Source organism: Conexibacter sp. CPCC 206217 (genome assembly GCF_030646165.1).
Lineage (GTDB): Bacteria > Actinomycetota > Thermoleophilia > Solirubrobacterales > Solirubrobacteraceae > Conexibacter.
In genome coordinates, this window is sequence record NZ_JAUTDO010000005.1 from 282,424 (window position 1) to 340,094 (window position 57,671).

44 protein-coding genes and 1 tRNA gene (1 of these 45 running past the window's edge) are annotated in these 57,671 nt (G+C 71.9%); 32 read left to right on the forward strand and 13 right to left on the reverse strand.

Annotation, left to right across the window (positions count from 1 at the left end; genetic code table 11):
* Window positions 1-221 precede the first annotated feature (221 nt).
* Window positions 222-2,375, forward strand: coding sequence for a S8 family serine peptidase (locus Q7L65_RS15435; RefSeq protein WP_304722374.1), 2,154 nt, complete (start codon window positions 222-224; stop codon window positions 2,373-2,375).
* Window positions 2,376-2,387: 12 nt separating this feature from the next.
* On the opposite strand, the gene Q7L65_RS15440 is transcribed toward Q7L65_RS15435, so the two are convergent.
* Window positions 2,388-3,584 (reverse strand): CaiB/BaiF CoA-transferase family protein, encoded by a 1,197-nt coding sequence (locus Q7L65_RS15440; RefSeq protein WP_304722375.1) that lies wholly within the window; start codon window positions 3,582-3,584, stop codon window positions 2,388-2,390.
* 24 nt (window positions 3,585-3,608) lie between these two features.
* On the opposite strand from Q7L65_RS15440, the gene Q7L65_RS15445 reads away from it, so the two are divergent.
* Together Q7L65_RS15445 and Q7L65_RS15450 are read left to right on the forward strand one after the other, a co-directional pair.
* Window positions 3,609-4,796: an acyl-CoA dehydrogenase family protein gene (locus Q7L65_RS15445; protein ID WP_304722377.1), complete on the forward strand. Its 1,188-nt coding sequence runs from the start codon at window positions 3,609-3,611 to the stop codon at window positions 4,794-4,796.
* Window positions 4,793-5,452, forward strand: a complete 660-nt coding sequence (locus tag Q7L65_RS15450; protein ID WP_304722379.1) for a GntR family transcriptional regulator — start codon at window positions 4,793-4,795, stop codon at window positions 5,450-5,452. Before Q7L65_RS15445 ends, Q7L65_RS15450 begins: the two co-directional genes overlap by 4 nt.
* 50 nt (window positions 5,453-5,502) lie before the next feature.
* Here the strand turns inward: Q7L65_RS15450 and Q7L65_RS15455 are convergent, their stop codons facing one another.
* A complete protein-coding gene (locus Q7L65_RS15455; RefSeq protein ID WP_304722380.1) occupies window positions 5,503-6,525 on the reverse strand; it encodes a LacI family DNA-binding transcriptional regulator in 1,023 nt (340 codons plus the stop codon).
* A gap of 106 nt (window positions 6,526-6,631) precedes the next feature.
* Between Q7L65_RS15455 and speB the strand changes: the two genes are divergently transcribed.
* From speB to Q7L65_RS15510, 11 genes are all read left to right on the forward strand, one after another.
* Window positions 6,632-7,636 carry an agmatinase gene (gene speB, locus Q7L65_RS15460; RefSeq protein ID WP_304722381.1) on the forward strand — a complete coding sequence of 335 codons (1,005 nt, stop codon included), beginning with the start codon at window positions 6,632-6,634 and terminating at the stop codon, window positions 7,634-7,636.
* Between the two features lie 5 nt (window positions 7,637-7,641).
* Window positions 7,642-8,535, forward strand: coding sequence for a nitrilase-related carbon-nitrogen hydrolase (locus Q7L65_RS15465; RefSeq protein ID WP_304722382.1), 894 nt, complete (start codon window positions 7,642-7,644; stop codon window positions 8,533-8,535).
* Entirely contained in the window at window positions 8,532-10,139 is a 1,608-nt protein-coding gene (locus tag Q7L65_RS15470) for an amino acid permease (protein WP_304722383.1), read from the forward strand. Before Q7L65_RS15465 ends, Q7L65_RS15470 begins: the two co-directional genes overlap by 4 nt.
* A gap of 3 nt (window positions 10,140-10,142) precedes the next feature.
* The gene (locus Q7L65_RS15475) at window positions 10,143-11,117 is read left to right on the forward strand and encodes a hypothetical protein (RefSeq protein WP_304722384.1); all 975 of its coding nucleotides are present in this window, start codon (window positions 10,143-10,145) and stop codon (window positions 11,115-11,117) included.
* 13 nt (window positions 11,118-11,130) lie between these two features.
* Window positions 11,131-11,889 (forward strand): hypothetical protein, encoded by a 759-nt coding sequence (locus Q7L65_RS15480; protein WP_304722385.1) that lies wholly within the window; start codon window positions 11,131-11,133, stop codon window positions 11,887-11,889.
* A 45-nt stretch (window positions 11,890-11,934) separates the two neighbouring features.
* Window positions 11,935-12,363 carry a hypothetical protein gene (locus Q7L65_RS15485; protein WP_304722386.1) on the forward strand — a complete coding sequence of 143 codons (429 nt, stop codon included), beginning with the start codon at window positions 11,935-11,937 and terminating at the stop codon, window positions 12,361-12,363.
* 90 nt (window positions 12,364-12,453) lie between these two features.
* Window positions 12,454-15,297, forward strand: coding sequence for an aconitate hydratase (locus tag Q7L65_RS15490; protein WP_304722387.1), 2,844 nt, complete (start codon window positions 12,454-12,456; stop codon window positions 15,295-15,297).
* 103 nt (window positions 15,298-15,400) lie between these two features.
* Window positions 15,401-17,467, forward strand: coding sequence for an alpha/beta fold hydrolase (locus Q7L65_RS15495; protein ID WP_304722388.1), 2,067 nt, complete (start codon window positions 15,401-15,403; stop codon window positions 17,465-17,467).
* The gene (locus tag Q7L65_RS15500; RefSeq protein WP_304722389.1) at window positions 17,464-19,395 is read left to right on the forward strand and encodes an alpha/beta fold hydrolase; all 1,932 of its coding nucleotides are present in this window, start codon (window positions 17,464-17,466) and stop codon (window positions 19,393-19,395) included. The genes Q7L65_RS15495 and Q7L65_RS15500 overlap by 4 nt, the downstream gene beginning before the upstream one ends.
* A 10-nt stretch (window positions 19,396-19,405) precedes the next feature.
* Window positions 19,406-20,461, forward strand: a complete 1,056-nt coding sequence (locus Q7L65_RS15505) for a M42 family metallopeptidase (RefSeq protein WP_304722390.1) — start codon at window positions 19,406-19,408, stop codon at window positions 20,459-20,461.
* Window positions 20,461-21,252, forward strand: coding sequence for an HAD family hydrolase (locus Q7L65_RS15510; protein ID WP_304722391.1), 792 nt, complete (start codon window positions 20,461-20,463; stop codon window positions 21,250-21,252). The genes Q7L65_RS15505 and Q7L65_RS15510 overlap by 1 nt, the downstream gene beginning before the upstream one ends.
* Window positions 21,253-21,255: 3 nt before the next feature.
* Here Q7L65_RS15510 and Q7L65_RS15515 read toward each other — a convergent pair whose 3' ends face one another.
* Window positions 21,256-22,107 (reverse strand): oxidoreductase, encoded by an 852-nt coding sequence (locus tag Q7L65_RS15515; RefSeq protein ID WP_304722392.1) that lies wholly within the window; start codon window positions 22,105-22,107, stop codon window positions 21,256-21,258.
* A gap of 46 nt (window positions 22,108-22,153) precedes the next feature.
* The gene (ettA, locus tag Q7L65_RS15520; protein ID WP_304722393.1) at window positions 22,154-23,809 is read right to left on the reverse strand and encodes an energy-dependent translational throttle protein EttA; all 1,656 of its coding nucleotides are present in this window, start codon (window positions 23,807-23,809) and stop codon (window positions 22,154-22,156) included.
* Between the two features lie 94 nt (window positions 23,810-23,903).
* Here ettA and Q7L65_RS15525 point away from each other — a divergent pair, with 94 nt between their 5' ends.
* From Q7L65_RS15525 to Q7L65_RS15550, 6 genes are all read left to right on the forward strand, one after another.
* Window positions 23,904-25,157: a lipopolysaccharide assembly protein LapB gene (locus Q7L65_RS15525; protein ID WP_304722394.1), complete on the forward strand. Its 1,254-nt coding sequence runs from the start codon at window positions 23,904-23,906 to the stop codon at window positions 25,155-25,157.
* A gap of 87 nt (window positions 25,158-25,244) precedes the next feature.
* Window positions 25,245-25,317 (forward strand) — tRNA-Arg (locus Q7L65_RS15530).
* 48 nt (window positions 25,318-25,365) lie between these two features.
* Entirely contained in the window at window positions 25,366-27,090 is a 1,725-nt protein-coding gene (argS, locus tag Q7L65_RS15535; RefSeq protein WP_304722395.1) for an arginine--tRNA ligase, read from the forward strand.
* A 25-nt stretch (window positions 27,091-27,115) separates the two neighbouring features.
* Window positions 27,116-27,868, forward strand: coding sequence for a bifunctional 2-polyprenyl-6-hydroxyphenol methylase/3-demethylubiquinol 3-O-methyltransferase UbiG (locus Q7L65_RS15540; protein ID WP_304722396.1), 753 nt, complete (start codon window positions 27,116-27,118; stop codon window positions 27,866-27,868).
* Window positions 27,865-28,599: a bifunctional 2-polyprenyl-6-hydroxyphenol methylase/3-demethylubiquinol 3-O-methyltransferase UbiG gene (locus Q7L65_RS15545; RefSeq protein WP_304722397.1), complete on the forward strand. Its 735-nt coding sequence runs from the start codon at window positions 27,865-27,867 to the stop codon at window positions 28,597-28,599. The genes Q7L65_RS15540 and Q7L65_RS15545 overlap by 4 nt, the downstream gene beginning before the upstream one ends.
* On the forward strand, window positions 28,596-29,870 hold the full coding sequence (locus Q7L65_RS15550) for a hypothetical protein (RefSeq protein WP_304722398.1): 1,275 nt from the start codon (window positions 28,596-28,598) through the stop codon (window positions 29,868-29,870). Before Q7L65_RS15545 ends, Q7L65_RS15550 begins: the two co-directional genes overlap by 4 nt.
* A 173-nt stretch (window positions 29,871-30,043) precedes the next feature.
* Here Q7L65_RS15550 and Q7L65_RS15555 read toward each other — a convergent pair whose 3' ends face one another.
* Window positions 30,044-31,387, reverse strand: a complete 1,344-nt coding sequence (locus Q7L65_RS15555; RefSeq protein WP_304722399.1) for a hypothetical protein — start codon at window positions 31,385-31,387, stop codon at window positions 30,044-30,046.
* Between the two features lie 549 nt (window positions 31,388-31,936).
* Here Q7L65_RS15555 and nucS point away from each other — a divergent pair.
* Window positions 31,937-32,608, forward strand: a complete 672-nt coding sequence (gene nucS, locus Q7L65_RS15560; RefSeq protein ID WP_304722400.1) for an endonuclease NucS — start codon at window positions 31,937-31,939, stop codon at window positions 32,606-32,608.
* A 100-nt stretch (window positions 32,609-32,708) separates the two neighbouring features.
* Here the strand turns inward: nucS and Q7L65_RS15565 are convergent, their stop codons facing one another.
* The gene (locus tag Q7L65_RS15565) at window positions 32,709-33,137 is read right to left on the reverse strand and encodes a secondary thiamine-phosphate synthase enzyme YjbQ (RefSeq protein WP_304722401.1); all 429 of its coding nucleotides are present in this window, start codon (window positions 33,135-33,137) and stop codon (window positions 32,709-32,711) included.
* 67 nt (window positions 33,138-33,204) lie between these two features.
* On the reverse strand, window positions 33,205-33,483 hold the full coding sequence (locus Q7L65_RS15570) for an MGMT family protein (RefSeq protein WP_304722402.1): 279 nt from the start codon (window positions 33,481-33,483) through the stop codon (window positions 33,205-33,207).
* Window positions 33,484-33,568: 85 nt separating this feature from the next.
* Between Q7L65_RS15570 and Q7L65_RS15575 the strand changes: the two genes are divergently transcribed.
* Window positions 33,569-34,579 (forward strand): hypothetical protein, encoded by a 1,011-nt coding sequence (locus Q7L65_RS15575; protein WP_304722403.1) that lies wholly within the window; start codon window positions 33,569-33,571, stop codon window positions 34,577-34,579.
* A gap of 123 nt (window positions 34,580-34,702) precedes the next feature.
* Here the strand turns inward: Q7L65_RS15575 and Q7L65_RS15580 are convergent, their stop codons facing one another.
* The 3 genes from Q7L65_RS15580 to Q7L65_RS15590 form a co-directional block, all read right to left on the reverse strand.
* Entirely contained in the window at window positions 34,703-39,007 is a 4,305-nt protein-coding gene (locus tag Q7L65_RS15580; protein ID WP_304722404.1) for a multifunctional oxoglutarate decarboxylase/oxoglutarate dehydrogenase thiamine pyrophosphate-binding subunit/dihydrolipoyllysine-residue succinyltransferase subunit, read from the reverse strand.
* A gap of 80 nt (window positions 39,008-39,087) precedes the next feature.
* Window positions 39,088-39,453 (reverse strand): hypothetical protein, encoded by a 366-nt coding sequence (locus Q7L65_RS15585; protein ID WP_304722405.1) that lies wholly within the window; start codon window positions 39,451-39,453, stop codon window positions 39,088-39,090.
* A 7-nt stretch (window positions 39,454-39,460) separates the two neighbouring features.
* The gene (locus Q7L65_RS15590) at window positions 39,461-40,108 is read right to left on the reverse strand and encodes an NUDIX hydrolase (RefSeq protein ID WP_304722406.1); all 648 of its coding nucleotides are present in this window, start codon (window positions 40,106-40,108) and stop codon (window positions 39,461-39,463) included.
* 52 nt (window positions 40,109-40,160) lie between these two features.
* Between Q7L65_RS15590 and Q7L65_RS15595 the strand changes: the two genes are divergently transcribed.
* The gene (locus Q7L65_RS15595) at window positions 40,161-41,777 is read left to right on the forward strand and encodes an FAD-binding oxidoreductase (protein WP_304722407.1); all 1,617 of its coding nucleotides are present in this window, start codon (window positions 40,161-40,163) and stop codon (window positions 41,775-41,777) included.
* A 656-nt stretch (window positions 41,778-42,433) separates the two neighbouring features.
* Window positions 42,434-43,030, forward strand: coding sequence for a transcriptional regulator (locus tag Q7L65_RS15600; protein ID WP_304722408.1), 597 nt, complete (start codon window positions 42,434-42,436; stop codon window positions 43,028-43,030).
* Between the two features lie 37 nt (window positions 43,031-43,067).
* Here Q7L65_RS15600 and Q7L65_RS15605 read toward each other — a convergent pair whose 3' ends face one another.
* Both Q7L65_RS15605 and Q7L65_RS15610 read right to left on the reverse strand, forming a co-directional pair.
* The gene (locus tag Q7L65_RS15605; protein ID WP_304722409.1) at window positions 43,068-43,394 is read right to left on the reverse strand and encodes a hypothetical protein; all 327 of its coding nucleotides are present in this window, start codon (window positions 43,392-43,394) and stop codon (window positions 43,068-43,070) included.
* A gap of 34 nt (window positions 43,395-43,428) precedes the next feature.
* Window positions 43,429-43,821 carry a VOC family protein gene (locus Q7L65_RS15610; protein ID WP_304722410.1) on the reverse strand — a complete coding sequence of 131 codons (393 nt, stop codon included), beginning with the start codon at window positions 43,819-43,821 and terminating at the stop codon, window positions 43,429-43,431.
* A gap of 139 nt (window positions 43,822-43,960) precedes the next feature.
* On the opposite strand from Q7L65_RS15610, the gene Q7L65_RS15615 reads away from it, so the two are divergent.
* The 5 genes from Q7L65_RS15615 (at window position 43,961) to Q7L65_RS15635 (ending at window position 53,040) form a co-directional block, all read left to right on the forward strand.
* Window positions 43,961-46,933: an amidase family protein gene (locus tag Q7L65_RS15615; RefSeq protein ID WP_304722411.1), complete on the forward strand. Its 2,973-nt coding sequence runs from the start codon at window positions 43,961-43,963 to the stop codon at window positions 46,931-46,933.
* Window positions 46,934-47,111: 178 nt separating this feature from the next.
* Window positions 47,112-50,018: an amidase gene (locus Q7L65_RS15620; protein WP_304722412.1), complete on the forward strand. Its 2,907-nt coding sequence runs from the start codon at window positions 47,112-47,114 to the stop codon at window positions 50,016-50,018.
* A gap of 114 nt (window positions 50,019-50,132) precedes the next feature.
* Window positions 50,133-50,888 carry an MBL fold metallo-hydrolase gene (locus Q7L65_RS15625; RefSeq protein WP_304722413.1) on the forward strand — a complete coding sequence of 252 codons (756 nt, stop codon included), beginning with the start codon at window positions 50,133-50,135 and terminating at the stop codon, window positions 50,886-50,888.
* 24 nt (window positions 50,889-50,912) lie between these two features.
* Entirely contained in the window at window positions 50,913-52,280 is a 1,368-nt protein-coding gene (locus Q7L65_RS15630) for an AarF/ABC1/UbiB kinase family protein (RefSeq protein WP_304722414.1), read from the forward strand.
* Window positions 52,281-52,395: 115 nt separating this feature from the next.
* Window positions 52,396-53,040, forward strand: a complete 645-nt coding sequence (locus Q7L65_RS15635) for a TVP38/TMEM64 family protein (protein ID WP_304722415.1) — start codon at window positions 52,396-52,398, stop codon at window positions 53,038-53,040.
* Here Q7L65_RS15635 and pyk read toward each other — a convergent pair.
* Window positions 53,037-54,443 (reverse strand): pyruvate kinase, encoded by a 1,407-nt coding sequence (gene pyk / locus Q7L65_RS15640; RefSeq protein ID WP_304722416.1) that lies wholly within the window; start codon window positions 54,441-54,443, stop codon window positions 53,037-53,039. The two genes, Q7L65_RS15635 and pyk, sit on opposite strands and share 4 nt — an antisense overlap.
* 195 nt (window positions 54,444-54,638) lie before the next feature.
* Between pyk and Q7L65_RS15645 the strand changes: the two genes are divergently transcribed.
* The 3 genes in view from Q7L65_RS15645 to Q7L65_RS15655 are tightly spaced (each overlapping or abutting the next) and all read left to right on the forward strand, a layout consistent with a single transcriptional unit that may run on beyond the window.
* A complete protein-coding gene (locus Q7L65_RS15645; RefSeq protein WP_304722417.1) occupies window positions 54,639-56,042 on the forward strand; it encodes an aldehyde dehydrogenase in 1,404 nt (467 codons plus the stop codon).
* Window positions 56,039-56,884: an IclR family transcriptional regulator gene (locus Q7L65_RS15650; protein WP_304722418.1), complete on the forward strand. Its 846-nt coding sequence runs from the start codon at window positions 56,039-56,041 to the stop codon at window positions 56,882-56,884. Before Q7L65_RS15645 ends, Q7L65_RS15650 begins: the two co-directional genes overlap by 4 nt.
* Window positions 56,881-57,671, forward strand: partial view of a dihydroorotase family protein gene (locus Q7L65_RS15655; protein ID WP_304722419.1) — the 5' portion only. It continues 721 nt past the right edge of the window; 791 of the gene's 1,512 nt are visible here — the first part of the coding sequence; its start codon is at window positions 56,881-56,883; the stop codon falls past the right edge of the window. Before Q7L65_RS15650 ends, Q7L65_RS15655 begins: the two co-directional genes overlap by 4 nt.

Consider the following 57,671-nt stretch of genomic DNA (forward strand, 5'->3'; position numbering starts at 1 on the left):
GCGCCCGGCGGCGCGCGGGATCCCCGCAGCGGGCGCGCCCCGAGCCGGCGGCGACGGAGCGCCGTCGGCGGTCTGGGCGCTGCGGCACGACTCAAGTCGTCGGCGGCGTCTGCCGATCCCGGAGGCATGGTCCGAGCGCCTGCGCACTCACGCGCAGGCGCTGGTCGTTGTCGCCACCGTCCGGAGGTCGTGCCCGCATGTCCCGTCGTCTCGTCCCATCCTTGCTCCTCGCGCTGCTGGCGCTCGGCGCCGTCCCAGCGCTCGCCGGCGCGGCGACTCCGCAGACCGTCCCCGGCGAGGTCGTCGTGCGCTTCGCCAAGGGGACCGCGACCACCGTCCAACGGCAGGCGGTCTCCGCCGCCGGTGCCGAGCGCTCGGCCGCGATCGCGCTGCCGTCCACGCGCGTGGTGCGCCTGGAGGACGGCGTCTCGCAGCGCTCGGCGATCAGCAGGCTGCAAGGGCGCGACGACGTCCTGTGGGCCGAGCCGAACTACGTCTACCACGCCGAGCGGTTGCCGGACGATCCGCGCCTGCCGCAGCTGTGGGGGTTGAGCAACAGCGGTCAGAGCGTTCCACAGGCGCTCGCGCCTGGAGACAACGGGCTGCGCGCCGGCATCCCGGGGGTCGACCTCGGCGCCGCGCGCGCCTGGGACGTGACGACCGGCTCGGCGCAGACGCTCGTCGGCGTCGTCGACACCGGCATCGCGCACCACGAGGATCTCGACGCCAACCTGCGCGTCGACCTCTCGCGTGACTTCCGCGACCCCTTCGACGACGCCGGCGACGCGACCGCGGACGCCAACGGCCACGGCACGCACGTCGCCGGCACGATCGGCGCCGTGGGCGACAACGGGATCGGCGTGGCGGGCGTCAACTGGAACGTCGGCCTGGTCGCGCTGCGAGCGCTCGACGCCGGGAGCGGCACGAGCGCTGACATCGCGGCGGCCTTCGCCTACGCCGGCGCGCTCGGGCTGCCGGTCGTCAATGCCAGCCTCGGCGGACCGGGGCGCTCGCAGGCGATCGGCGACGCGCTGCGGCTGTCGACCGGCACGCTGTTCGTCGTCGCCGCCGGCAACGACGGCGAGGACGTCGACGGCGGCGACTCCTACCCGTGCAGATTCGAGTACGACAACGTGCTGTGCGTCGCCGCGACCGGCAACGTCGGCGACCTGTCGTGGTTCTCCAACTACGGCCGCGAGACGGTCGACGTCGGCGCGCCCGGCAGCCAGGTGCTCAGCACGGTGCCGACCTACCTGACGGCGCACGCGCTGACGATCGACGCCGCCGATTTCCCCGTCGACTGGACGACCGGGCCGGCCGGCCAGGAATGGACGGCGGTCTCCGAGCCGGACGGCGACGAGCTGGTCGGCCCCGGCGCCGGCTCGGTGCCGCCGAACCTCGACAGCTTCCTCCTCAGCAGACCGTGGAGCCTGGCCGGCAGACGCGGCTGCTCGCTGGAGGCGCAGATGAACCTCGACCTCGGCGACCCGGAGGAGCCCAGCGGCGCCGTCGTGCTCGAACGCACGATCGACGGAGCAGGCTGGACGGAGATCGGCCGCGAGACGACGACCGCCGGCTGGCGGACCAGCTCCCTGCCGCTGCTCGCGGACGGCGCCGAGCAGGTGCGGTTGCGCATCCGGCTGGTGACTGACGACGTCGTTGCGCCCGGCCTCGGCGGCGCGCGCATCGCCACGTTGCGCGCGCGCTGCCTCGACGACGCCAGCCATGACGGCTACGCCCTCTTCAACGGCACGTCGATGGCCTCGCCGCATGTCGCCGGCGCCGCCGCGCTCCTGGTCGCCAAGGACCCCCGGCTGACGAGCGCGCAGCTGCGCGACGCGCTGACCTCGACCGTCGTGCCGGACCCCGCGCTGTTCGGGCGCACGGTGACCGGTGGGCGCGTCGACGTCGCCGCTGCGCTGGCCGCCCTCACGCCGCAACCGCAGCCGCCGGCTCCGCAGCCGCCGGCTCCGCCCGCCCCGCAGCCGCCAGCTCCGCCGGTCTCGCAGCCGCCGGCCCTGCAGCCGGGCGGCACGATCGCGACGGCGCTGCGCGCCAGCCTGCGCGTCGGCCCGCAGCGGCTCGGCCGCGGTGGGACGATCACGGCGCTGGTGGGCGTCAGCGCGCCGGCGTCGGTGCGCGCCACCGGTCGCCTCGACTGGCGCCGCGGCGGCGTGTCGCTGCGCGGCGTCCGTCGCACGCTGCGCGCCGGCGACGCGGTCCAGCTTCGCCTGCGGCTGGCGCCCCGCTCGCTGATGCGCGTCCAGCAGGCGCGCCGCGCCGGGCGCGCCGTGACCGCCGTCGTGCGGCTGCGCGTCGCGCCGCGCGGCGAGGGCAGAGCGGTCACGATCACCAGCCGCGCGCGGATCCGGTAGCGGATCCGCGCGTCAGCCGACGCCGAACAGCCGCGACGCCTCCTCCGTGCTCAGCTCACCGAGCGCGGGCGGGGCGGTCGCGTGGCGCGGCGGCGTGCGCGACATCCGGACCGGGTTGCGCGGGACGCGGGTCGGTGGCGGCGGGTCCGACGTGGCCACGTGCGCGGCCTCCCCGCCGGGGAGCCGCGTCAGCTCCGCGATCGGGTCCAGGCCGAGGCGCTCCGCGAGCGCGAAGGCTCTGGCGACGTCGTTGACCTCGCCGGCCGGGACGCCGACGGCCAGCAGGCGCTCGGCCCACGTCGCAGCGGGCTGCGTGCGCAGGCGCTGCTGCAGCAGGTCGCGCAGCTGCTCGCGCGCGGTGACGCGGGCGGGGTTGGTCGCGAAGCGGGGGTCGCTCGCGAGCGCGGGGGTGCCGAGCAGCTCGCAGAGGCGCGCGAACTGGCGGTCGTTGCCGACGGCCAGCACCAGCTGGGTCCCGTCGCCGGCGTCGAACAGCTCGTACGGCGCGACGCTGGGGTGGGCGTTGCCCATCCGCTGCGGCACGACGCCGCCCGCCGTGTAGCCCGAGGCCTGGTTGACGAGCGCGGCCAGCAGCGACGACAGCAGGTCGATCTCGATCCGCTGGCCCTCGCCCGTCTCGCTGCGGTGGCGCAGCGCGGCGAGGATGCCGGTCGTCGCGAACAGCCCGGCGATCACGTCGACGAGCGCGACGCCCGCCTTCTGCGGCTCGCCGCCGGCCGCCCCGGTGACCGACATCAGCCCGCCGAGTCCCTGCACGAGCAGGTCGTAGCCGGGCATCCGCGCGCCCTCGCCGGTGCTGCCGAAGCCGCTGATCGTCGCGTAGACGAGCGCCGGGTTGACGGCGGCGAGCGTCGCGTGGTCGAGGCCCAGTCTCGTCATCACGCCGGGGCGGAAGTTCTCGACGACGACGTCGGCCTTCGCCGCGAGCGCCTGCGCGGTCGCGAGGTCGGCCGGGTCCTGCAGGTCGAGCGCCAGCGAGCGCTTGTTGCGGTTGACGGAGAGGTAGTAGGTGGCGGTGCCGGCGGCGTCGTGCGGGGGACCCCATGCGCGCGTGTCGTCGCCGCAGCCGGGCCGCTCGACCTTCACGACCGTCGCGCCGTAATCGGCCAGCAGCATCGTCGCGAGGGGTCCGGCGAGCACGCGCGAGAAGTCGAGCACGAGCACGTCGCCGAGTGCGGTGGCGTTCATTCTTAGATTTTATAAGATTCACGCATGACCGCATCGACCAGACCCTCCCAGCCGTTGCGCGCGAACGACTTCCTCGGTATCGACGCGTTGCTCAGCGATGAGGAGCGCGACATCCGTGATGCGGTGCGCGCCTTCGTCGCCGATCGCGTCACGCCCCACGTCGGCGACTGGTTCGAGGCCGCGACGATCCCGGCCGAGCTGCCGAAGCAGCTCGGCGACCTCGAGGTGCTCGGGATGCACCTGACCGGCTATGGCTGCGCGGGTGCGAGTGCGACCGCCTACGGCCTGGCGTGCATGGAGTTGGAGGCGGGCGACTCGGGGGTGCGCAGCCTCGTCTCGGTGCAGGGGTCGTTGGCGATGTTCGCGATCTGGCGGTGGGGGTCGGAGGCGCAGAAGCAGGAGTGGTTGCCGCGGATGGCGGCCGGTGAGGCGATCGGCTGCTTCGGCCTGACCGAGCCCGACTCCGGCTCCGATCCCGGCTCGATGCGCACGCACGCCAAGCGCGACGGCGGCGATTGGGTCCTCAACGGCCAGAAGATGTGGATCACGAACGGGTCGATCGCTGACGTGGCGGTGGTGTGGGCGAGAACCGAGGAGGGCGTGCGCGGGTTCCTGGTGCCGAGGGGGGCGCCCGGTTTCAGTGCGCCGGAGATCCACAAGAAGCTGTCGCTGCGCGCCTCGGTCACATCCGAGCTGGTGCTTGACGACGTGCGGTTGCCTGACAGTGCGCGGCTGCCGGAGGCGACCTCGCTGCGCGGGCCGTTGTCGTGTCTGAACGAGGCTCGCTACGGGATCGTCTGGGGCGCGGCTGGCGCGGCGCGCGCGTGCTTGGAGTCGGCGCTGGAGTACGCCAAGACGCGCGTGCAGTTCGACCGCCCGATCGCGTCGTTTCAGCTGATTCAGGCGAGACTGGCCGAGATGGCGGTGAAGGTGAACCAGTCGACGCTGCTGGCGTTGCATCTCGGCCGTCTGAAGGATGCCGGTGCGCTGCGGCCTGAGCACGTCAGCATGGGCAAGCTCGCGAACGTCAACGCGGCGCTCGACGTCGCGCGCACGGCCCGTCAGGTGTTGGGCGCGAACGGGATCACGCTTGAGTATCCGGTGATCCGGCACATGAACAACTTGGAGTCGGTCGTGACCTACGAGGGCACCGCTGACGTCCACGCACTCGTGATCGGCCACGCGCTGACGGGAATCCAGGCGTTTCGGTGAAGGCCGCTCCGCGACCCAACCGCACCTCCCAGGAGCACGCGGTGCAGTGGCTGCGCGCGGCGATCGTCGCGCGCGAGCTGCGGCCGGGCGCGCGTGTCGTGCAGGAGGACGTCGCCGAGCGGATCGGCGTCAGCGTCGTGCCGGTGCGCGAGGCGCTGCGCGTGCTGGAGCAGGAGGGGCAGCTGACGTACCGGCCGCGGCGCGGCTACTTCGTGACCGAGCTGGACGTCGCCGACCTGGAGGAGATCTACGCGCTGCGGGCGCTGCTGGAGGCGCGCGCCGTGCGCCACGCGCTGCCGACGCTCGACGCGGAGGCGCTGGAGCGGATGGAATCGGCGGCGCGCGACTGCGTCGTCGCCGCCGCGGCGGGCGACGTGGCGGCGGAGCTGGAGGCGAATCGCCGCTTTCACCTCGGCTTGCTCGAGGCACCGGATCAGCCGCATCTGCTGCGCCTGATCCGGACGCTGTGGGACTCGACCGAGTCCTACCGCGCGCTCTACTACAACACCCCTGAGGAGCGCGACGCGGCGGCCGTCGCGCACGAACGGATCATGGCGGCGGTGCGGGGTGGCGCGGCGGATCCGCTGATCGCCGAGCTGGACGCCCACCGCGAGCGGGCGCTCGTCGTGCTGCGCGAGATCCTGGCGGGAGAGTAGGAGCGGTCGTCTGCTGGTCTCACAGACCAGCAGACGACCGCTCCTCTCGCTCAGCTGCGCCGTCTGGTCGACGCGCGCGCCGAGATGCGGTGGGGGACGACGACGTGGCGAGGGGTCTCCTGCCCGTCGAGCAACTCGACCAGCAGCGCTGCGGCGCTGCGGCCGATCTCGCCGGGGTTGAGGTCGAGCGTCGTCAGCTCCGGTCTGGCCGCCTCGGGCGCCTGGCTCTCCGTCGCGGTCGTCGCCAGCAGCAGGTCCTCGGGCACGCGCACGCCGAGCGTCTCGGCGGCCAGCAGCGTGCCGTAGGCGAGCCGGTCGTAGGTCGCGAAGATCGCGTCGGGCGGCTGCGGCAGCGCCAGCAGCTCGCCCGCCGCGGCGTGGCCGGCGCGCTCGGTCAGGCCCAGCTCCGTCGTCTTCACGAGCGGCTCGACGCGGTGCTGGGCGCACCACTCGCGGTAGGCGCGCTCGACGTCGAGCGTGTAGGAGATCTCCAGCGGGCTGGTCATCAGCGCGATCCGCTGCCCGCCGCGCCTGGCGAGGTGGTCGAGGATCGCGCGCGTGCCGGCTATGTGGTCGTTGTCGACCCAGCAGGAGCGCTCGTCGTCGCCGGGCACGCGACCGGTCGTGACGACGGTGATGCCGGCTCTCTGCAGCGCTGCGACGAGCGGATCGTCGCGGACCGGGTCGACGATGATCGCGCCGTCGACGGCGATCCCGCTCTGCGGCTCCAGCGCCCCGTCGGCGGGGGCGAGCACGAGCGCGTAGCCGTCGCCGATCGCGGCGGTCGAGGCGGACATCATCAGCTGCGCGAAGTAGGCGAAGTCGGTCACCGCGAACGGCGGGCCGCCGCGCTGGGAGACGGCGAGCCCGAGCAGCCCGGTTCTGCCGACGACGAGGTTGCGGGCGGTCGCGTTGGGGCGATATCCGAGCTCGTCGGCGATCGAACGGACGCGCGTTCGCGTCGCCTCAGGCAGGCGGCCCTTGTCGTTGAGCGCGTGCGAGACGGTCGTGACGGAGACCCCGGCGGCGGCCGCGACCTCCTTGATCCCGATCCGGGTGCGTTTCGACGCCATGTGGCGGACAGATTATCCGTGTGGAGGTTGACAATGCAAAAGCGTTTTCTCTAGGCTGCGCTGGAGGAAGTGCAAAAACGTCTTTTCACCTGAGGAGGGAAAGACTGTGTCGACCACCCCTGTCGATCCGACGATGTGGACCAGCCTGTTGCACGCCGGCCTCGTCGGATCGTTCCTGCGACTGCCCCACGTGCCGGCCGACTCCGATGCGCTGAAAAGCCATGGTGCCAAAGCAGCGATTTATGGTCTGCCGTGGGACGCTACCAACATCAGCCGCACAGGTGCGAACTACGGGCCGCGCGCGATCCGCGAGGTCTCGGCGCAGTTCCTCACCTACAACGCGACGCTCGACTTCGACCTGCTCGACCTGAAGCCGGTCGACACCGGCGACTGCGACGTCGTGCTCGCCAACGCCGTCGAGACGTTCGCCCGCGCGCAGTCCGACATCGGCGCGATCCTCGACGCGGGCGCGCTGCCGGTCACCTTCGGCGGCGACCACTCGATCACGATCCCGGCCGTGCGCGCCGTGCGCGACAGGATCGCCGACCCCGGCCTCGTGCTGATCGACATGCACCTCGACACCGCGCCGGACGTCGGCGGCGAGGAGCTGAACCACTGCTGCCCGGTCGTGCGCGCCGTCGACGCCGGCTTCGATCCGAAGAAGATCGCGCTCGTCGGGATCTCCGGCTGGATGAACCCGCGCACCGAACTGGCCTACTGCCGCGAGCACGGCATCACCGTGATCTGGCTGGAGGAGATCTGGGCGCGCGGCACGAGATGGGCGGCCGACAAGGCGCGCGAGGTCGCGGGCGCCGGCGACGGGATCTACCTCTCCTTCGACGTCGACTCGCTCGACGCCGCGCACGCGCTCGGCACCTGCTGCCCGTCGCCGGGCGGCCTCACCTCCCGCGAGGCGATCGAGCTGGTGCGCGGTGTCTCGCAGGACGGCCTGATCGGCGTCGACGTCGTCGAGACGGCGCCGAGCCTCGAGGCCGGCGCGAGCTCGCCGACGGCGCTGATCGCCGGGCGTGTGGCGCTGGAGGCGATGGCGTTCCATGCGGGCGCGCGCCTGCCGGACGTCGTCACGGCGGGAGCCGGCCGCGAGGCCTGAGCCCGATGCGCGTCCTGCTCGCACAGCTGGACCCGGCGCCGGGCGACCCCGGTGCCAACGCCGCGACGATCGCGGCCACGCTCGCCGATCACCCTGAGGCGCAGCTGGCGGTCTTCCCAGAGCTGTTCCTGACCGGCTACGACCTGGAGCGCGTGCTCGCGCTCGCGCTGGTGCCGCCGGACGCGGCCACGGCGGCCGGCGACGCCGTGGCGGCTGCGCGCGCGCCGCGGGCGGCCGACCCGTTCGCGACGATCTGCGAGGCCGCGCGTCGTCACCGCACCGCGCTGCTCGTCGGCTTCCCCGAGCTGACGATCGACGGCGGCGTCGCCAACGCGCTCGCGTGCATAGACGCCGACGGCCGCCACGTCGCGACCTACCGCAAGGCGAACCTGTTCGCGGCGGAGGCGGCGGCGTTCGTGGCGGGCGACGAGCTGCTCGTCGTCGAGCTGGCCGGCCACCGCATCGGCCTGCTGACCTGCTTCGACGTCGAGTTCCCGGAACCGGCGCGGCTGCTCGCGCGCGCGGGGGCGCAGCTGCTCGTGACGGTCGCGGCGAACATGGAGCCGTACGGTCCCGACCACGCGCTGGCGGCCCGCGCGCGGGCGCTCGACAACCGCCTCCCGCACGTCTACGTCAACCGCGTCGGCAGCGAGGCGGGGCTGCGATTCGTCGGCGGCAGCGCGGTGCTGGCGCCGGACGGGTCGCCGATCGCGCAACTGGACCGCGACGCGGGCGCGGCCGGCACCGAGGCGCCCGGCAGCGCCGCCGCCGCTGTACGCGTCGTCGAGATCCCCCTTGGCGTCGCCGCGAAACCGCAGGTCAACTATCTGGAGCATCTGCGCGACGACCTCGTCGCGAAGGTCGTATCGTCCCCGAGCGTCACCGGAGGAACGCCATGAGCAACGAAGCACCAGGTCTCTTCACACGCAGAGCGACCGGCCTCGTGCGCGAGGGGCGGACGCGCGATGCGCTGTTCTACAACCTGCTGTGGTCGAGCGTCGCGCTGACGTTCGCCTTCTTCTGGTTGTTCGCCGCGTTCTATCCCGGCGCGAACGCCCTGCTCGCGTTCCTGATCGCTGCCGCGCTCGGCCTTCCAGGCGCGTTCCTGTACGCGATGCTGACGCAGCTGATGCCGCGCACCGGCGGCGACTACGTCTTCAACAGCCGCTCCCTGCACCCGTCGATCGGCTTCGCCGGCAACTTCTCCTACTCGATCTGGCTGGCGGTCGTGATCGGCGTCTACTCGACCTACATCGCCGCGTACGGCTTCGGCGCGTTCGGTCGCATGATGGCCGGCTACGGCGCCGGCGACGGCTGGCTCTCGTTCGGCGACTGGTTCTCGACCAGACCGGGCCTGTTCATCACCGGCACCGTCGTGCTGATCCTGTCGGCCGCGATCTTCGCCTTCGGCGGCGTGCGGCTGTTCTTCAAGATCCAGGTCGTCGCGTTCGCGCTGTACCTGCTCGGCGCGATCGTCGTGCCGGTGCTCGTCGGCCTCCTCACCAGCCACGGCACGTTCGTCGGCAACTTCGACGACTACGCCGCCAACCTCGGCGTGCAGGACGCGGCCGCGAAGCTCGCGGCCTCCGCGCAGGACGCCGGCTTCGCGCCCGCCGACTTCAGCTTCGAGATGACCGTGAGAGCGGTCTCGATCTTCTGGTTCATCTTCGGCTTCATCTTCTCCAGCAACTACTTCGCCGGCGAGATCCGGCTCGCGAAGCGGACGCACATCTACTCGATGCCGGGCGCGGTGCTGCTCGCCGTGCTGGTGCTGCTGTGCATGGTTCCGACCTACACGCACGTGATCGGCTACGACTTCAGCTACATGCTCGGGTTGGCGGATCCGACCGCGTACGGCTTCACCGCGGGCGCCCCCGCCTACCCCGAGCTGATCGGGATCGCGTCGGGCAGCCCGGTGATCGGGATCGTCGCGATCCTCGGCTTCACGATCGGCCTGCTGACGTGGCTGCCGCAGACGCTGATGCTCGTCAGCCGCAACATGTTCGCCTGGTCGTTCGACAACGTGATGCCGGCGAAGCTGTCCTACGTCGACCCGCGCTCGCGCTCGCCGCTGATAGCGATCGGCGTGATGCTGGTGCTGTCGATCGCCTCGACCGCGATCTACTCGTTCACGACCTGGTTCAGCTCGATCGCGGCCCTGCTGGGCCTGACGCTGCCGTTGCTGGTCACCGCGATCGCCGGCACGCTGCTGCCGTTCCGCCACCCGGAGCTGGTCGAGTCCTCGCCCTATTCCGGCAAGGTGCTCGGGATCCCGGTGCTGACCGCCGTCGGCTCGCTCGCGATCGTCGGCTTCGCCGGCGCGATCGCGATCCTGCTGTGGGACCCGTCCTCGGGCGTCTCGCTGAGCGAGAACTCGGGCAAGGTCTTCCTCGTGATCGGCATCTACCTGGCGGGCATCGCGATCTGGTGGATCTCGCGTGCGATCCGCAAGTCGCAGGGCATCGACGTCGACCTCGCGTACCGCGAGCTTCCGGCGGCATAGGCGATGGGGCTGTTCCGCAAGAAGGACGGCGGCGGCGGAGCCGCCACGCGCCTCTACTACGCCTCCGACATCCACGGCTCGGGCGTCCTCTGGCGCAAGTTCCTCAACGCCGGCAAGGCCTATGACGCCGACGTGCTCGTGATGGGCGGCGACGTGACCGGCAAGGTCGTCGTCCCGCTCGTCGAGCAGGCCGACGGCTTCCACGTCGACCTGTTCGGCCAGAGATCGGTGATCAGCGGCGAGGCGCTGGAGGAGATGGAGAACAAGATCCGCAACAACGGCATGTACCCGCACCGGATGAGCGGTGCGGACGTGCAGCGGGTCGCGGCGCTGAGCGAGGAGGAGCGCGAGGCGTGGTTCGCCGACGTGATGCGCCAGACCTTCGACGGCTGGCTCGCGCTCGCCGACGAGCGGCTCGACGCCTCCAAGCGCTGCTTCGTGATGCCGGGCAACGACGACCCGGCCGGCGTCGACGTCTCGATCGAGCAGGCGGCGAAGGTGGAGGCGTGCGACGGGCGTGTCGTCGCCTTCGGCGACCACACGATGATCTCGCTCGGCTACGCGAACACGACCCCGTTCGACTCGCCGCGCGAGCTGACCGAGGAGGAGCTGTACGCGCGCGTCTGCGCGATGGCCGACGAGGCCGGCGACATGACGCGCTGCATCTTCAACCTGCACGTGCCGCCGTACGACTCGACGCTGGACACCGCGCCGGCGCTGGACGAGACGCTCGCGGTCGTGATGTCGGGCTCGGCGCCGAAGATGATCGGCGTCGGCTCGACGGCGGTCAGAGAGGCGATCGAGAGATACCAGCCGCTGCTGTCGCTGCACGGGCACGTGCACGAGTCGCCCGGGGCGGTCAGAATCGGGCGGACGCTTGCGATCAACCCCGGCAGCGACTACCACACGGGTCGCATCAACGGGTGCCTGATCACGCTGAAGGGCGACGGCGTCCGCCACCAGTTCGTCACCGGATGACGGGAACCGAGAGATGACCGACGACGCGCGCCCGTTCAGCGATCGCCTGCCGCAGGAGGGCCGCGAGCTGGTCGCCGCGGCGCAGGCGCAGGGACTGCAGGTGCGCCTGCTCGGCGGGATCGCGATCCTGCTGCTGCTGGGCGACCGCTTCGACCCCGCCTTCGCGCGCCCCTACCGCGACGTCGACATCTTCTGCGGCCGCAAGGACGGGCGCGGGGTCGAGCAGTTGCTGTCGGGGCGGGGGTGGGCGCCCGCGGTCGAGTTCAACACGCTCGGCGGCGGCCGCCGGCTGCTGTTCCACGATCCGCTCAGCGAGGCGCAGGTCGACGTCTTCGTCGGCGAGTTCTCGATGTGCCACGAGCTGCCGCTCGCCGACAGCCTCGGTCGGCCGGGTCCGTCGCTGCCCGCGACCGACCTCGTGATGACGAAGCTGCAGATCGTCGAGCTGAACGCGAAGGACCGCAGCGACCTCTACGCGCTGTTGTCCGGCTGCGACGTCGGCGACGGCGACGAGCGCGCGATCGAGCCGGCGCGGCTGGCGTCGCTGACCGGCCGCGACTGGGGTCTGCACCACACGTTCGAGCTGAACCTTGCGCGTCTGCGCGCCGGGGTCGACTCCGGCGAGGGACCGGCGAGCGCGGGCGCCGCGATCGACGCGCTGGCGACGGCGATGGAGACCGAGCCGAAGTCACGCGGCTGGAAGATGCGCGCGAAGATCGGCGAGCGCAAGCGCTGGTACGAGCTGCCGGAGGAAGTCGAGCGGGAGGGGTGAGCGGGAAGACGCACACGCGCCGCGCCGCGTCGTTAAGCTCGTTTCATGAACCGCTTCGTCGCGATGATCGTCATCGTCGCGGCGCTCGCCGCCTTGCCCGCGGCGGCGCTCGCGCAAGACAACCCCTTCCTGCCGCCCGATCAACAGCAGCAGGCGCCTTCGCTGCAGCCGTCGACGCCGCCGCCGCCCGCGCCGGTCGAGGACCGCGACGACGGCGACGGGCTCAGCCCCGGCGTCGGGATAGCGATCGGCGTGATCGTGCTCGGGCTGATAGGCGGCATCTGGTTCTTCATCGCGCGTGACGCGCGCGAGGCCGCGCCGGACCGCAGACGCGTGCACACCGCGCGCACCGAGCCCGACGCGGCGGAGCGCGCGACGCCCGGCTCGCGCGGCCGCCACCACACGCGCGCGACGACCAGAAGGAAGCCGAGCAAGCAGGAGCAGAAGCGCCGCAAGCGCGGTCGCGCGCGCTGACGTCCAGCGCGCCGTCAGCAGCGGCGCGCGCATGACAGACTCTCTTGTGCTTTCCATGACTAAGACGCTTTTTTGACACAGGAGAAACCCATGTCAACCAACAGCTTCGGGGCGAGAGCCACGCTGTCGGTCGGGGGTCGCGATTACGAGATCTTCCGGCTCGATGCGCTGCAGGCCAGATACGACGTCGCGCGCCTGCCCTTCTCGCTGAAGATCCTGCTCGAGAACCTGCTCCGCAACGAGGACGGCGAGACGATCCGCGCGCAGGACATCGAAGCGCTCGCGACCTGGGACGCGAGCGCCGAGCCGAGCAAGGAGATCGCGTTCACCCCGGCGCGCGTGGTGATGCAGGACTTCACCGGCGTCCCCGCGATCGTCGACCTCGCCGCGATGCGCGACGCGATGAGCGCGATGGGCGGCGATCCGTCCAAGATCAACCCGCTCGTCCCCGCCGAACTGGTGATCGACCACTCCGTCCAGGTCGACGAGTTCGGCACCAGATACGCGTTCGAGCACAACGCCGAGCGCGAGTTCGAGCGCAACGAGGAGCGCTACGCGTTCCTGCGCTGGGGCCAGACCGCGTTCGACGGCTTCGACGTCGTCCCGCCCGACACCGGCATCGTGCACCAGGTCAACCTCGAGTTCCTGGCGCGGACCGTCTTCGTACAAGAGGGCGGCCCTGACGGGCAGTCACCGCGGGCCTACCCCGACACGCTCGTCGGCACCGACTCGCACACGACGATGATCAACGGCCTCGGCGTGCTCGGCTGGGGCGTCGGCGGCATCGAGGCCGAGGCCGCGATGCTCGGCCAGCCGATGTCGATGCTGATCCCGCAGGTGATCGGGTTCAAGCTGACGGGCGAGCTGCCCGAGGGCGCGACCGCGACCGACCTCGTGCTGACCGTGACCGAGAAGCTGCGCGAGCGCGGCGTCGTCGGCCGCTTCGTCGAGTTCTACGGCGCCGGCGTCTCCGCGCTGCCGCTGGCCGACCGCGCCACGATCGGCAACATGTCGCCGGAGTTCGGCTCGACCTGCGCGATCTTCCCGATCGACGCCGAGACGATCCGCTACCTGCAGTTCACCGGCCGCAGCGCCGAGCAGGTCGCGCTCGTCGAGGCGTACGCGAGAGAGCAGGGCCTCTGGCACGACGCCGACGCCGAGGAGCCGACCTTCACGGAGACGCTGTCGCTGGACCTCGCGACCGTCGTGCCGTCGATCGCCGGCCCCAAGCGCCCGCAGGACCGCGTCGCGCTGTCGGACGCGCAGTCGTCGTTCCGCGACGCGCTGAAGGGCTACCTCCCCGAGCAGGACGGCGAGGACGACGCGCTGGAAGACACGTTTCCCGCCAGCGATCCGACCGCCTCGCAGGAGCCCGGCAACGGCGACGCCCCCAGGCACGGCCACGACCACCTGCACACCGCGCACGCGGCGACGACCGCGGTCGCGACGAACGGCAGCGCGGTTCCCGTCACGCTCGCCGACGGCACCGAGACGACGCTCGACCACGGGCACGTCGTGATCGCCGCGATCACGAGCTGCACGAACACGTCGAACCCGTCCGTGATGCTCGCCGCCGGCCTGCTCGCGCGCAACGCCGTCGGACGCGGCCTCAGAACGAAGCCGTGGGTCAAGACGTCGCTGGCGCCGGGCTCGAAGGTCGTGACCGAGTACTACGAGCGCGCGGGCCTCACGCCCGACCTCGACGCGCTCGGCTTCAACCTCGTCGGCTACGGCTGCACGACCTGCATCGGCAACTCCGGCCCGCTGCCGGAGGCGATCTCGAAGGCGATCAACGAGAACGACCTGGCCGCGACCGCGGTGCTGTCGGGCAATCGCAACTTCGAGGGGCGCATCAGCCCCGACGTGAAGATGAACTACCTCGCGTCGCCGCCGCTCGTCGTCGCCTACGCGCTCGCCGGCTCGCTGCACGTCGACCTGCTGAACGACCCGCTCGGCGAGGACCAGGACGGCAACCCCGTCTACATGAGAGACATCTGGCCGTCCGCGGCCGAGGTCGCGCAGACGGTCGAGCAGGCGGTCCAGTCGGACATGTTCCGCAAGAGCTACGACGGCGTCTACGCCGGCGACGAGCGCTGGCGCGGGCTCGAGGTGCCGACCGGCGACAAGTTCGCCTGGGACGACAACTCGACCTACGTGCAGAACCCGCCGTACTTCGTCGACCTGCCGCGCGAGCCGCAGCCGATCACGGACATCGAGGGCGCGCGCGTGCTGGCGCTGCTGGGCGACTCCGTCACGACCGACCACATCTCGCCGGCCGGCGCGATCAAGCCGGACTCCCCGGCCGGTCGCTACCTGCAGGAGCACGGCGTCGAGCGCAAGGACTTCAACTCCTACGGCGCGCGCCGCGGCAACCACGAGGTGATGATGCGCGGCACGTTCGCGAACATCCGCCTCAAGAACCTGCTCGGCGGCGGCACGCTGCCCGAGGGCGGCAACACGTACTACCTCGGCGGGGACGGCGAGCCCGAGGCGCTGGCGATCTACGACGCCTCGATGAAGTACCAGCAGCAGGGGATCCCGCTCGTCGTGCTGGGCGGCAGGGAGTACGGCTCCGGCTCCTCGCGCGACTGGGCCGCAAAGGGCACCAACCTGCTCGGCGTGCGCGCGGTGATCGCGCAGAGCTTCGAGCGCATCCACCGCTCCAACCTCGTCGGCATGGGCGTGCTGCCGCTGCAGTTCAAGGACGGCGAGTCGGCGCAGTCGCTCGGCCTGACCGGCTACGAGACGTTCTCGATCGCCGGCATCGCCGCGGGCGACACCGTCCCGCGCGAGGTCACGGTCAAGGCCGCGGGCGAGAACGGCGTGACGGAGTTCACCGTCACCGTCCGCATCGACACGCCGAAGGAGCAGCGCTACTACCGCAACGGCGGCATCCTGCAGTACGTCTTGCGCGAACTGCTGGCGACGGCATGACCGCGCGGGGCTCGCGCGGCAGGTCGCGCGAGCCCCGATCCCGCTGGCGCGTTAACACGCGCGTAGCGCACGGTGCCGCGTGACCAGTCAAGATCGCTCCTGCATGGATGCGAAGAGATGGCCACGCGGCCTCGCCGCTCTGGCGGCGGCCGTGGCGCTCGCGGTCCTCTGCACATTCGCCGCCGGCGCGAGCGCGGCGAAGCTCGACCTGCAGCGCTGCTCCAGAGCGAAGCACGACCCGACCCGCTGCGGGCGGCTGTCGGTCCCGCTGGACCGCAGCGGCGGCGTGCGCGGGCGCGTCAGCCTCAAGGTGCGCGTGCTGCCGTCGCGCACGCGCAGAGCGAACGGGACGATCTTCGCGCTCGCCGGCGGCCCCGGCCAGGCGGCCGCGCCGCTGATCATGCCGATCGCGCAGATGCTCGGCCCGGTGCTGAAGACGCGGCGGCTCGTCGCGTTCGACCAGCGCGGCACCGGCGGCTCCGGCCGGCTCAGCTGCCCCGGGCTGGCGCGGACCGTCACCGACGCGGCGGTCGAGCGCGCCGTCGCCGGCTGCGCGAAGCGGCTCGGCGAGCGCCGCATCGCCTACACGAGCGCGGCGTCCGTCGAAGACATCGAGGCCGTGCGGGCCGCGCTCGGGATCGACACAATCGTCATCTACGGCGTCTCCTACGGCACGAAGGTCGCGCTCGACTACGCGGCTCGCCATCCGCAGCACGTCAGCCGACTGGTGCTCGACTCACTGCTGCTGCCGAGCGGCTCCGACCCCTTCATGCGCACGACGATCGCCTCGATCCCGCGCGTCCTGAAGCAGCTCTGCGCCGACCGCGGCTGCCGCTTCACGCGCGACCCGACGGCCGACCTGCAGCGGCTCGTCGCCCGCATCGCCCGCAACGGACCGCTGCACGGGATCCGCTACGACGGCCGCGGCGTCGGGCGGCGGATCGCGATCAGGCGCGAGGACCTGCTGTCGCTGCTGATGGCGGGCGACTTCGACCCGCTCTCGCGCGCGCTCTTCCCGGGCGCCGTGCGCGCCGCGCTGGACGGCGACACGGCGCTGCTGGCGCGCCTGCTCGGCGCCGACGGCGGCGCAGACCTCGATCCCGTCAGCGACTCGCAGGCGCTCTTCGTCGCGACCTCGTGCGAGGACGGCGGCGTGCCGTGGCCGGCCGGAACGCCGCGCGACGAGCGCGCCGCGGCGACGCGCGCGGCGCTGCTGACGATCCCGCAGCGCGACCTCGCGCCGTTTGACCGCGCGACGCTGGCGCGCAGCCAGATCGGCTACTGCGCCGGCTGGCCGGAGTCGCCGATCGCGCAGCCGACGGCGCCGTTGCCGGACCTGCCGACGCTGATCCTGTCCGGCGACGACGACCTCCGCACGCCGCGCAGCGACGCGCTGACGCTGGTCGCGCAGATGCCCTCGGCACAGCTCGTGACGGTCCCCGAGGCCGGCCATTCGGTGCTGGGCGCCGACGTCTCCGGCTGCGCCGCGAAGGCGCTGCGCCGCTTCTTCCAGGGCAGACGCCCGCGTGACTGCACGTACAGGCCGCCGCGGCTGCTGGAGGCGGCGGCCCCGCCGCCGACGCGGCTGTCGGCGCTGCCGCGCTTCCGCGGCCTGCCGCTGCGGGCCGGCCGCACGCTGACCGCGGTCAACCTGACCTTCGGGCAGCTCGCGTCCGACCTGCTGTTCGGGATCTTCCAGACCGCCCTCGGCGAGGACCCGGGCAGAGCGTTCGCGATCGCCTTCGGCGGCCTGCGCGGCGGCCACGTGCGCTTCACCAAGCGCGCGCTGACGATCGCGGGCTACAGCTACATCCCCGGCGTGACGCTGAACGCGCGCGTCGCGGTCGACGACGACCCGGACGCGCCGCTGGTGATGCGGATCGGCGGCGCCGCGGCGGCGCACGGGACGCTGCGCTTCACGCAGACGCGGATCACCGGCACGCTCGGCGGCCACCGCATCTCGGTGCGGGTCAGCGACGGCGGCTCCGGTGAGCCGCGCGCCGAAGCGGGTTCGTCCGCGGCCGCCGACCCCCGCGTCGCCGCCGCCGCGCTGCGCTCGCCGGTCTCCCGCGCGACCCTGCGCGAGGCGCTCGCCCGCGCCCGTCGGCTTGCCGGCTCGCCGCTCGGGGAGCTGCCGCTGCCGGTCGTGCCGCCGGGGGCGTTGAGATGAGCCGTTCACTTGCCGTCTTGATCGTCATGCTGGGACTCGCGCTCGGCGTCGCAGCCGCTCCTGCCAGCGCGGATCTTGCGTTGGCTCCCTGCGGTCGCGGCGACGCCGGCCAGTGCGGGAAGCTGCGCGTGCCGCTGGACCGCAGCGGCAGGGTGCCGGGCACGCTCGACCTGCGCGTGCGCGTGCTGCCGTCGCGCAGCGCGATGCCGGTGGCGACCGTCTTCGGGCTGGCGGGCGGGCCGGGGCAGGCAGCCTCGCCGCTGGTCGAGCAGTTCGCCGACAGCTTCGGCGCGGCCGGGCGCACGCGCCGCTTCGTCGCGTTCGACCAGCGCGGCACCGGCGGCTCCGGGCAGCTGAGGTGCAGAGCGCTCGCGCGCTCCTCGGGCAGCTTGTCGGCCGTCGTGGGCGCTTGCGCGCGCGAGCTCGGCCCGGCCCGCGCGCAGTACACGACGGCGGCGTCCGTGGCCGACATGGAGGCGGTCCGCGCCGCGCTCGGGGTCGACAGAATCGTCCTCTACGCGACCTCCTACGGGACCAAGGTCGCGCTCGACTACGCGGCCGCGTACCCGCGGCACGTCGAGGCGCTGGTGCTCGACTCGGTCGTGCCGGCCGGCGGCGTCGACCCGTTCCAGCGCACGACGCTGGCGTCGATCGGCCGGGTGCTGGGCAACGTCTGCTCCGACGACGGCTGCCGCTTCACGCGCAACCCGCTCGCCGATCTGGCCACGCTCGTGCGGCGGATGGCGCGCGGGCCGTTCAACGCCCCCTACGTGACCGCGGAGGGCAGGCGCCGCACCGTCCAGCTCGGGCGTGCGCAGCTGTTCAGCCTGCTGCTCGCCGGCGACTTCTCGCCGTTCCTGCGCGCCGCGATCCCGGGCGCGGTCGCGTCCGCGCTGCGCGGCGACGGCGCCGCGCTGGTGCGGCTGGTGGGCGCGAGCCAGGGCGGGTCCGACGGCGGCTCCAGCGACGCGCTCTACCTTGCGACGACGTGCGAGGACGGCGGCGTCCCGTGGCCGCTCGGCACGCCGCTCGACGAGCGTCGCGCGGCCGTCGACGCCGCCGCGGGGGCGCTGCCGCAGCGCGCCTTCGCGCCATTCGACCGCGCGACCGTGCGCGAGCTCGGCCTCGCAGACATCTGCAGCGCGTGGCCGGAGTCGCCGGTCGCGCAGCCGACGGCGCCGCTGCCGGACGTGCCGACGCTGATCCTGTCCGGTGACGACGACCTCCGCACGCCGCGCGCCGACGCGCTCGCGCTCGGGGCGCTGCTGCCGCGCGCGACGGTCGTCGAGGTGCCGAACTCGGGCCACTCCGTGCTCGGCTCGGACCCGACCGACTGCGCCGAGCGGGCAGTCAACACGTTCCTGGCGGGCGGCACGCCGCGCAACTGCCGCCCCGCGCGCCGCGTCGTGGCGCCGGCGAGCCCGGCGCCGCGCAGCCTCGCCGCGCTGCCGGCGCCGCGCACGATCGCCGGCCGCCGCGGCCGGACGCTCACCGCCGCGCTGCTGACGTTCAGCGACGCGGGCGACCAGGTCAACGTGCAGCTGGCGGGCAACGGCCGCTCGAGCGGCGCCTTCGGCGGCCTGCGCGGCGGCAGCGCCGCGCTCGATCCCAGACGCGGGCTGCTGCTGCGCGACTACGCGTTCGTGCCCGGCGTGACGCTCAGCGGCTGGATCGACCCACGCGCCAGATCGTTCACGTTCGACATCGGCGGCCCGGCGGCAGCCCACGGCCGTCTGACGTTCTCCCGCCGCGGCGTCACCGGCAGGCTCGACGGGCGTCGGGTGCAGCTCGTGGCGGCGGCGTCAGCGTCGTCCGCAGCCGATGCCCCTGCCATCGTCCTTCGCTCTGCCAGAGCCGGCGCCGCCGGCCTGCGTCAGCGCGGCCCGCTCGCCCCCGCGCCGCTTTCGGGGCCGGCGGCGGGCCGCTAGTCTGAGCGCCATGCCGACGCCCGACTTCCTCCGCACGCTGCTGACTACGCCCGGTCCGTCCGGGTACGAGACCCCCGTCGCGAAGGTCTGGCGCGAGGCCGCCGGCGCCTTCGCCGAGGTCACGCACGACACGGTCGGCTCCTCGGTCGCGCGCGTGAAGGGGACCGCCGGCGGCCCGCTGACCGCGATCATCGGCCACATCGACGAGATCGGCGTGATCGTCACGCACATCGACGACGACGGCTTCCTGCGCTTCGAGGGCGTCGGCGGCTGGGATCCGATCATCCTCGTCGGCCAGCGCATCAAGCTGACGACGAAGGACGGCGAGCTCGACGGCGTGATCGGCAAGAAGCCGATCCATCTGATGAAGGCCGACGACCGCAAGAGCGTGCCGGAGCTGAAGGACCTGCACATCGACATCGGCGCCAAGGACGGCGACGACGCCCGCGCGCGCCTGCGGATCGGCGACGTCGCCGTGATCGCCGCGGAGCCGGTCGAGCTGCCCAACGACCGCCTCGTCTCGCGCTCGATGGACAACCGCCTCGGCGCCTTCGTCGCGTTCGAGGTCGCGCGCCTGGTCGCCGAGGCCGGCGGCGCGCCCGGCGACGTCGCGGCCGTCGCCGCGGTCCAGGAGGAGACGAACCTGGTCGGCTCGCGCACGAGCGTCTTCTCGCTCAGACCCGACGTCGCGATCGTCGTCGACGTCACCTTTGCGACCGACCAGCCGGGGATCTCGCTCGGGGAGCTGTCGAGACAGCCGTTCGGCTCCGGCCCGTCGATCACGCGCGGCTCGATGGTCCACCCGCTCGTCACCGAGCTGCTGATCGAGACGGCCGAGGCGAACAGAATCCCGTACACGCTGTCGGCCGCCGGCCGCGCGACCGGCACCGACGCCGATGTCGTCCACCTGACGCGCGGCGGCATCCCGACCGCCGTCGTCTCGATCCCGCTGCGCTACATGCACTCGCCGGTCGAGATGGTCCAGCTCGGCGACGTGCACGACACGGCGAAGCTGATCGCCGAGTTCACGCAGAAGCTGACGGCCGAGACGTCGTTCCTGCGCTAGTGATCCCGCTCCTGCTGCTGTTCGACATCGACGGCACGCTGCTCGCCGGCGCGACCGAGGCGCATGCGGCGGCGCTGCACACCGCCCTGCGCGAGGTCCACGGCCTGCACGAGGTCGAGCGCGAGCGCACGCGCGGGATCGACCCCGCGGGGCGGACCGATCCGGAGATCGCGCGCGCGATCCTGCTGGCGCACGACGTCTCCGCCGAGCGGATCGACGCGCGCGCCGACGACGTGCGGATCGCGGCGAGCGAGGTCTACGCGCAGACCTGCCCGGCGGATCTCAGCGACAAGGTGCTGCCGGGCGTGCCGGAGCTGCTGGCGCAGCTGGCCGCCCGCGACGACGTGCGGCTGGCGCTCGTGACCGGCAACTACGAGACGATCGCGCGCGTGAAGCTGCGCGCCGCCGGCATCGGCCACTGGTTCGACGGCGGCCCCGGCGGCTTCGGCTCCGACAGCGAGGACCGCACCGACCTGCCCGGCATCGCGCGCATGCGGGCCGCCGAGCCGAGCCCTCGCGGCGTTGCGGCGGCTGACCAGGGTGCCTGGGAGCTCCCCGCGACATCCCGCGGTGACGACCCGCCGTCGTGGAACTCCCAAAGCGCAGCACATCCGCGCGAGCGCGCCGTCGTGATCGGCGACACCCCGCGCGACGTCGCCTGCGCGCTGGCGGACGGCGTCCGCTGCATCGGCGTCGAGACCGGGCGCTTCAAGGCCGCGGACCTCCACGGCGCGACGTCCGTCGCCCCCGGCGCCCACGCTCTCGCCCCGCTGATCGACGCGCTCGTCTGAGCGCTACCTCGGCGTCGGGAACTGCTGGCGCATCGCGGCGTCCCAGAGACGGTCCGGAAGGAGTCTTCGCAACGGGATCGTCGTGCGCGCCGACGGCGTGACGACGACCCGAGTGGGGGCACGCCGTCGGTCGATCGCCTTCTCGATCGCCTTCGCGACACGATCCGGTCCGCCTCCGAAATGCCGCAGCGGACCTTCGTAGGCACCGGTTGTGACAGCGCCCACTGTCAGATTGAAATGACCATAGGGGTCGTCAGGGGAGGGCTCCGCATCCGCCAGCGAAGCGCTCGCCGCGGCCCCGAACTCCGTCGTGATCAGGCCCGGCTCGACGAGGATCACGTCGACGCCGAAGCCGGCGACCTCGAAGCGCAGCGCGTCGCTGAGCGCCTCCAGCGCGTACTTCGTCGCGTGGTACCAGCCGCCGCCGGGGAAGGTCAGGCGGCCGCCCATCGAGCCGAGGTTGACGACCTTGCCCCAGCCCTGCGCGCGCATCTTCGGCAGCGCCAGCTGGGTCAGGCGCGCGAGCCCGAAGACGTTCGTCTCGAACTGCCGTCGCACCGCCTCCAGCGGCACGCTCTCGACCGCGCCGCTCTGGCTGTAGCCGGCGTTGTTGACCAGCACCCCGATCGCGCCCACCTCGCGCTCGACCCGCTCCACCGCCGCGACCATCGACGCCTCGTCGGTGACGTCGAGGCTCAGCAGCCGGCAGCCGGCGTCGGCGAGGTCGGCGATCGCGTCGACCTTGCGGGCGCTCGCGTAGACGGTCCAGCCGCTGCCCGCCAGCCGCAGCGCGGTCGCCCGCCCGATGCCCGACGAGCAGCCCGTGATCAGCACAGCTCTCGAAACCTGTGTCATGGGCGCACCCTACCGGGGCGCCCATGAGCCGCACCAGCGCGAACCGCTAGCTGCGGACGAGTCTCTTGTACGTCACGCGGTGGGGCCGGTCGGCCTCCGCGCCGAGGCGCTCGCGGCGCTCTTCCTCGTACGCCTCGAAGTTGCCCTCGAACCAGCGCACCTGCGAGTCGCCCTCGAACGCGAGCACGTGCGTCGCGATGCGGTCGAGGAACCAGCGATCGTGGGAGATCACGACCGCGCAGCCGCCGAACGCCAGCAGCGCCTCTTCGAGCGCGCGCAGCGTGTCGACGTCGAGGTCGTTGGTCGGCTCGTCGAGCAGCAGCAGGTTGCCGCCGGAGCGCAGCAGCTTCGCGAGGTGGACGCGGTTGCGCTCGCCGCCGGACAGCTTGCCGACCTTCGCCTGCTGGTCGGTGCCCTTGAAGTTGAACCCGGACGTGTAGGCGCGCGAGCTCATCTTCTGGTCGCCGACGGAGATCTGGTCGTCGCCGCCGGAGATCTCCTGCCAGACCGTCTTCTCCGGGTCCAGCGCGTCACGCGACTGGTCGACGTAGGCGAGTCTGACCGTGTCGCCGACCTTGAAGGTGCCCTCGTCGGGTCTCTCCTGGCCGGTGATCATCTTGAAGAGCGTCGTCTTGCCGGCGCCGTTGGGCCCGATCACGCCGACGATCCCGCCCCGGGGCAGCTTGAACGAGAGGTCCTCGATCAGCAGCTTGTCGCCGAAGCCCTTGCGGACGTTCTCGGCCTCGATCACGACGTCGCCGAGGCGCGGGCCCGCGGGGATGTGGATCTGGACCTGGTCGAGCTTGACGTTGCGGTCCTCCGCGAGCAGCGCCTCGTAGGCGTTCAGGCGCGCTCTCGGCTTCGCACGGCGGGCGGAGGCGTTCATCCGCACCCACTCCAGCTCCTGCTGCAGGACCTTCTTGCGCGTGTTGTCCTGCCGCTCCTCCTGCGCCATCCGCTGCTGCTTCTGCTCCAGCCAGCCGGAGTAGTTGCCCTCGTACGGGAAGCCGCGGCCGCGGTCCAGCTCGAGGATCCAGCCGGCGACGTTGTCGAGGAAGTAGCGATCGTGGGTGATCGCCACGATCGTGCCTCTGTAGTCGCGCAGGTGCAGCTCCAGCCACGCGACCGACTCGGCGTCGAGGTGGTTGGTCGGCTCGTCCAGCAGCAGCAGGTCGGGCTGTCTCAGCAGCAGGCGGCAGAGCGCGACGCGGCGCTTCTCGCCACCGGACAGCGAGGCGACGTCGGCGTCGGCGGGCGGCAGCCGCAGCGCGTCCATCGCGGTGTCGAGCATCGTGTCGAGGTTCCACGCGTCGGCCGCGTCGATCTGCTCCTGCAGCCGCGCGAACTCGTCGGCGGTCTCCTCGGAGTAGTTCGCCGCCAGCTCGTTGAAGCGGTTGAGCAGGTCGCGCGTCTCGGCGACCCCGTCCTCGACGTTGCCGCGCACGTCCTTGGACTCGTCCAGGTGCGGCTCCTGCTCCAGCAGCCCGACGCTCGCGTTGGGCGCCAGCTGCGCGGTCCCGCGGAACTCTCTGTCGATGCCCGCCATGATCTTCAGCAGCGTCGACTTGCCGGAGCCGTTGTACCCGAGCACTCCGATCTTGGCGCCGGGGTAGAAGGAGAGGGAGACCTCTCTCAGCACTTCCTTGTCCGGCGGGAACAGCCGGGACAGTCTGTGCATGGTGAAGATGTACTGTGCGGACACGCCGTCGAGGATAGTGCGTGAGGCGCCATAGCACTCTGGCGCGGCCCGGACAAGCCTGCCCAGGGCGGTCCAGCGTCGCTAGCCTTGGTTCTTCATGGCCGCAGTCTTCGACATCGAGCAGGCAATCCTGCTGCTGGAGCTCGATCCCCCCTTCGACAAGCGCACGGTGCAGCTGGCGCGGCGCAGGATGGCGAAGGTCTGGCACCCGGACATCGCTCCGCCCGGCCGCCAGCACGAGCATCAGCGCCACCTGCAGGCGATCAACGAGGCCGCCGACCAGCTCGAGCAGCTCGCCGAGACCTCGCGCGGCGGCAAGGTCTCCGCCAACGCCGTCAAGGTCTCGGCCGCGGCCGCCCGCAGAGCGCGCGCCCAGGAGGGCCGCCGCGCCTACGAGGAGGCGCAGCGCCGCGCCGAGCAGGACGCCGACAGAGCCGAGCACGATCCGTTCGGCTCCCAGGCGCCCGCGCACTCGGTCGTGCACCGCTACGCGCGCTGCCTCTCCTACCCGGAGTGGGGCGTCGGCTCGGTCACCGGCATCTACTTCTCCGGTGACGGCGACGACGTGCAGCAGTGGGCGCGGGTCAAGTTCCAGCTCGGCGTCCGCACGATCCCGGCCGGCTCGCTGCAGTTCGTCGACTTCTCCAGACCGGACCCGGCCGCCGACCGCGTCCAGCGCTTCATGACGGCCGCCGCGCACGCGCTCGCGGAGGGCGACCCGGAGCTGGCCGCCAGACGGCTCGTCTTCGCGCGCGACTCGGCGCCGCGCGACCCGGTCGTGCTGCGCCAGCTGACCGTCGCCTTCTGGCAGTCGGGCAACCTGCCGGCCGCCGCGCGGACGGTGCGCGACTGGATCCGCGTCGAGGGCGAGCGGCCCGCGCCGCACCGCTTCGCGGCGCGCATCTACGAGGACATGCGCGCCTACGACCTCGCGCGCGACGCGGCGCTGAGGGAGACGAAGGCCGCGCCGACCGACGCCTCCGCGTGGGAGCGGCTCGGTCGCCTGCGGCTGCGGCTCGGCGACCGCGAGGGCGCGCAGACGGCGCTGGAGCGGGCGCGCGACCTGATGCCGACGGTCGAGGGACTGCTCGACCTCGCGCTCGTGCACCAGCTCAGCGGCGACGTCGGCGCCGAGGTGACCGCCTGCGAGGCGGCGACCGTGCTGGCGCCGGAGTCGTCGCCGGCGTGGTCGCGCTACGCCCACGCGCTCGCCCGCACCGACCGCGTCAGCGACGCGATCGCGGCCTGCGAGCACGCGATGGACCTCGGCACCGACGCCGAGGTCGCGGCGCTGCTGCTGACGCTGCGCGAGCGTCAGCCGCGCGCGCTGCCGGCCGAGAGCGCGGCGTGAGCGCGTCGGGACGTCGCGAAACGCGCCACTCCTCTAGACTCATTCAGGCCTTGGCGAGTCCGCCCGCGTGGTGTCGCCAGGAAACATGCGGGAGTAGCTCAATTGGTAGAGCACCGGCCTTCTAAGCCGATGGTTGCGGGTTCGAGCCCCGTCTCCCGTGCTTCAGGCAGCCCGAACAGTGGGCGCCCGGAGGGGGATCCGCCACGATATGAGTGACCAGCCGCATCTGCGCGCGGACAACCTGCTCGACGCCGTCGAGTCGACCCTGCGTGCCGTCGACACGGATGCGTTCCGCGTCGTCCCCAACCTGAGACAGGAAGACGCGACCGACGTCGGCGCGATCACACGCGATCGCGAGCTGGCGCCGCGGGCGCTCGCCGCGCTGCAGGCCGATCCCGCGATCGCCGCCGCCGAGCAGGAGCAGCAGCGCTTCCTGCTGAAGCTGTCCGACGCGCGCATCGCGGAGACCGGCGCCGGCCTGGAGGCGGGTCGCTTCACCGGCATGGAGACCGACGACCTGCTCGCCGGCGAGCGCGCGATCGTCGACTTCTGCGATCCGAACGCGACGAAGGCGCTGCACGTCGGCCACCTGCGCAACATCGCGCTCGGCGAGGCCGTCACGAGCGCGCTCAGAGCCGCGGGCGCGCAGGTCGAGCGCCAGAGCCACATCGGCGACGCCGGCCGCTCGATGGGCGAGGCAATCGCCGGATACGTCCGCTACGCCGCGCCCGGCACGCCCGCCGACGCGCACCGCAAGCCCGACCAGTTCGTCGGCGACCTCTATGCGCGCTACGCCAGGGAAGAGGGCCCGGTCGCCGACGTCGCCGACGGCGACGCGCCGGTCGCGCGCGACCTCGACGAGCGCCACGACCTCGCGCAGCAGCTGCTCAGCGGCCTGGAGCAGGACGACCCGGAGGCGGTCGCGCTGTGGAAGCGCGTGCGCGACTGGGCGGTCGAGGGCCAGAACGAGACGCTCGACCGGCTCGGCGTCCAGTTCGAGCGGATCCTCTACGACTCCGACCGCACCGCCAAGACGGCGGAGGTCGCCCGCCTCGGGATCGAGCGCGGTGTGTTCGTCAGAGAGGAGCGCGGGACGGTCGCCTACTACACCGGCGACGACTCGTACCCGGTGATGCCGCTGACGCGCGCCGACGGCTTCCCGACGCACCACCTGCGCGTCGTCGCGATGTGGCGCGACATGATGATCGACGAGGAGGGGGCGCAGCTGATCCACCTCTCCGGCGACGAGTGGAAGGCCCACGTCGAGCACACCGAGCAGCTGCTCGGCAGACTCGAGCCGACGCTCCCGGTGCTGCCCTCGCGCCACGTCCTGCACGGCATGGTCTCGACCGAGATCGGCGGCGAGCTGTCGTCCAGCAAGGGCAACGCGCTGCTCGTCGACGAACTGCTGGCGGAGCTGCTGGAGCGGCCGGAGCTGAAGGCGCTCGCGCGCGATCAGGCGCTCGTGTCCGCCGACGACCTCGTCGCGCTCGCGGTGCTCGGCTTCTGCCTCGACAAGCCGTTCGTGAAGGGCCTGATCCTGCCGCCGGCCGAGCGCCTCGTCGACCCCGAGCACAACAGCGCCTGGCGGATCGCGCAGGCGTGGGCGAAGGCCTGGGACCCGGCCAACGACGGGCCGGCCGACCCCGCTCCGCAGGACTCCGACTACCGCCACATCGTGCTGCAGTCGCAGGTCCACCGCCGCAACCTGGCAGTTGCGCTGGAGGCGTTCGACCTGCTCAAGTACTACCGCTACGTCGCGCACCTGAGCGAGTGGTACCTGGAGCGCGACGCAGACCGGCGCGTCGGTCGCGTGATGCGCGCGATCCTCTCCTGCGGGCTCGGCGCGCTCGGGCTCGTGCGGGCGGGCGGCGACGCGGCGCGCGCCGAGACGCTGCGCCGTGCCGAGGCCGCCACCGCCGCGATCAGATGACCGAAGCCACCGACGAGGACCTGCCATGACCGACGAGACGACCCCGACCTCCGAGCACGTCCTCAACGAGGTCGACACCTACGGCCCCGCGTACATGCGGATCGCCGAGCGGCTCGGCGGCTACGACAGCACCGCCGAGGACGCCGCCGCGATGGTGAGACTGCTGGGCCTGGCGCCCGGCACGACGGTCGTCGACGCCGGCTGCGGCTTCGGGCGCTACTGCGCCGCGCTGCAGGAGCAGGGGATGGAGGCGACCGGGATCGACATCTCGCCGGCCGCGATCGCGGAGGCCGAGAAGCGCAGCCCCGGCCCGCGCTACCTCGTCGCCGACCTGACGCAGCCGCTGCCCGCCGGCGTCGGCCCGTTCGACGTGATCGTCAACCTCTACTCGTCGTTCGGCTACGGCGCGACCGAGGCGGAGGACATGGAGATGCTGCGCGCCTTCCGCCGGCTCGTGAAGAGCGGCGGCCAGATCGTGATGCAGCTGTCGGACCTCGAACGTTCGCGCTTCCGTCTCAGAACCGACGAGGGCGTCGTCGTGCGCGACACCAACGGCGTGATCGAGACGCTCGACGTCGACTTCTCGACCGGCAGACTGCACGTCAGATACGAGCTCGACGGCGACGTCGTGCACTCGCGCATCCGCATGTACGAGAAGGAGGACCTGCAGCGGATGGTCGAGCAGGTCGGCTTCTCGGAGGTCGCGCTGTACGGCGACTTCGACGGCGCCGCCAAGCGCCCCGAGGACCGGCTCGTGCTGGTCGGGACGGCGACATGAGCGAGGACGTCGAGAACCTCAACGAGCTGGACGCGTTCGGCGCCGCGTTCATCGCGATGTCGGACAAGCTCGGCCGCTACGAGGAGACCGAGCAGGAGTGCCGCGACATCGCGACGCTGCTGTCGCTGGCCCCGGGCGCGCGCGTGCTCGACGCCGGCTGCGGCTTCGGCCGTTCCGTCGGCGCGCTCGCGAGACTGGGCTACGAGGCGGTCGGCGTCGACATCTCGCCAGCCGTGATCGCGGAGGCCGAGAAGCGCAACCCGGGTCCGACCTACCTCGTCCACGACCTGACGAGACCGCTGCCCGCTTCGGTCGGCGCCTTCGACGCGATCGTCAACCTCTACTCGTCGTTCGGCTACGGCAAGACGATCGAGGACGACCAGGCGGTGCTGAACACCTGGCACGCGGCGCTGAAGCCCGGCGGCAAGCTCGTGATGGAGCTGTCGGACATCGAGCGCACGCTGCACCGCCTCGGCCCGCTCGGGACCGTCGTCGACCGCGAGGACAACGGCGTCCACGAGCACCTCTACGTCGATCCCGAGACGAAGATCCTGCACGTCACGTACACCGCCGCCGGCAGATCGCTCGAGGTCGAGACGCGCTACTTCGAGGCCGACGAGCTGGCCGCGATGGTGGAGGCCGCCGGCTTTCATGACATCGCCCGCTACGGCGGCTTCGATGCCCACCCGAAGCAGCCGGACGACCGGCTCGTGCTGGTGGCCACGGCATGACGAGCACCGACACCAGCAGGCGCGTCGCGGTCGTCGTCGACGCCTACTCGACCGGCTCCAGACTCGCCCCGCGCTTCATCGCCGAGGGGCTCGACGTCGTGCACGTGCAGAGCAACCCGAACGAGTCGCCGTTCTACATCGACCGCCTGCGCACGCAGGACTTCGTCGAGAACGTCGTCCACCACGGCGACCTCGAGGCGACCGCCGCGGCCGTTGCCAGATACGCCCCGGCCTTCGTCGTCGTCGGCTCCGAGCCGGGCGTGCGGTTGAGCGACGCGCTCAGCGCGCGGCTCGGGCTGCCGTCCAACGGCACTGAGCAGAGCGAGGCGCGGCGCGACAAGTCGGTCATGGCCGACGCCGTCCGCAGAGCGGGCCTGCGCGCCGTCCAGGAGCTGAAGACCGGCGACGTCGACGAGGCGATCGCGTGGGCGCAGAGACGCGGCGACTGGCCCGTCGTCGTCAAGCCGCTGGACTCGGCCGGCACCGACGGCGTCTCGCTGTGCGAGACGCCCGACGCGATCCGCCGCGCGTTCACCGACGTGCTCGGCCGCCCCAACGCGCTGCAGGGGGCCAACGAGCAGCTGCTGGTGCAGGAGCTGCTGCGCGGCACGCAGCTGTTCTGCGACTCGATCTCGTGGGACGGCGTGCACCACGTCTCCGAGGTCTGGCGCGACACGAAGATCCGCATCCAGGGCAACCTCGCCTACGACTTCGAGGAGCTGCTCGCCTTCCGCGGGCCGCAGCAGGACCTCGTCGTGCCGTACGTGAAGGACGTGCTCGACGCGCTCGGGATCAGGTACGGCCCGGCGCACACCGAGGTGATGCTGACGGCCGACGGCCCGGTGCTGGTCGAGTCCGGCGCGCGCCTGCACGGCTCGATCCGCGACGACGTGATCGACCGCTGCACGCCGTCGCACGTGACCGTCACCGTCGACGCCTACCTGCGCCCGGAGACGGTCGCCGAGCGCGCGAAGCGACCGTACGAGCTGGCGAACGCGTCGCGCTGCGTGATGCTGATCTCCCACCAGGGCGGCCGCGTCGTCTCCGACGCCGGCATGCGCGCGGTCGAGGCGCTGCCGTCGTACGCCGGCTCGATCTCGATGGCCCAGCCCGGCGACGAGATCACCCCGACGGTCGACCTCTTCTCCTGCCCGGGGATCGTCTACCTCGTCGACCCCGACCGCGACGTGCTGCTGCGCGACTACGAGGCGCTGCGCGCGATCGAGCGCGAGGGTGGGATCTTCGAGGTCGAGCCCCCGGTCGCCGCCTAGCGTCGTCTCGCCGCGCCTGGCGGCGTCCTCGGTCGCTCATGGGCTGGCGCCCACTACGGCTCCCTGCGTCCTTGCCAGCCACGACGATACTTCCGCTACGCGGTGACCGGTAACGCCGGAGGGCCCCGCTCGCGCGGGGCCCTCCGCCGTTCAATGAGGGATGTTGCTCGCGCTCAGAGGTACGCGATCGAGGTCGGGATTCCTCCGAGCTCGTCGCGGATCTTGAAGACCGCCGGGGCGATCGGCGAGTCCTCGCGCCAGCCGTACTGGTCCAGGATCGCCTGGACCTGGTCCTTGCTGTCGGCGGAGACGACCTCGCGCTCGAGCGTCGCGCAGAGCTGGTGGACGCCCTCGATCACACGGGCGGTCTCCCACGAGATCGTGCCGTCCTCGTGCACGTCCAGGTAGCCGTTGCCGGCGAGGAAGCTCAGCTCGACGCAGGCGGCGCCGGCGTCGCTCCAGTTCCACGGGCCGCGGCGGACGTAGTGCAGCGCCTCGGCGAGGTAGACGGCGACCATGTCGTCGGCCGTGCAGCCGGCCAGCTCCAGCCACGTCGGCGTCAGCGACATCGCCGTGCCGTAGGCGTCGGCGATCGCCTCCTGCAGCGAGTACCACGGCTCGTGGCCGACGTCCTTGGGCCCGACCTTGCCGGCGCGCGGGGTCGTGACCGCGTGGGCGATGTCGTGGCCGCGCATCCAGGTGATCAGGACGTTGCGCAGGTCGATGCCCTCGGTGGGCTTGTGGCCCTTCAGCAGCTTGTCGCCGAGCGGCTTGGAGATGTACTCGTAGCGCAGCCCGTAGACGTTGCGGAAGAGGATCGTCTTGTTGTAGACGTCGCCGTAGCCGGCGCCCTCGTCCTCGGGCAGGAAGTAGGCGAAGTGCTTCGGGAAGGCGTTGGACTCGCCGCCCATCGCGATCAGGTCGGTGATCTGCATCGCGAAGACGCCGCTGACGGTCACGTCGCTCGTGCCGGTGCGTCCGTTGACCTCTTCCAGCACGGCGGTCGAGGAGGCGTCGAGCGCGGCGATCAGCGCGTCGCCCTCGGCGTGCGCCGTCGCGATCGCGACGGAGTGCAGGGGCGTGCGCGTCTTGTTGCGGAAGGTGCAGACCGGGCCCGCGATCACCGTCAGGTTCTGCGGCGTCGTCAGCTCGGCCTCGGTGTGCGCGATCGCCTTGTCGTGCGTCAGCTCGCCGAGCGCGACGGCGCGGCGGCGGACGATGTCAGCCTGCTCGGCCGAGACCGCGTCGGTGTCCGCGATCTCGCTCATCAGTCGGGCCGAGGCATCGGCGAGCAGCTGAGCATGATCGTCGTTGGTGAACGACCCGTCGAGCCCCTGCAGCGAGCGCAGCGCGTCGCCGAGCGCGGCCAGCTGGCGCAGCTGGGGGAGCAGCGGCTGGACGTTGGCCGGGACGGCAGGGTCGAGGTCGACCGCGGTCAGCGCGTGGATGTCGCGCTCCGGCCAGATCAGCGGCGCGGGAACGGTGGTCGTGGTGGTGCTATCGGCGGTGGCAGACATGGGTCTGGATTTCTCCTGAGATTCGTCGAAAGGACTTGCTGACAGATGACTGATGGGCCTGCCGCTCGCGTCTGGCCTTTCGGCCGTGTGCCACGAGCGTGGCGAGGTACATCAGGAGTTGAACGCGACGAGCGTGCGTCTTCGAGACGAGACGTGAATTCGTCTTCGAGTCTCGGTGCGGGCCGCGCTGTCGCGGCGCTCGGTGTCTGCAGCGGTGATCTCAGTCACAACGCAGCCAATGGTAGAGGAATCTCGATCTCGTGTGCAAGCAGGGGTCACAGCGGTTCACACCTGCGCGCTTGCGGGCGGAGGTGTCGTCTGCGCAGCGGCGCGGCGGCCAGCGTCTCGGCGATCGCTCGGTCGGTCTCCTCCGGGGCCCCGATCGCGTCGGCCAGCAAAGGCAGCAGGCGCGGACCGGGGAGGTCGCGTCGGCCGCGCGTTCGGCCCTCCGAGGTCAGCAGACCGGCGGCGCCGGCGGCGAGCAGGTCGTTGCACATGCGGACGCGGCGGCCGGCGCTCCGTCCCGCTCGACCGCTACCTTGTGCCGCCGTGCGCTTGATCGTCGCTCGCTGTGAGGTCCGTTACACGGGCCGGCTCGATGCCCTCCTGCCGGAGGCGCTGCGGCTGATCGTGATCAAGTCCGACGGGTCGGTGATGGTGCATGCCGACCATGGCGGCTTCAAGCCGAGCAACTGGATGGTCGCGCCGACGACGATCGAGGAGGGCGACGGTCATCTCGTCGTGCGCAAGTTCGCCGGCACGACCGAGGACCGGCTCGACATCGCGATCGCCGAGGTGATCTCCGACGTCACGCACGATATGGGCGAGGCCGCGGCCCTGGAGAAGGACGGCGTCGAGGCGCACCTGCAGGAGTTGCTGGCGGAGCAGCCGCACTGGTGCGGCGAGGGCTTCCGGCTCGTGCGGCGGGAGTGGCCGACCGACATCGGCCCCGTCGACCTGATGTGCCGCGACGACGAGGACGGCTGGATCGCGGTCGAGATCAAGCGGATCGGCACGATCGACGCCGTCGAGCAGTTGACGCGGTATCTCGAGCGGATCCGCCTCGACCCGGCGATGAACGTCTGCCGCGGCGTGCTCGCGGCGCAGTCGATCAAGCCGCAGGCCCGCGTCCTCGCCGAAGCGCGCGGAATCGCCTGCGTCGAGGTCGACCTCGGCGTCCTGCGCGGCGAGCGCGAGCCGGATCTGACGCTGTTCGGCTGAGTGCCGCGCCGGCCTCCGTCGGGGGGGGAGGACCGAAGGATTACTGCCGTATACGAGTAGTAATCCTGCGGTGGTAGAAATCGGACGGACGTGGAGCCGGTTAGTCGCCCGCGTCGCCGTTGACCGTCGCGACCAGCGAGCGCGAGCCGCCGTGGTCGCGGTGCTCGCACAGGTAGATGCCCTGCCACGTGCCGAGCGCGAGCGAGCCGCCGGCGATCGGGAGCGTGAGGGAGGGGCCGAGCAGGCTCGCCTTGATGTGGGCAGGCATGTCGTCGTCGCCCTCCGCGGTGTGGGTCCAGTAGCGGGCGCGCTCGGGCACGGCTTCGTCGAACCATGCCTCGAAGTCGCGGCGGACGCTCGGGTCGGCGTTCTCGTTCAGCGCCAGCGACGCGGACGTGTGGAGGATGTGCAGGTGCAGCAGGCCGACGCGCAGGTCGCGCAGTTCCGGCAGTGCGCCGACCACCTCGCGCGTGATCAGGTGAAAGCCGCGCGGGACCGGGGGCAGGCGCAACTGGCGTTGGATCCACATGGGGCAAGGCTAGTGGCGTGACCGGCAACGTTCACCGGGTCGGGCTTGTCCTCGCCGCGTCACACCACTAGTCCGGCAGCCGTGCCTGGCGCATGTCGACGCGCTCGCCGCGGAAGGGGACGCCCTCGGCCTCCAGGAGCGCACGCTGGCGGGCGCCCTTGGCGAGCGATCCGTCGGCGCGGACGATCCGGTGCCACGGGAGGTCGGGATCGTCGCAGGCCGACAGCACGGCGCCTGTGAGGCGGGGCGCACCGGGAGAGACGTCGCCGTAGGAGCGCACGAAGCCCTCTGGAGTGGCGCGCACACGCGCCAGGATTCGCGCTGCTCGCTCAGCTGAAGACCTCACGAAACCAAGGATAGAGCGGCGATCTGCGGAAATCTGCCGACATATCCCGACCAAACCGGTCAAGATGGTGCTACGATCCCCGAGGATGGCAAATAGGGCAAAGCCGACCGGCAATCAGACTAATCGAGGGAGCAGTACCGGGGACGCCTCGAGGACGAGCGGTCGGCTGTGGAGCGAGCGGCGGGCGTCGCAGACGCTCCTGGGGAGTCCGGGGACGCCCCAGCCCTGCCATCCACCAACTTCGCCGGTCTCGCGTGAGACCGGCATCGACGCGCGCGAGACGGGTGCGCTGCTGCGCGAGAGCGACAACGTCTCCGCGCTGCACGCGCGCAGCGCAGGCGCGGACACGCGCCTGGTCGGGCTCGCCTGGACCGGCGCCTACCAGGCGGTGATCGCGCTGCCCGGCGCCGGGATCCACGAGCCGGCGCAGCTCGCCGGCCGTCGGCTCGGACTGCCGCGCTGCGACACGCGCCTGGCGATCGACGTCGACCGCGTCGCCGCCAGCCGCGGCGTCCACGCCGCCACCGCGCTCGCCTGTCTCTTCTGCGACGAGTACGAGCGGATCGACGTCGAGGACGCGTCCGCGGGCGGCGAATCGAATGCCGCAGCGAGCGAGTTGCACGCGGGCGGCGGACCGTACCCGGACGAGCCACACGCGATCGAGCCGTACGCTGCCGAGGTCGTCGCTCTGCTGGCCGGAACGGTCGACGCGATCTACGTCGCGGGCGAGGCCGGCCGCGCGCTCGCGCGCCGGATCGGCGCCGTCGAGGTCGTCGACCTCGGCGCGCACCTCGATCCGATGGTGCGCGTCAACGCCGCCACGCCGCTGGCGCTGACCGTCGATGCGCGGCAGCTGCGGCTGGATCCGGAGCGGGTCGCGCGGGAGTTGGCGGCGCGCCTGCGCGCGGATGAGGCACGACCCGCGCGCGGTCGGTGCGGCCTCGACGCGGCGATCGACCTCTCGCAGCAGTCGCTCGCCGCGCTCGGCGCCCAGAACGACTGGCTGCTGACCCAGGGCTTCGTCGGCGCGAGCGTCGACCTCGCCGGCTGGGTCGAGCGCGGGCCGCTCGAAGCCGCTCGCACGCTCGTCGCCTGACGATCGTCGCGCGCGCCCGCGCCTGGCGATCGCCGCCGCAAACGCGACAGGATCGCCCCCGCAAACGCGAGAGGCGCGCCCGCCGGGCGCGCCTCTGGTCCTGCGGAATCTGCTCGCCGCTGACTAGCGGTCGCCCGGCAGCTTCACCGGGTACATGCCGACCGGGCGGCCGAGGTCGAGCGCCGTCTCGACGATGCGGCGCTGCTCGGCGGCGTGCGCGGCCGGGTAGCCCTCGGCCGTGGAGGCGCGCTCGGGGCGGCCGATGTAGCCGAACTTCAGGTCGCGCGGGAGGATCTGCATCAGCCGCGGGGACATGTGCGCGCGGGCGCCCATGTTGCGCGGCTCCTCCTGCAGCCAGACGACCTCTCTGAGGTTCGGGTAGCGGTTGACGACCTCGAGCACCTGCGCCTGCGGGAACGGGTACAGCAGCTCGATGCGGGCTATCGAGACGCCCTCGTTGTCTCTGCGCGCCTCCGCGTTGACGAGGTCGTAGTAGACCTTGCCGGTGCAGAGGATCAGGCGCGTGACCTTCTGATCGTCGACCCGCGGCTCGGCCAGCACCGGGTAGAACTGCGTGTCCGACAGGTGCTCGATGCGGTTGGTCGCCTGCGGCAGGCGCAGCAGCGACTTCGGCGTCATCACGATCAGCGGGCGCTGCTTGGCGATCTTCGCCTGGCGGCGCAGCAGGTGGAAGTACTGCGCCGGGGTCGACGGGTACGCCACGCGGATGTTGCCCTCCGCCGCCAGCTGCAGGAACCGCTCCAGGCGCGCGGAGGAGTGCTCCGGGCCCGAGCCCTCGTAGGCGTGCGGCAGCAGCAGCGTCAGGCGGCTGCTCTGGCCCCACTTCGCCAGGCCGGAGACGATGAACTGGTCGATGATGACCTGCGCGCCGTTGGCGAAGTCGCCGAACTGGCCCTCCCACAGCACGAGCGTCTCGGGACCCTCCTGCGAGTAGCCGTACTCGAACCCGAGCGCGGCCATCTCCGACAGCGGCGAGTTGTGCAGCTCCATCGGCGCGAGCGCCTCGGGCAGGTTCTGGATCGGGCAGTACTCCTGACCCGTCTTCGGGTCGTGCAGCACCGTGTGGCGCTGGGAGAACGTGCCGCGCTCCGCGTCCTGACCGGTCAGGCGGATCGGCGTGCCCTCCTCCAGCAGCGACGCGAACGCGAGCTGCTCGGCGTGGGCCCAGGTGATGCCGCCGTCGGCGCCGAGCGCGTCGCGGCGCTGGTCGAGCGAGCGCACGAGCTTCGGGTGGATCGTGAAGCCCTCCGGCACGCGCAGCAGCTCGGCGTTGAGCTTGCGCAGGCGCTCGGCGTCGACCGCGGTCGCGACCTCCGGCGAGGGCGTGCGGTCGAGCTTGTACTCGCCGGTGCCCTGCTCGACGGGCGTCGCGGCGGCGAGACGGGCCTTCAGCTCCTGGTGCTGCTCGGTCAGGACCTGCCAGACCTCGTTCGTGATCGCGTCGACCTCGTCCTGCGACACCGTGCCGGCCTCGACCAGCTGTCTGCCGAACAGCTGCGGCAGCGTCGGGTGTCTTCTGATCAGCGTGTACATCTCCGGCTGCGTGTACGCCGGCTCGTCCGCCTCGTTGTGACCGAAGCGGCGGTAGCCGATCAGGTCGATCACGACGTCGTGACCGAACTCCTGCCGGTACGCGTGCGCGAGCCGGACTGCGGAGACGCAGGCGGCGACGTCGTCGGCGTTGACGTGGATGATCGGGACGTCGAAGCCCTTCGCCATGTCCGACGCCCAGCGCGTCGAGCGCGAGTCGTCCGGATCGGTGGTGAAGCCGACCTGGTTGTTCTGGATCAGGTGGATCGTGCCGCCGACCGTGTAGCCGTCGAGCGCCTGCAGGTTGAACGTCTCCGCGACGATGCCCTGGCCGGGGAAGGCCGCGTCGCCGTGCAGCACGATCGGGAACGCCGCGTTGGTGTCCTGATGCGCGTGCGGGCCCTGGCGCGTCGTCTGCGCGGCGCGCGTGGCACCGGTCGCGACGGGCGCGACGAACTCGAGGTGCGACGGGTTCGACTCCAGCCGCACCACTATCTCCTCGCCGCCCGCGACCTGGAACGAGCCGCGCGCGCCGTGGTGGTACTTCACGTCGCCGGTGCCGCCGTCGGGGATCGAGGTGATCACGTCGAGCGTCGAGACGCCCTCGAACTCGGCGAAGATCGAGCCGTAGGAGCGGCGCAGGTTGTGCGCCAGCACGTTGAGGCGGCCGCGGTGGGCCATGCCGATGACGACCTCGCGGCCGCCGCGCGTGGCGGCGAGCCGGACCAGCTCGTCGATGATCGGGACCGTCATGTCGAGGCCCTCGACCGAGAACTGCTTCTGCCCGAGGTACGCCTTGTGCATGAAGCGCTCGAACGCGTCGACCTCGATCAAGCGGCGCAGCAGCGTCTTCTGCTCGTCGTTGGTGAGCGGCTTGCGGAAGGTGCCGGTCTCGATCTTCTCGCGCAGCCAGACGCGCTGGCGGTGCGAGGAGATGTGCTCGATCTCGTAGGCGATCGTGCCGCAGTACGTCTCGCGCAGGTGCGGCAGCGCGTCGGCGAAGGTCGCGCCGGGGACGCCCATTCGCATGATCCGCGCGGGGATCTGCGCCATCAGCTCCGGCGTCAGCGAGAGGCCCTCGGGATCGAGGCCCGAGTCGCCGACCGGCTCGGATCCGAGCGGGTCCAGGCGCGCGGCCAGATGGCCGTGCGTGCGGTAGGCCTTCAGCAGCGAGACGGCGGCCTGGACGGCCTGCAGCAGCTCCTCGCTCGGCGCGGCGCCGGCAGCGGCGGGCGCGGCGGCAGCCACCGGCGCTGCGAGCGTCGCGGCGGCCTGCGCGGCGGGCGCCGGCGGCGGCGGAAGCTCCGGCAGCGTGGCGCCGAGGTCGGAGAAGACCTGCTCGTAGAAGCCGTCCTCGCCCTGCAGCAACTGCTCGATCCGCTGCAGGAAACGACCCGACTCCGCACCCTGGATGATGCGGTGGTCGTACGTCGAGGTCATCGACATGACTCTCTCGGCGCCGATCAGCGCGCCGATCGCGCCGAGCCCGACGGGGTAGGCGATCGAGCCGGTCGCGACGATCGTGCCCTGGCCGGTCATCAGCCGCGGCACGGAGGCGACGGTGCCGATGCCGCCGGGGTTCGTCAGCGTGACGTTGCCGCCGGTCAGGTCGTCGGCTGTCAGCGTGTTCGTGCGCGCCTTCTCGACGAGCGCGTTGTACGCGTCGAGGAAGTCGCTGAAGCTGAGCGCGTCCGCGTTTCTGATGATCGGGACCATCAGCGTGCGGCTGCCGTCCTTCTTCTCGACGTCGACGGCGAGACCGAGGTTGACGCCGCCATCGTCGATCCGATGAGGCTTCCCGTCGATCTCCGCGAAGTGGTGCGCCATCACCGGCAGGTCGTGGCCAGCTCTCGCGATCGCGTACGCGATCAGGTGCGTGTAGGAGACCTTGATGCCCGCTGCCTTGAGCTGCTTGCGACGGGCGTCGAGCGTCGTCACGGTCAGCGTGCGGAACGAGGTCGCGGTCGGGATCGAGCGCGACTCGTCCATGTATCTGGCGAGCATCGCCGCGCCGCCCTTGATGAGCGTCGCGCCGGCGGGCTTGTCGGCGGCCGCGGCGGCCTTGCCGTTGGTCGAGGCGCCGCCATTGGCGGCGGCGAGCACGTCCTCCTTGACGACGCGGCCCGCGCGGCCGGAGCCGGCGACGCGGTCGAGCGGGACGCCGAGCGCGGCGGCCGCGCGGCGGGCGATCGGCGAGGCGTTGGCGGACTCGTCGAGCTGGCCGGGAGCAGCGGCAGGAGATGGCGCGGCGGCGGGCTTGGGGGCGCCGCCCGCGGCCGGGGTGGAGACGGCGGCGTCGGCGCTCGTCGTCATGCGCGCGAGCACCTGGCCGACCGTGACGGTGTCGCCGGCGGCGACGAGCGTCTCGGTGATCGTGCCGGCGGCGGGGGCCGGAACCTCGGCGTCGACCTTGTCGGTCGAGATCTCGATGACCGTGTCGTCGACGGCGACCGTCTGGCCGGCCTCGACGTGCCACTCGAGCACGACGCCCTCGTTGACCGACTCGCCCATCTGCGGCATGACGATCTCGAGCGTCTGGGCGGCTACCGGGTCGGCGGGCGGCGGGGCGGCGACGTCGGCCGCGGCCGGTGCGCTCCCGTTCCCGTTCGTCGCCGCGGGCGCGCCGTCGCCGGGGGCGATCTCGGCGAGCACACTGCCGACGGTGACGGTGTCACCCTCGGAGGCGAAGATTTTGACGACGGTGCCTGAGGTAGGGGCCGGAACCTCTGCGTCGACCTTGTCGGTCGAGATCTCGACGAGGATTTCGTCGGCTTCGATCGATTCGCCCTCAGACTTGTGCCACTCGAGGACGGTACCTTCCGTCACCGAGTCGCCCATCTGGGGCATGACCACCTGGACTGTCGTGTCCACGGACATCTCGTTGTCTGACAATAGCGATTCGTCGTCGGTGTGCACGTCCCGGTGATCGGCGCGCCGTCAGCGAGATTGAACGCGTTTCAGCCAGTGGCCTGCTGGCGTCGCCGATGCTGCTCCCAGACGAATCCGATGGTGCCCGCGAACGGCCCCAAACCGCCGATCACGGCGACCACGACGGCGAGCCAGAAGGGGATCGTGCGGCGTCGCGCGGCGACGATGCAGAGCAGCGACATCGCTATCCAGAGCAGGCCGTGCGCCCATCCCAGCAGCATCGTCGCGGTCTCGTTCGTCGGGCCGAGCCAGAAGAAGATCAGCACGGCGTAGACGCCGGAGTGGACGAACGAGAGGACCTCGAGGAAGCCGAACGAGGGGAAGCGGTGCTCGCGGCTGTCGTCGGACGCGCGCAGGCGCGGGCGCGTCAGCGGATCGGCGGGCGCGGCCTTCATACCGTCCTCATGCCAACAGCGCGGCCATGCCGCGGACCGTCTCGTCGGCCTCGTCGGGCCACTGCTCGATCGCCGCCGGCCACCACGCGTGCGCGTCGTGCTCGTCGTCGGGCACCGCCGTGGCGCCCACCGGCAGCCACGCGAGCCCGACGAGGAACGCGAGCCCGTTCGGCGTCGCGGCGAGCGCCTCGACCGTCAGCCGCTCGGGCACGACCGACCACTCCTCCTCCAACTCGCGCGTCATCGCCTCGACCGGGCACTCGCCGACCTCGACCGCGCCGCCGGCGCCGAGCGTCCAGCGGCCCGTCCAGGAGGCGAGCCAGGCGGCGCGCCTGCCGGCCAGCCAGCGACCGTCGGCGTCGCGCACGACGCACAGGACCGAGACGCTGCGCGCCGCGGCGCTGCCGGTCAGCCGCAGCGACCAGCGCGCCGGCTGCAGCTCCAGTTGGAGGCCGCCGTCGCGCTGCTCGAAGGAGGCGAGCCGCGCGGCGAGGCCGTCGTGGCTCGGCGAGCCGCGCTCGCGCAGCCGCGCGAGCGCGAGATCGGCCGCGGCGGTGTCGGCGGCGGCGGGCACGAACGCGTCGTCGCGCCAGGCGCAGGTGACCTGGTCCGGGGACCAGGGGCCGCGCGCGAGCATGTCGTGGGTGAGCGCCACGCCATGAACGTTAGTTACTCACCGCCCCCGGCGGCATGCATACACTCGTGCGGTGGCGCGACTGCGCAACCACTGGGGCTGGGGGTGGGAGGACGAGCGGCTGACGCGCGAGCAGCTGCGCGAGGCGGCCGTCGGCCTCTCGCAGCATCTCGGCTTCGGCGCGCACGAGCCGGAGCTGCCGGTCGCGCTCGACGCGGTCGAGCTCCCGCCCGCGCGGCTGCGCGCACCCGCGGGCGCACGCGAGGGCCTGTTCGCCGACGACCTCCCCGCGCGCGTGCGGCATACGTACGGGCGCGCCTACCGCGACGTCGTGCGCGGCATGCGCGGCCGCTTCGAGGATCCGCCGGACCTCGTCGCGCGACCGCGCGACGAGGCGGAGGTCGAGCAGGTGCTGGCATGGGCCGACGGCGCCGACGCCGCGGTGATCCCGTTCGGCGGCGGCACGAGCGTCGTCGGCGGCGTCGAGGCGCGGATCGGCGCGCGCTACGCCGGCGCCGTCTCGCTCGACCTGACGGCGCTCGACCGCGTGCTCGAGGTCGATCCGGTCTCGCGCGCGGCGCGGATCCAGGGCGGGATCCTCGGGCCGGAGCTGGAGGCGCAGCTGGCGCCGCACGAGCTGACGCTGCGCCACTTCCCGCAGTCGTTCCAGCTCTCGACGCTCGGCGGCTGGATCGTCACGCGCGCTGGCGGGCACTTCGCGACCCTGCAGACGCACATCGACGACCTCGTCGAGTCGATCCGCGCGATCACGCCGGCCGGCACGTGGGAGTCGCGGCGGCTGCCGGGCTCGGGCGCCGGGCCGAGCCCCGACCGGCTGCTGCTGGGCTCGGAGGGGACGCTCGGGATCGTCACGGAGGCGTGGGTGCGGGTGCGGCCCAAGCCGGTCCATCGCGCAGGGCGCGCGGTCCGCTTCTCCTCGTTCTCGGCCGGGGCGCAGGCCGTGCGCGCCTTGGCGCAGTCGGGCCTGCATCCGGAGAACTGCCGCCTGATCGATCCGTCGGAGGCGGCGCTGACGTTCGCCGGCGACGGCTCCGCGGCGCTGCTCGTGCTCGGCTTCGAGTCCGTGCACGAGCCGGTCGACGCGCGCCTGGCGAGCGCGCTCGCGCTCTGTCGCGAAGCCGGCGGCAGCTGGGACGAGCAGGCCGAGGGAGCCCGCGGCGGTGCGGTCGGCAGCTGGCGCGAGGCGTTCCTGCGCGCGCCGTACGTGCGCGACGTGCTGATCGCGATGGGCGTGCTGTCGGAGACGTTCGAGACCGCGATCACGTGGGAGCGCTTCGACGGCTTCGTCGCGTCCGTCCGCGCGGCCGTCGCGCAGGCGGTCCGCGAGCAGTGCGGCGAGGGGCTCGTGACGTGCCGCGTCACGCACGCCTATCCGGACGGCGCGGCGCCGTATTTCACGGTCGTCGCGCCGGTCGCGCGCGGCGAGGAGGTCGAGCGCTGGGACGCGATCAAGCGCGTCGCCGGCGAGGCGATCCTGGCGGCCGGCGGAACGATCACGCACCACCACGCGGTCGGTCGCGATCACCGCCCGTGGTACGACCGGCAGCGGCCCGAGCCGTTCGCGGCGGCGCTGCGTGGCGCGAAGGCATCCGTCGATCCGCGCTGGCTGCTCAATCCTGGGGTGCTGCTCGATCCCTCCGTCGCGGACCTGTCCGCGACCGCTCAGTAGCGCCTCGCAGCGGTCTTCACCATTCCGGCGGCGCTCACTGCTGCGTTCGCGGCTTGCGCGCAACGGTATGGCAGCCGGACGGCGGGTTGCACGTGGCGCGGTGGCCGAAGCGCAGATACGGCGGGAGAAACGCGGCGCGGCGTCGGCGCTGCTGGCTGACCGCCAACAAACATATGTGTCTTTGATCTTGGGTAAGCTGGCCGCGGCCCGCCGTTCCGCGGTGCTTATTGGTCAACGTTGTTTACGCTGTTCAGAATTCTGAATTTCGCAGCTTGGTTGCAATCATTCAGTTCTGAAGTGTCAGTGCTGGGCCTTGATCGGCGTCTCGCCGATCCCAAGCATTCGCGGCGATGACAGCCTCGCCACCGCCGTCCTGTCCGCCCCTGAAGCGGCGACCGCACATCCCCCAGCGGTCGTCGCGGTGTCCCGTGCGCGCCCCCTTTGAAGCGCATGGGCACGCTGGCCCGGCCGCGCCTCCCGCTGCGGTCGAAGCTTGCTAGCGAAAGGCGACACGGCGTGCGAGCGCTGCGCGACGGTCCTGGCGGGTCTCGTACCCGCCAGGACCGTCTGCAGCGGCGGCTGTCGCACGAGCGCGCCCGCGCGGCAGCCGCCGCTGTCATCGCTGTTGCTGACCGGTCGCGGCTGCTGAGCGTCAGGTGAACGTTCCGCTGTCCGAACCGCCCGACGCGGTCGACGCCCGCGTCGTCAAGGCCCTGTCGCACCCCACGCGGGTGCGGATCCTCGAGCTGCTGCAGACGCGCGAGCTGGCGAGCCCGGTCGAGCTGGCCGGCGAGCTGGAGATCCCGCTCGGCACCGTCAGCTATCACGTCAGACGGCTGGCGGCGCTCGGCTTCATCGAGCTGGCGACGCGCACCCAGCGCCGCGGCGCCGTCGAGCACCACTACCGCGTACGCGCCGCACTCGAACCGCCGCGGCCGCAGCGGCGTCGCCGCGGGCCGACCGCAGTCGCCAGCCAGGTGCGGCCGCCGGCCGCACTCGCGACGCTGCTGGACGACGCGCACGCGGCGCTGGCACGCGGCGGCTTCGACGCCGTCGCCGCTCGCGCCGGCAGTCGCGCGCTGCTGCTCGACGAGCGCGGCATGAGACAGCTGCGCGTGCTGCTGGAGCGCTGGGCGCGGCGGCTCGACGAGATCGAGCGCGCGAGCATCAAGCGGCTGGCGAGAGCGGACGGAACCGGCGCCGGCCCGCGCGCGACGACCGCGCTGGCGCTGCTGCTGCCGCTGGACGGGTAGCGCTCGTCGCCGAAGCGACGAGCGCTGCAAGCGCGTCCTAGAAGGAGCGGCGCTCGAGGTCGCTGGTGGACCCGCCGCCGACCGTCGTGGTCGCGAACGCGTCGACGACCTCTTCCTCGGTCTCTTCCTTCTCGCCGTCGTGCTGACCGTCGCACAGCACGCGGAAGTTGCCCGACGTGCCGCTGTCGGTCTGGATCGTGATGCCGGGGAGGATCTCCTCGCCCTCCTCGAAACCGAGGCGCTCGATGTCGAAGTGCGCCATCCCGATCCCGTGCGCGGTGTGGGTCGGGTTCTCGCGGTCGTGGGAGGCGATCGCCTGGGCGAAGCGCTGCAGGTTCTTTGCGACTTTGCTGGTGTCGGCCATCGTCAACTGAGGGTAGCGCGCAGGGGCCGCCGCGTCAGCCCCTGGGGACGCGCTCGATGATCTCGATCCGGTAGCCGTCCGGGTCGCGCACGAAGCAGATCCGCGAGCTGCCCTCGCGCACCCGGTACGGCGGCTTCTCCGGCGCGATCCCCTGCTCGGCGAGCTGCGCGAGCGTCGCGTCGAGGTCGGGCGAGGTGATCGCGATGTGGCCGTAGCCGGTGCCGATCTCGTACGGCTCCGTGCGCCCGTGGTTGAACGTCAGCTCCAGGCGCGGTCCGTCGCCCTCGTCGCCCGGCATGTTCATGAAGACGTTGATCGCCTCGTCGCGGATCGGCGAGCGGCGGACCTCCTCGAAGCCGAGCGCCTCGTAGAACGCGACGGAGCGGTCGATCTCGAAGATGCGATAGCAGGTGTGGATGAGGGGCATGGGCGCAGCGTAGCGCGGCGCCTGCGGCGCAAACCCGACCGCCGGTCGGAGTCGGTGCGGCCAGGTTCCGACCGGCGGGCCATGGTGATCGGACAGGTGCGCTCCTAGGGTCAGCGAGCAACCCGAAGAAGGAGTTGCATTGCAGCGTTCTCGAAGTTTTCGAACATCTCTCGCGGCCGCACTCGCGCTCGGTCTCATCGGCGCCGAGAGAGCCTCCGCGATCAACTACGTTCCGGCTGCCAACGGCACGACCTGGGGCGTCCACGACGCGGCCGCGCCGGCGCTCGACACCGGCTCGATCCGCGACGTCAGAGGCTCCAGCGCGCTGATCGGCTTCGGCGGCATCCGCGTGCGCGTCGCGGGCGTGCAGCCGCGCTTCAACGGCGAGCTGATGCGCGGCTTCGGGCTGCGCTACGACGGCTACGAGGACTTCGCCTCGACCTCGGCGATCGACCTCGGCGGCGTCTCGATCAGCCGCGCGATCCACGTCGAGAGATCGGCGACCTGGACGCGCTGGGTCGACACGTTCACCAACACGACGAACGGCAACAAGACGGTCGAGGTCGTCTTCGGCGGCCAGACCGGCTACGCGCAGACGTCGGCCGCCAGCAACGGCAGCAGCTCCGCGGCCAACCAGAGCAGCGTCGTGGCGACCTCCAGCGGCGACACGACGATCGCCCCGGGCGACACCTGGTCGGTCGTCGCCTCGCCGCAGGTGTCCGCCTCGAACGCGAGCTTCAACGGCCCCGCGGGCGTCGCGATCGGCTCGCCGGCGTTCGCCGGCTCGCTGACGGCGGCGACGAACTTCTTCACCGGTCCGTTCGACGGGGCGCTGGCGACGGTCGGTCACGAGGCCAACTACCAGGGCTACCTCAACCGCCTGACGCTGAGACCGGGCGAGACGAGATCGCTCGTGCACTTCGTCGCCGTCGGCCTGAGAGAGACCGCGGGCACGAGCGGGCAGCAGGTCGACGCGGTCAGAACGGTCGTCTCCGACCTCGTCGCCAACCCGGTCCTCGGCGATCTGCCGACCGGGCTGCTCTGCACGATCGCGAACTGGAATCTCGGGGCGCTGACGATCCCGGGCTTCCTCGCGAGCGACTGCGCCGGCGTCGCCTTCTCGCAGGTCCCGACCTCCAACGGCGGCCCGAGAGCGCCGCTGACCAGCTCGCCCTACGACGTCGTCGGCAAGTCGCTGACGCAGCTGCAGGCCGACATGACCTCCGGCGTCACGACCTCGGCGCAGATCACGCGCGCCTACCTCGATCGCGTCGCGGCCTATGACGTCGGCCCGTTCGGCTTCCATTCGCTGATCACCGTCGCGTCCGACGCGATGGAGCAGGCGCGCGCCGCCGACAGAGCGCGCGCCGAGGGCAAGACGAGCCCCGTGCTCGGCATCCCGGTCGCGGTCAAGGACCTCTACGACACGAAGGACATGCCGACGACCGGCGGCTCGCTCGTCTTCGACGGCTTCCGTCCGACGCACGACTCGTTCCAGGTCGCGAAGCTGCGCGAGGCCGGCGCAGTGATCTTCGCGAAGGCGAATCTGAGCGAGTACGCCAACTCCGGCTTCTTCAGCGAGAGCGGCTACGGCCAGGTCTGGAACGCCTTCGAGCCGTCGAAGTCGTCGATCGGCTCCTCGGGCGGCTCGGCCGTCTCGGTCGCGGCGAGCCTCGCGGCGGTCGCGCTCGGCAGCCAGACCGGCGACTCGCTGTGGGGTCCGTCCTCGGGCGCGTCGCTGTACTCGCTGCGCGGCACCGACGGCATCGCCAGCGCCGCCGGCGTGATGCCGCTGACGTGGGGTCAGGACTTCGCCGGCACGATCGCGCGCTCGCTGCCCGATCTGACGGCGATGCTGAACGTCACGACCGGCACCGACCCGAGAGACGAGCTGACGGTCGATGCCAACGCGGACGCACGCCGCCCGGCCGACTGGTCGACGGCGCTCGATCCCGACGCGCTGCAGGGCAAGACGATCGGCTTCTACGCGGACGCGTTCCCGGCCGGTTTCGGCATCTCCGCAACGCGCGATGCAATGCTCGCCTCGTTCGCGAGCTTCAGAGTTGCAGGCGCGGAGCTGAAGGAGATCCCGCCGCCGCCGAGAGGCCCGGCCAGCGTCGGGGGCGACCGCGGCTACGAGGGCTGGGCGCGCTGGGTCGACGACCATCCGGAGTCGCAGTACGACGACGCGGTCGAGATCATCGAGTCGCCCAGACGGCTCGCCTACTCGCGCAGCAGCGGCTACAGAGGCACCGGCCGCATGACGGCGTCGGAGGTCGCAGCCTGGAAGAGATATCGCGCCGACTACCGCGCGATCCTCGCCGACTGGATGGACGACAACGATGTCGACGCGGTCGTCTACCCCGGCCTGCTGAGCGACATCGGGCTCAACGACACGGTCACGCCGAGCTTCGCGCGGATCGACCCGCAGTCGTCGAACTCCGGTGTGCCGACGGTCATATTCCCGGGCGGTGTCAACAACCACGGCGAGCCGTTCAACCTGCAGCTGCAGGGCAAGGCGTGGGACGACACGCAGCTGATCGGGATGGCGTACGCGTTCGACGTGGTCAACAGAGGCCACGCCGAGACGACGACGGCGCCGGCGCTCAGATACGACCCGAGCTACGTGCCGCCGCCGATCGTGATCGAGAAGCCGGCGCCGCCGGTGACCGATCCGCCGGCGCCGGACCCGGGCACGAACAACCCGCCGGCACCGACCCCGCCCGGGGACGTCGCCCCGCCGACGAGCCCGGTCCCGCCGCCGACGGCGCCGCCGGCGTCCAGACGCGTCGCGATCAGCGCTGCGTTCGCGAGAGCGGCGACGGTCAGAGGCGGCAAGGTCCGCTTCGCGCTGCGCAACAGATCGGCCGCCGCGACGAGCGGCACCGTGACGCTGCGCGTCAAGCTCGGCAGAAGAACGGTCGTGCTCGGCAGAGCACGCGTGAGCGTGGCGGCGGGCAGAAGCGCGACGCTCGTCGTGACGCTCGGCAGAGCGGCCAGAAGAGCGCTCGGCAGACGCGCGCGCGTGAGCGCGACGGCGACGTACGCGCTCAGAAACGCGACTGGCGCGAGCGTGACGCGCAGAGCGAGCCTGACGATCAGGCTGCGCTGAGAGGCAGAACACGCAAGGCGTCCAATCGGCGCTCGACCGGCGGTCGGAACCTCGTTCCAGAGGTTTCGACCGCCGGTCCATGGTCTTCGCGACCACCGCTCCTTACGATCGTCCGATCTGATGACCGCGGTGGCTTCGGCCCCGCGGTCACGTCGTGCTGACCTGACAAGGAGAACCCTTGCCGTCTCGTCCCAGACGCTTCCCGGAGCATTCCCCGCCGCGCGGGCGCCGTACTGGCCTCGTCGCGCTCGCGGTGCTGACCGCCGGCCTCGCGGCCGCCGCGCCCGCCTCGGCCATCAACTACGTCACCTCGGGCAACGGCGCGTCGTGGTCGGTCGCCGACAGCGCCGCCCCGGGGCTCGACACCGGCTCGCTCAACAGCGCCGGCAGCAGCGCCGTCTACGGCTTCGGCGGCATCCGCGTCGCCGTCGACTCGGCGCCCGCGCCGCGCTTCAACGGCGAGCTGATGCGCGGCTTCGGGTTGCGCTTCGACGGTGCCGAGTGGTTCTCGACGACGAAGCCCGTCCAGCTCGGCGACGTCGCGATCTCACGCGACCTGCTGATCAGACGCAGCGGCAACTACGCCCGCTTCTTCGACACCTTCTCGAACACCGGTGAGAGCGACGTCACGATCGACGTCTCCTTCGGCGGCGTGCTCGGCCTCGCCAGAGGCAACTCGCAGAGCGCGGTCGTCGGCAGCTCCAGCGGCGACGCCGCGATCGGGACCGACGACTCGTGGGTGACGGTCGCCACGCCGACGCCCGGCTACAGCGCCAACTCGCCCTCGGCGGTCGTGCTCGGCACGCCGGCGCCGTTCGGCGGCTTCACCGGCGTCGGCGACTTCCAGCGCGACCCGTTCCTGACGCCGCTGGCGAGCAGCGGCCAGCAGGCCAACTTCTTCGGCTTCAACGACCAGCTGACGCTGAGACCGGGCGAGACGAGATCGGTCGTGCGCTACTTCGTCGTCGGCCTCAGAGAGACGAGCGACACCGCCGGCCAGGAGGTGACGGCCGTCAGCACCGCTGCCACGAGACTCGCCGCGGCGCCCGACCTCGGCGGCCTCTCGACCGCGCAGATCTGCTCGATCGCGAACTGGGACCTCACTGCGGTGACGATCCCCGGCTTCACGACCGCCGGTTGCGCCGCCAGACCGCTCACCGTCGTCGCGCCGAGCAAGCCGGCCGAGCCGACGACCGGCGCCGCGTACGACGTCGTCGGCAAGTCGCTGACGCAGCTGCAGGCCGACATGACGGCCGGCGTGACGACCTCGCAGGAGATCACGCGCGCCTACCTCGACCGCATCGCCGCGTACGACACCGGGCAGTTCGGCTTCCACGCCTTCATCCACGTCGCCGACGACGCGATGGCCCAGGCGAAGGCAGCCGACGAGGCGCGGGCCGCCGGCAAGCGCAGCGCCGTGCTCGGCGTCCCGGTCGCCGTCAAGGACCTCTACGACACGAAGGACATGCCGACGACCGACGGCACGATGGCGCTCGACGGCTATCGCCCGCACGACGACGCCTTCCAGATCGGCAAGCTGCGCGATGCCGGCGCCGTCATCCTCGGCAAGACGAACCTGTCGCAGTTCGCCAACTCCGGCAGCATGAGCGACTCCAGCTACGGCCAGGTCTGGAACGCCTTCAAGCCGTCGAAGTCGTCGCTGGGCTCCTCCGGCGGCTCGGCCGTCTCGGTCGCGACCAGCATGGCCGCGTTCGCGATGGGCACGCAGACCGGCGTCTCGCTGTACGCGCCGTCGACCGGCGCCGGCCTCGCGACCTTCCGCGGCACCGACGGCATGCAGAGCGCCGCCGGCGTGATGCCGCTGACGTGGGCGACCGACTACGCGGGCACGATCGCCCGCACCGTCTCCGACATCGCCGGCATCCTCAACGTCGTCGCCGGCACCGATCCCGGCGACGAGCTGACCAGAGACGCCGACGCGCACAAGCCGGCCGACTGGACCGCATACCTCGACGCGAACGCGCTGAGAGGCAAGACGATCGGCTACCTGCCTGCCTCGTTCACCGGCTACGCCGCCGACGACGGCACCGCCGACGCGATCAGAGCGAAGCTGTCGCTGTTCGAGACGGCCGGCGCGAGAGTGGTCGAGATGACCGCCCAGCCGAGCGCTCCGACCAACACCGCCAGAGGCGGCAGCGCCAACGTCGAGGGCTGGGAGCGCTACATCGCGGGCAGCCCCGAGTTCCCCTACGCCAACGCCGCCGGGATCCTGCAGTCGCCGAGAAACCTGCCGTACAACCGCTCCGGCGGCACGCAGACCGGCTACGACGACGAGAACAGCGCCAGACTGCTCGCCTACCGCGCCGCCTACCGTCAGGTGATCGGCACGTGGATGGACGACAACGGCGTCGACGCGATCGTCTACCCGGGCTTCCTCAGCGACGTGTGGGACAACGACGGCGCCGGCTCGCACAACGGCTCCGACCGCGCGACCGGCGTCCTGACGCAGGGCCCGGGCCTGCCGACCTCGATAGTTCCGGTCGGCTTCAACCCGCACGGCGACCCGATGACGATGCAGCTGATGGGCCGCGAGTGGGCCGATCCGCAGGTCCTCGGCATGGGCTACGCGCTGGAGCAGGTGAGCGGCCCGCGGCCGCAGACGACGACCGCCCCGGCGCTCAGATACGTGCCCGGCGAGACGCCGAGCCCACCCGTGATCGACGTCCCCGCCCCGCCGATCTCGGTCCCGCCGGTGCAGACTCCGCCGCAGGAGTCGAGACCGACGGCGAGACCGTCGGGCGTCGCGATCCGCGCCCGCTTCGCGAAGTCGGCGACGACGAGAGGTGGCAGAGTCCGCTTCGTGCTCGCCAACAGCTCGCGCGCGAGACTCACCGGCACGGTCACGCTGCGCGTCAAGCTCGGCAGACGAACGGTCGTGCTCGGCAGCGGCAAGATCAGCATCAGAGCCAACAGACGCGCGACGCTCGTCGTGAGACTGTCGAGAAAGGCCAAGAGAGCGCTCGGGAGACGTGCGCGCGTGAGCGCGACGGCGACCTACGCGCTCAGAAACCCGACGGGGGCGAAGACCACGAAGCGGGTCAAGCTCACGATCAGACTGCGCTGAGGAGGCGTGGGCGCCGCGCTGGATCGCGCCGCGCCCGCGAGTCGCAGGCAGTTCCCGCCGGCGGTCGGCTCGTTGTCCACGAGCCGGCCGCCGGCGGCGTTTAAGCTCAGGGCCATGATTCTCGAACGCACCATGTCCGACGGCTTCCTGACGAACACGTACCTGGTCGCCGACGGGCCCGACGGCTCCGCGGTGCTGATCGACGCGGGCGGCGGGCTGGAGCCGCTGCTGGAGACGATCGAGCGCGAGCGGTTGACGCTCGTCTCGGTCCTGCTGACCCACCACCACGGCGACCACGTCTCCGATCTCGACACGGTCCTCGCGCGCTTCCCCGGCACGCCCGTGCTGATCCACGCGAACGAGCGCGCGCTCGTGTCGCAGGCGACCGGCGAGATCGTCCCCGGCGAGCCGATCTCCGTCGGCGGGCTGCGGATCGACGCGCTGCACACGCCCGGTCACACCTCCGGGATGGTCTCCCTGCTGGTCAGCGACGGCAGCGAGCAGATCCTCTTCACCGGCGACACGCTCTTCAAGGGCTCCGTCGGCGGCGTGCGCGGTCCCGACCACACGAGCTACGCCGACATCAAGTCGTCGATCATGGACACGCTGCTGACGCTCCCGCCCGAGACGCCGATCCACCCCGGCCACACCGAGCCGACGACGGTCGGCGCGGAGCTGGAGTCCAACAGATTCGTGCGCGTCTGGCGGGGGCTCGATCCGGAGGGCTCGCAGCCGTGCACCGCGCTCGGCGAGCCGGCCACGCTGGTGCTGCTCGGCGACGACTACGACGGCGGCCACAAGGCGTGGATCCGCTGGCCCGACGGCAGCGACGACATCGTGCCGGGCTCGCGCGTCGAGACAGCGTCCTAAGCTCTACCGATGCCGTCCGACAGAATGCCCACGTCCCGCGTCGGGCGGACCGCGCGGATCGGCAGACTTGCGGCCGGCCAGGCGGTGCGTCAGGCCGGGACGCACGCGGCCAACGTCGGGCGCTCCAGAGAGGACGCGCAGGTGGCGCTGGAGAAGCGCCACCTGGAGGCGGCCGAGCAGATCGTCACCGCCCTCGGGACGATGAAGGGCGCGGCGATGAAGCTCGGGCAGGTGATGTCGTTCCTCGACGTCGGCCTCGTCCCGGAGGAGCATCGCGAGGAGTTCCAGGCGAAGCTCGCGAAGCTGCGCGACGCCGCCCCCAACGTCGCCTTCAAGGACATGAAGAAGGTGATCGAGGAGGAGCTCGACGACGAGCTGGAGGAGGTCTTCGCGACCTTCCAGGAGGAGCCGATCGCGGCGGCCTCGATCGGCCAGGTGTACCGCGCGACGCTGCACGACGGGCGCGACGTGGCGGTCAAGGTGCAGTACCCCGGCGTCGCCTCCGCGGTCCGCTCCGACATGGCCAACCTCGGCCTGATCATGCGGCTGATCAAGCGGCTCGCGCCCGGGATCGATGCGAAGGGCGTCGCCGAGGAGATCCGGCTGCGGATCGACGAGGAGCTCGACTACGAGCTGGAGGCGCAGAACCAGCGCTCGCTCGCGCGGATCTTCCGCGGCCACCCGTTCATCGTCGTGCCGGACGTCGTCACGCGCCTGTCGCGCGAGCGCGTGATCGTGATGGAGTTCGTCGAGGGGACCGGCTTCGAGGAGCTGAAGACGCGCTCGCAGGAGGAGCGCGACCGGCTCGGCGAGATCGTCTTCCGCTTCTTCATGGGCTGCCTCTACCGCCACCACCAGTTCTCCGGCGACCCGCACCCCGGCAACTTCCTGCTGCAGGACGACGGCAGAGTCGCCTTCCTCGACTTCGGGCTGTTCAAGCGGATGGCGCCGGAGGAGGTCGAGTTCGAGCTGGCGTGCCAGCGGGCCGTGACCGAGGGCGACGCCGGGGAGCTGCACCGGCTGCTCGGTTCCAACGGCTTCCTGCCGCACCCCGAGAAGGTCGACCCCGACGCCGTCATGTCGTACGTGCTCGACTCGATCTGGTGGTACACCAACGACGACGAGGTGCAGCTGACGCCGGAGATCGCGACGCACATCGTGATCGAGTCCTCCGACATGCGCTCGTCGCACTTCCGCGAGATGCGCCACCAGGACATCCGCCCCGAGCATCTCTTCGGCCGCCGCATGGAGATGCTCACGCTCGCCGTCCTCTCGCAGCTGCGCGCGAAGGCCAACTGGCACCGCATAGCGCGCGAGTGGATGTACGGGGAGGCGCCCGTGACGGAGCTGGGGCGCGAGGAGGCGGAGTTCTATGGCAGCGCGGTCTCCTGACGGAGTAGCTCCGCTGGATGCGCTCGCTGCCGCGGCCGACGACGGCCGCGAGGGGGTCGGGGCCAGATCGCGGCGCGCTCAGTTCAGGGCGCTGGGGCGGCTCTTGGGGCTCGGGGTGTTCGTCATCGCGTTGTTCGTCGTCGCGGCCTCGGTGTTCGGGCTCTCGTCCGAGGGGGTTCGTGACGCGGTCGACGACATCGGCGTGCTGGCGCCGCTGGTGTTCATCGTGATCTCCGCCGGGTTGACCGTCGCGTGCGTTCCCGGGCCGCTGCTGGCGGGCGCGTCCGGGCTGCTGTTCGGGACCGCGCTGGGGACGCCGACGGCGATCGTCTCGGCGACGCTCGGGGCGACGCTGGCGGCGGCGATCTCGCGGCGGTTCGGGGCGAGCGCGCTCGACGAGCTGTCGGGCAGACGCGTCAGCGCGCTGCAGGACTGGATCGCGGCGCGCGGCTTCCTCGCCGTGCTGTACGCGCGGATCCTGCCGGCGGTGCCGTACAACCTCGTCAACTACGCGGCCGGCCTCACGCGCGTGCCGCTCGCGGTCTTCGCCGCCGCGACGGCGGTCGGCTGCGCTCCGCGCGCGTTCGCCTACGTCGCGCTCGGCGGCAGCCTCGACGACCTCGGCTCCCCCGAGGCGATCGTCGCCTTCGGCGTCCTCGTCGGCATGGCCGTGATCGGGTTGATCTTCGCGGCGCGCGACGTGCGGGCGTCGCGGGCGGCGAGAGGACGCTGTGACAGCTCTACACGTGTGTGTGACTAAACGGTCTCGACCTGAAACAGACTGGTCGTGCCCGGCTTGCCGGAGGGGAGACCTGCGGTGATGCCGATTCGGTCGCCCGGCTTGACCCAGCCGAGCTCCACCGCGCGGCGGCCGGCGTCCCTGATCAGTTCCTCGGTGACCTCGTGGCGGCGCATCGAGGCCGCCTCGACGCCCCACATCAGGCCGCAGCGGCGCACGGTCTCCTTGCCGGGGGAGAGGGCGTAGATCGGGACGTTCGGGCGGTGCGCGGATATCAGGCGGGCGGAGCGGCCCGACAGCGTCGGCACGACGAGCGCGGCGAGGCCCAGCTCCTGGGCGGCGACGCAGGCGGAGTGGGCGACCGTGTAGGCCGGGTCGCGCGCGTCGCGGCGGACGCGCTCCTCGCTCCAGCGCTCGTACGGCAGCTCGCGCTCGGTGCGGATCGCGATTCTCGCCATCGTGGCGATCACCAGCGCGGGGTGGGCGCCGACCGCCGTCTCCTGCGACAGCATCACGGCGTCGGTGCCGTCGAAGATCGCGTTCGCGACGTCGGTCACCTCGGCGCGCGTCGGGCGCGTCGCGGTCATCATCGAGTCGAGCATCTGCGTCGCGGTGATCGACGGGCGCGCGAGGCGGCCGGCGATTCTCAGCAGTTGCTTCTGCACGACCGGGACGTCCTCGATCGGCAGCTCGATGCCGAGGTCGCCGCGCGCGACCATCAGGCAGTCGGCGGCGCGGATGATCTCGACCGCGTTCTCGACCGCCTGCGGCTTCTCGATCTTCGCGATCAGCGGAAGCCTGGTGTGGTTGCGGACCTCGAGCACGTCCTCCGGCTCGCGCACGAACGAGAGCGCGACGAGGTCGACGCCGATCGACTCGCCGAACGCGAGCAGCTCGAGGTCGCGCTCCGGCACGGCCGGCAGGCCCTTCGTCGAGCCCGGGATGTTGAGGCCCTGGCGCGAGGCGACCGGGCCGCCGGTCTCGATCACCGTGTCGACCTCGCCGGTGCTGCCGCGCACGCCGCTGACGGCGAGGCGGATGCGACCGTCGGCGAGGTAGACGATGTCGCCCTGCTCGACCGCGTCGGGCAGGCCGCCCCAGGAGACGCAGATCGAGTCCTGGTCGCCCTCGTCCTCGCTGCCGCAGCGCAGCGTCAGCCTGTCGCCCACGCGCAGGTCGACGTGGTCGTTCTCAAGCGAGCCGATCCGCAGCTTCGGACCCGGCAGGTCCTGCAGGATCGCGACCTGGCGGCCGGCGCGGCTGGCGGCATCCCGGATCAGCTGGACGTTCTCCTCGTGCTCGTCTCTGGAGCCGTGCGAGAAGTTCAGACGGGCGACGTCGAGACCCGCCTCCACCATCTGGACGAGGACTTCCGGATCACGCGATGCGGGTCCGATGGTGGCAACGATCTTTGTACGACGCACGGGAAGCAAGGTAGCGGGTACGCAGGAAGAACCCTGGTCTCGACTGGTGAACGACGGACCGGCACGGACGAATGGGTGGCGTGGGTCGCCGATGCGGGTGGTTGCGGTTCGCCTTGACGTTCGCGGGAGGCGCGCGTACTCTCAGATTCGAGTTCAGAGAAAGAAACAAAGTTCAATATGTTGACAACAGGTATCGTGTATGACCCACTCGAACGCGAGCAGCTCGGTGAGATCGAACTGACCGATCCGACTGCCGTGCAGGGCGTCGTCGACGCCGCCCGCGCGGCGCAGGAGACGTGGTCGCGCACGACGCTCGCGGAGCGCGCCGACCGGCTCGAGGCCGCCGCCGACGCGCTGCGCCCGCGGGCCGAGCAGCTCGGCGAGCTGCTCGCGCGCGAGTCCGGCAAGCCGCTCGCGCAGGCGCAGTTCGAGCTGCGCGCCTCGATCGGGCTGCTGGCCGACAACGCCCGCGTCGGCCGCCGCTGGGAGGGCCGCGTGCTGCCGACCGAGGGTCTCGGCGGGACCGCCCGCGACCTCGCCTACACGCGCCGCGAGCCGCTCGGCGTCGTCGGCGCGATCCTGCCGTTCAACTTCCCCGTCGAGCTGTTCGTCGAGAAGGTGGCCGCCGGGCTGGTCGGCGGCAACGCGGTCGTCACGAAGGCGCCGCCGGAGGCGCCGCTGGTCGTCGAGCAGGTCCATCGCACGCTGCTCGACGCGGGCATCCCGCCCGCCGTCGCGCCGCTGCTGCACGGTGGCCGCGACGTCGGGATCGCGCTGTCGACGGCCCGCGGGCTCGACGCGATCTCGCTGACCGGCTCGACCGCCGCCGGCGTCGCCGTCGCGCAGGCCGGCGCGCCGACGCTGCGGCGCCTGCACCTCGAGCTCGGCGGCAACAACGCCGCGCTGGTGCTGGCCGACGCCGACCTCGACCTCGTCGCGCAGGAGCTGGCGTTCGGGCGGCTGATGATGAACGGACAGGCGTGCTCGGCCAGCAAGCGCGTGCTCGTCCACCCGGATCTCCACGACGAGCTTGTCGAGCGACTCGCCGCGGTCGTCGACCGCCAGGTGCTCGGTGCGCCGACCGACCCGGCCACGACCGTCGGCCCGCTCATCAACGCCGCCGCGGCGCGGCGAGTGCGCGATCAGGTCGATCGCGCAGTCGCCGAGGGCGCCGTGCGCGTGCGCGGCGGGGACGTCGACGGTGAGACGGCGCTGCTGCCCCCGGCGCTGCTCGCCGACGTCCCCGCCGCGGCGGCGGTCGCCACCGACGACGAGATCTTCGGCCCCGTCTTCGTGCTCGTCAGAGCGGACGGCCCGCAGCAGGCGATCGCGCTCGCGAACGCGTCGTCGTTCGGCCTGATGGCGAGCGTCTTCAGCCGCGACGTGCAGCTGGCCGTGGCCGTGGCGGAGCGGCTGCACGCCGGCGGCGTCGTGATCAACGGCACCGACAACTACCGCCCGCCGGTGATCCCGTTCGGCGGCGTCAAGCTGTCGGGCAGCGGGCGCGAGGGGCTCGGCTACACGATCGACGAGCTGACGCGCGAGAAGACGATCGTCCTGCGCCGCTTTCGGCGCGAGCTGCCAGGGGAGGGCGCATGAGCGAGAGACAGAGCACCGAGCGCTACCGCGTCCCGGCGGTGATGGCGGCCGCCTCGATCCTCGACGCGATCGCGAGCGCGCCGGACGGGATGACGCACACCGAGCTGGTGAGAGAGCTGGAGCTGTCGAAGTCGAGCGCGCACAACCTGCTGTCGACGCTCGAGGCGCTCGGCTGGGTGCGGCGCGACCCGCGCGGGCGCGCGTACCGGCTCGGCGGCGGGCTCGTGCGCCTCGGCGCCTTCGCCGTCAGGCAGGTCGACGCGCTCGCGCTCGCGATGGAGCGCACGCACGAGATCGCCGGCGAGCACCATCTGACCGTCGTCGCGGCGCAGCCGCTCGGGCGCGGCGACGTCGAGGTCGTCGCGGTCGCCTTCCCCGACGACACGCACGTCGGGATCTCGCTCGGGATCCGCTACTCGTGGTTCGACGGCGCCGTCGGCAAGTGCCTGCTGGCGCTGGAGCCGCCGGCCGCGGCGGAGCAGCTCGTGCGCGAGCGCGCGCGCCAGATCCCGGCGCACACCGAGCGCACGCTGACCGATCCCGACGCGCTGCTCGCCGACGTCGAGCACGTGCGCGGCGTCGGCTACGGCGCGTCGATCGGCGAGTACCGCCACAACAACGCCGTCGCGGTCCCCGTCCGCAACGCCGACGGGACGCTCGCGGCGATGCTGATCGCGATCGGCTTCCCGGACCAGCTCACGCGCGACGCGATCCCGTCGATCGGGCACGTGCTGCGCGACGTGGCGGACGCGATCACCGCCGAGTGCGGCGGCGGCGCGCTGACGAGCGATCCTCTGGCACAGAACGCCGCCGGCACAGCGGCCAAGGAGCAGAGCAGATGAGCGAACCCCGCGAGGTCGACCTGAAGATCGTGGGCGGCACCGTCGTCACTCCGACCGGCACGCGCCGCGCGGGGATCGCGATCGACGGCGGCACGATCGTCGCGATCGGCGAGGAGACGCTGCTGCCGCCCGCGCGCGCGACGCACGACGCGACCGGCCTGCACGTGATCCCCGGCCTCGTCGACACCGAGGCGCACCCCGGCTGCTACGTCCCGCTGCAGGACGACGTCGCGACGGAGTCGGTCGCGGCGGTCGTCGCCGGCGTCACGACGTGGGGGATCCACGCGCCGGTCACGCGGATGGGAGCGAAGCCGTTCGTCGAGTACGTGCAGAAGGAGGACGTCGTCTCCTTCCACGACGCGATCGACGCGTTCACCAGCGTGATCGAGGCCGACTCGGCGATCGACGTGTTCGCGACCTACATGCTGGAGACCGACCAGCAGGCGCGCGAGATCCCCGAGTACGCGAAGGACCACGGCGTCACCTCGTACAAGCTCTACCTGCAGTCGATGTCGCCGGAGGCGGAGCCGAACTGGCCCGGCCGCCGCGCCGGCCTCGGCGCGGGCTTCGACGACGGGGTCGTCTACCAGACGATGGAGGCGGTCGCGGCGCTCGGCGCGCCAGGCGTCGTCGCGATGCACTGCGAGAACTGGGAGATCGCGCGGGTCTTCGACGCGCGCCTGAGAGCGCAGGGCCGCACCGACTGGGCGACCTGGTCGGACCGCTCGCCGCACTTCCTCGAAGCGCAGCACGTGCGCCAGTACGGCCACTTCGCCGAGTACCTCGG

Bases quoted from the DNA above. Each gene is read 5' to 3' on its own strand.
- Q7L65_RS15495 (WP_304722388.1), top strand. From the start codon at position 15,401: ATGGATGCGAAGAGATGGCCACGCGGCCTCGCCGCTCTGGCGGCGGCC.
- Q7L65_RS15550 (WP_304722398.1), top strand. From the start codon at position 28,596: ATGACGAGCACCGACACCAGCAGGCGCGTCGCGGTCGTCGTCGACGCC.
- Q7L65_RS15555 (WP_304722399.1), bottom strand. From the start codon at position 31,387: ATGTCTGCCACCGCCGATAGCACCACCACGACCACCGTTCCCGCGCCG.
- Q7L65_RS15610 (WP_304722410.1), bottom strand. From the start codon at position 43,821: ATGCCCCTCATCCACACCTGCTATCGCATCTTCGAGATCGACCGCTCC.
- Q7L65_RS15480 (WP_304722385.1), top strand. From the start codon at position 11,131: ATGACCGACGACGCGCGCCCGTTCAGCGATCGCCTGCCGCAGGAGGGC.
- Q7L65_RS15440 (WP_304722375.1), bottom strand. From the start codon at position 3,584: ATGAACGCCACCGCACTCGGCGACGTGCTCGTGCTCGACTTCTCGCGC.
- Q7L65_RS15470 (WP_304722383.1), top strand. From the start codon at position 8,532: ATGAGCAACGAAGCACCAGGTCTCTTCACACGCAGAGCGACCGGCCTC.
- Q7L65_RS15605 (WP_304722409.1), bottom strand. From the start codon at position 43,394: ATGGCCGACACCAGCAAAGTCGCAAAGAACCTGCAGCGCTTCGCCCAG.
- Q7L65_RS15625 (WP_304722413.1), top strand. From the start codon at position 50,133: ATGATTCTCGAACGCACCATGTCCGACGGCTTCCTGACGAACACGTAC.
- Q7L65_RS15565 (WP_304722401.1), bottom strand. From the start codon at position 33,137: ATGTGGATCCAACGCCAGTTGCGCCTGCCCCCGGTCCCGCGCGGCTTT.
- Q7L65_RS15465 (WP_304722382.1), top strand. From the start codon at position 7,642: ATGCGCGTCCTGCTCGCACAGCTGGACCCGGCGCCGGGCGACCCCGGT.
- Q7L65_RS15485 (WP_304722386.1), top strand. From the start codon at position 11,935: ATGAACCGCTTCGTCGCGATGATCGTCATCGTCGCGGCGCTCGCCGCC.
- Q7L65_RS15630 (WP_304722414.1), top strand. From the start codon at position 50,913: ATGCCCACGTCCCGCGTCGGGCGGACCGCGCGGATCGGCAGACTTGCG.
- Q7L65_RS15475 (WP_304722384.1), top strand. From the start codon at position 10,143: ATGGGGCTGTTCCGCAAGAAGGACGGCGGCGGCGGAGCCGCCACGCGC.
- Q7L65_RS15585 (WP_304722405.1), bottom strand. From the start codon at position 39,453: ATGAAGGCCGCGCCCGCCGATCCGCTGACGCGCCCGCGCCTGCGCGCG.
- Q7L65_RS15650 (WP_304722418.1), top strand. From the start codon at position 56,039: ATGAGCGAGAGACAGAGCACCGAGCGCTACCGCGTCCCGGCGGTGATG.
- Q7L65_RS15505 (WP_304722390.1), top strand. From the start codon at position 19,406: ATGCCGACGCCCGACTTCCTCCGCACGCTGCTGACTACGCCCGGTCCG.
- Q7L65_RS15525 (WP_304722394.1), top strand. From the start codon at position 23,904: ATGGCCGCAGTCTTCGACATCGAGCAGGCAATCCTGCTGCTGGAGCTC.
- Q7L65_RS15500 (WP_304722389.1), top strand. From the start codon at position 17,464: ATGAGCCGTTCACTTGCCGTCTTGATCGTCATGCTGGGACTCGCGCTC.
- Q7L65_RS15455 (WP_304722380.1), bottom strand. From the start codon at position 6,525: ATGGCGTCGAAACGCACCCGGATCGGGATCAAGGAGGTCGCGGCCGCC.
- Q7L65_RS15490 (WP_304722387.1), top strand. From the start codon at position 12,454: ATGTCAACCAACAGCTTCGGGGCGAGAGCCACGCTGTCGGTCGGGGGT.
- argS (WP_304722395.1), top strand. From the start codon at position 25,366: ATGAGTGACCAGCCGCATCTGCGCGCGGACAACCTGCTCGACGCCGTC.
- Q7L65_RS15545 (WP_304722397.1), top strand. From the start codon at position 27,865: ATGAGCGAGGACGTCGAGAACCTCAACGAGCTGGACGCGTTCGGCGCC.
- Q7L65_RS15575 (WP_304722403.1), top strand. From the start codon at position 33,569: ATGGCAAATAGGGCAAAGCCGACCGGCAATCAGACTAATCGAGGGAGC.
- Q7L65_RS15580 (WP_304722404.1), bottom strand. From the start codon at position 39,007: ATGTCCGTGGACACGACAGTCCAGGTGGTCATGCCCCAGATGGGCGAC.
- Q7L65_RS15515 (WP_304722392.1), bottom strand. From the start codon at position 22,107: ATGACACAGGTTTCGAGAGCTGTGCTGATCACGGGCTGCTCGTCGGGC.
- Q7L65_RS15445 (WP_304722377.1), top strand. From the start codon at position 3,609: ATGACCGCATCGACCAGACCCTCCCAGCCGTTGCGCGCGAACGACTTC.
- Q7L65_RS15540 (WP_304722396.1), top strand. From the start codon at position 27,116: ATGACCGACGAGACGACCCCGACCTCCGAGCACGTCCTCAACGAGGTC.